This is a genomic window from Nocardia sp. FBN12 (assembly GCF_050320175.1).
Lineage (GTDB): Bacteria > Actinomycetota > Actinomycetes > Mycobacteriales > Mycobacteriaceae > Nocardia.
Genome location: NZ_CP190048.1, coordinates 4,611,613 through 4,668,389, shown reverse-complemented (window position 1 = coordinate 4,668,389; position 56,777 = coordinate 4,611,613). Strand labels below are relative to the sequence as shown.

Below are 56,777 nucleotides of genomic sequence, written 5' to 3'. Positions count from 1 at the left end.
CCACGACAGCCCGCGCTGGGATCCCGATCGTGGGGTGCATCAGCACAGGTACGGAAAGCCGACCGATCCCGGTGCGCCCCAGCAGGGTTACGGGCAGCCGGGTGCGGCGGGTCATGGTATGTCCCACCACGGATACGGCCCACCGGCCCCCGCGCAGCCCCGCCCGGAAACCCCCGCGAACCCGTATCCACAGGTGCCGAATCCGCCACCGGCACCCCCGTACCCGGCGGCGTACACCCCACCGTCGGCCCCGATTGCGCCCACCGTCGCCCAAACCCCCGACTGGCAGACTCGCACCCGCACCGCCCACCACTGGCTCCCCACCGGCATCCCCTACGCGAGCGCACCCACCAGCGTCCTCGGTTCCCCCGCCGACCTCGACCGCGACAGCTCCGCCACCATCCCGCTCCGCGTCCGCGACGCCGTCCGCGAAACGATCGCCATCGAGGGCCCGATCGAGCGAAATCAGCTGGTAGCGCGGGTGGCCCAGCGATTCGGTGTGCGCAAACCGTCGGAGAAGCAGCAGATCTGTGTCCTCGGCGAGGTGCCGGAATCGCTGATGCGCGCAACCTCATTGGGCGTTTTCGTCTGGCCGTCGGACCTGGACCCGGCAACCTGGCGCGGCTTCCGGTTCACCCCACCGACCGTGTCGCGCGCCATCGACACGATCTCCGCCGAGGAAATCGTCAACGCGATCACCCAGGCGGCGCACCGTAATCGCGCCACTTTCGACGAGATCGTCTGGGCGACGCTCACGCAATTCGGCCACGAACGCACCGGTGCCGCGGAGGACCGCATCGAAGCCTGCCTGACCGCGGCGGTGCGGCGTGGACGCCTCGCCCGCGACTCCGGCGGCCGCTACCGCGCACTGACCTAAGCGGGCAGCGCGGGCAGGGTGCGCTCGTGGGTGACCTCGGGGGAGACGGTGATGATGTCGCAGGCGGCGACGATGCGATGGGGCAGGTCGGTGCCGAGGTGGGTGAGGCTCGGGGTGACGATCGCGGCGGCCTCGGTGGTGGTGACCACGTCGAGCAGGCGGCCGATCGGATCGGCGGTGCGGTCGCTGAAGACGACGGTCTTGGTGAAGCGGTAACCCAGACGCTCGGCTAGGGAACGGATCTGCGTTTCGTCCCAGGACTGAGCGACACCTGAGATGTCGCGGCGCAGGTACCCGATCGCCGGTGGCTTCATGGGCATGACGGTACCGGCGGACCGTGTCGAGGTTGTGAACGCGAGCGAACGCGAGTCGAATTCGAAATCTGAATGAGATCTATTTCTGATTTGGATCCGGCGGCACCGAGGGCGTGATCTACTGCTCGCCACTCGGGCGAATCAGCGCGAGGGCGTTCGGCGTACTTGGAGACAGATGATGGTGGACAGAAGAGTGCAGCGGGTGGCCGCGTTTGCCGCCGCGGCAGGGCTGGCGATGGCGGCCTTTCCCGGATCGGCCGCGGCCGCCCCGGGAACGATCACCTGGGACGACGGCAACAGCCGCTTCACCCGGACGGTGTCGAATGCCAACCCGGTCGTCGGCGACACGATCACCGTGACGACGAAGTTCGAGCGCACCGGGATCCCGGTGGAATACCTCTACTCGATCAAGGACCTGCACCCGGCGTGCCTGTCCCCGGTCCCGGGCTCGGCGAAGATGTCGGGTGACGTCGTGCAGATCGACACGTCGTCCTCGGACTGGATCCGGGCCGAGTTCGGCGTCACCAAATACCCGGTGTACCCGAACATCTCGCCGAAATCGCAGACCTTCGAGATCCAGTACAAGGTCGGCGTGAACTGCGCCCGCGATACCCCGCTGCCCACATCGATGCACTACGGCGGGTCGCTCGGCGACGGCATCTATCAGGCCAAGGGGCCTGCCATCACGGTATCGAGCGACGCCGTGTCGAGCACCACCCTCACCGACGTATCGGGTGCGCAGGTCGGCAAGGCCATCACGCTGGAGGCGAGCGTGAGCCCGGCCGCGGCGGGCGGCACGGTGCAGTTCAAGGCGGGCGACAACGTCCTCGGTGACATCCCCGTCGGCGCGAACGGTAAGGCGAGCATCGTCTGGACGCCGGGCGCCGCTGGTTCCTACAACATCGGCGCGGCCTTCTCCGGGCGCAGCGGGGTGGCGAGTTCGTCGACCACCAAAACGGTGAGCGTGGCCGAGGTGCCGACCGACGGTGGCGATGGCGGCGGCGGCCTCGATACCGGGTCGTTCAGCTTCTAGCGAGCCTGTCCGGCACGGAATCGGTTGCTACCAAGCATCATTGGAGATGAGGGCGGTCAGCAGCGTCCGAATCGCGGCGACCCGCCGTTCCGTGCCGGGCAGCTGATCGAGCGCACATTCCGGATCGGCGGGCGGACCGAGGTGGGTGCAGCCGCGCGGACAGTCCTCGATGGCACCGGCGAGGTCGGTGAACGAGGCGATCACATCGTCGGGGGTGATATGGGCCAGGCCGAACGAACGCACACCGGGAGTGTCGATCACCCAGCCGCCCTCGGGCAGCGGCAAGGCCACCGACTGGGTGGAGGTGTGCTTGCCCTTGCCGACACCGGACACCTCGCCGACGGCCCGATAGGCATCGGGCACAAGACGATTCACCATTGTCGACTTGCCGACGCCGGAGTGCCCGATCAGCGCGGTGAGCCGGTCGTCGAGGATCTCGAGCACCGGCTCCATCGGGTCGTCGATGCCGGCGTAGAGGATCTTGAGATCGAGACCTTCGAAAGCGGAGGCGAATTCGGATTCAGAGACGAGATCGCGCTTGGTGAGCACCAGAATCGGTTCCAGCCCACCGGCATACGCGGCTACCATCGCCCGCTCGACGAAACCCGTGCGCGGCGGTGGATCAGCGAGTGCGACAACGATGAACAGCTGCTGGGCATTGGCCACGACGATGCGTTCGAACGGGTCGGTGTCGTCGGCGGTGCGGCGCAACACGGTGCTGCGCGCGCTCACCCGCACGATCCTGGCCAGGCTGTCGGGTTTGCCGGTGAGGTCGCCGACCACGTCGACCTGATCGCCCACGACGATCGGCGTGCGACCCAGCTCGCGGGCGCGCATGGCGACGATGCGCCGGTCGGCGTCACCGTCGAGCACACACCCCCAGCGGCCGCGGTCGACGGCAACCACCATGGCGGCCTCGGCATCGGCGTGCTGCGGACGGGTTTTGGTGCGTGGCCGCGACGACGCCTTGCCCGGGCGCACCCGGACATCGGATTCGTCGTAGCTGGCCGATGATCGCCCCTGGCGGCTCAGCGCGCCACTCCCTCGCCGGATAACGCGGGCGCCAGCATCTGTTCCCACAGCGCGACGAAGGTCGGCAGGGTCTTGGCGGTGGTGCCGATGTCCTCGATCTCGATGCCGGGCACGCGCAGGCCGAGAATCGCACCGGCGGTGGCCATTCGGTGATCGGCGTAGGAATGCCACTGACCGCCGTGCAACGGGGCGGGCACGATCTCCAGACCGTCCTCGGTTTCGGTGACATCGCCGCCGAGACGGTTGATCTCGGCGCAAAGTGCTGCGAGACGGTCGGTTTCGTGACCGCGCAGGTGGGCGATGCCGCGCAGCCGCGAGGGCGAATCCGCGAGGGCGGCGAGTGCGGCGACGGTGGGGGTGAGTTCGCCGACGGCGTGCAGGTCGATGTCGATGCCCGCCAAGCGATCCGGGCCGGTCACGGTGAGGATGCCGTCGGTGATGCGGGCTTCGGCGCCCATCCGGACGAGGATCTCGCGGATCACGTCACCGGGCTGGGTGGTGCCGCGCGGCCACATCGGGATGCTCACCTCGCCACCGGTGACCGCGGCCGCCGCCAGGAACGGGGTGGCGTTGGACAGGTCGGGCTCGATGTCCCAGTCGACCGCGCGGATCGGGCCGGGCGCCACCGTCCAGGTCTGCGCGTTGCCGGAATCGGCGGGGGTCTGCACGGCCACGTCGGCACGGCGCAGCATCTCGACCGTCATCTCGATGTGCGGCATCGACGGCAGCGCCTTGCCGTCGTGGTGGACGGTGATGCCCTCGTCGAAGCGGGCGGCCGAGAGCAGCAGCCCGGACACGAACTGCGAGGAACCGGAGGCGTCGATGGTGACGGTGCCGCCGCGCAGGGCGCCGGTGCCGTGCACGACGAACGGCAGCGCGTCACCGTCGACATCGAGGCCGAGCTTGCGCAGGGCGTCGAGGATGGTGGTGAGCGGGCGCAGCTTCGCCTGCTCGTCGCCGAAGAACGCGACATCGCCCGCGGCCAGCGCGGCGGCGGGCGGCAGGAAGCGCATGATGGTGCCCGCGAGGCCGCAGTCGACGGCGGCGCTGTGCAGGGGGGCGGGGGTGACCTCGAGGATCTCGGCGTCGCCGGTGATCTCGGTGCCGAGGGCGCGCAGAGCGTGGATCATCAGGTCGGTGTCGCGGCTGCGCAGCGCACCGGTGAGCGTAGACGGCCCATCGGCCAGTGCGGCCAGGATGAGCGCGCGGTTGGTGATGGACTTCGATCCGGGCAGGGTCACGGTCGCGTGGACGGGGACCTCGATATGGGGCGCAGGCCAGAAACTCACGCCCCCATCTTCGCTTATGTGCGGTTCGAACACACCGGTGGTGCGCGTTTCGGCGTGGGGAGGCGTTGTCGGCAGCGCCTGATGTCGGTCCCCGCGCGTATCTTGACCACTATGTGTGGACGATATGCGACGACCACGAATCCGGGCCGGTTGGCGGCTGAACTGGACGCTGTCGACGAGACGGGGCTCGACGAGCCGGATGCCGCCGTCAGCTACAACGTCGCGCCGACCACCCAGGTACTCACCGTCGTGGAGCGGCACGCGCACGGCGAACCCGACGACGACCCGCGCCTGCGCATCCGGCGGATGCGCTGGGGGCTGATCCCGCACTGGACCAAGGCGGCCGAACCCGGCGTGCCCGCCAAGGGCAAGCCACTGTTCAACGCGCGCGCCGACAAGGCGACCACCGCGCCCTCGTTCCGCGATTCGGCCAAGCACAAGCGCTGCCTGGTGCCGATGGACGGCTGGTACGAGTGGCTGGTCGAGCCCGCGCCGACCGGTAAGGGCAAGGCCGTGAAGCGGCCCTTCTATATGTCGCACAGCGACGGTTCCCTGCTCTACATGGCCGGGCTGTGGTCGGTATGGCGTGATCGCAGCGTGCCCGATGCCGAGCCGCTGATGTCGTGCACGATTCTCACCACCGACGCGAGCGGCGAACTGGCCGACATCCACGACCGGATGCCGTTGCCGATGTCGCGTGAACACTGGGACGCCTGGCTCGACCCCGACCACCCGGCACCCGCCGACCTGCTGCGACCGCCCTCGCGGGCGGAGCTGGCGGCGATCGTGGCGCGCCCGGTCTCCACCCTGGTCAACAACGTGCGCAACAACGGGCCGGAACTCCTGGTGCCCGACGGGACCAGCGACATCGACCGGTGAGCCCGCGCACCTTCGCGATCGATCTGGCGCCCCTGCGGACCAGCCCCGCGTTCCGCACACTGTTCCTCGCCCGCACGATCTCGGTGTTCGGCATCGGGTTCCTGGTGGTGGCCTTGCCGATCCAGGTCTATCAACTGACCGGGTCCACCGCACAGGTCGCCACCGTCGCGACCGTCATCGGGATCTCGGCCTTCGCCGGCACCCTGATCGGCGGCACCGCGGCCGACCACTACGACCGCCGGACGGTCATCGTGGCCTCGCGCGCCGCCGCGACGATCGGCTTCGCCCTGCTCGCGATCAACGCCATGCTGCCCGAACCGCGCGTCTGGCTGATCTTCGTCTGCGCCGTCATCGACGGCCTGACCGGTGGAATCTCCGAGACCGCGCTGGTCGCCGCGATGCCCAACCTGATCCCACCCGACAAACTGGCCGCGGGCGCCGCGCTGATGGCACTGACGGCAGACCTCGGCTCGATGGCCGCACCCGCGCTGGCCGGTCTGCTCATCGCCTGGCTCGGGGTTGCCGCGAACTTCTGGCTGGCCGCCGGGGCGAGCCTGGTGACAACCGTGCTCATTGCCCGGCTCGGCCCGATGATCGCCGAGCGCGGGCACACCGAGTCACCGGTGCGTGCCGTGCTGTCTGGCTTCCGTTTCGTGGTCGGGCACCGGATCGTGGGCGCGACGCTGCTGATCGGGTGTGTGACCATGCTGATGTCCGGATGGACCGTCCTGGTCCCGGAATACGTGAGCAAGGTACTGCACGGCGGGGAAGTGACCGCGGGCCTGCTGTTCGCCGCGCCCGCGGTCGGGGCGGTGCTCGGCTCGCTCACCTCGGGGTGGACCGGGTCGATCCGGCGCGGTGGGCAGGTGATCTTCGTGTCCACGCTGGTGTGCGCGGCCGGCATCCTCGGTGCCGGACTCGTCGGCGTCACCGCGGTGGTCTTCGCGGGTCTGGCCGCGCACGGTGCGGGCCGGGTGGTCAGCGATATCGCGAGATTCGCAGTGGTGCAGTCGAATACGCCCGATGAGTTCCGTGGCCGGGTATCGGGCCTGTGGACCGCGCAGCTCACCATCGCGCTGTCGTTGGGTGCGGCGGTGGCCGGTCTGGTGTCGAGCGCCGTGCCCACCCGCGCGGTGTTCCTGGTCTACGGCGCGGGCGGCTGCGCGCTGGCCGTCCTCGGCTGGTGCCTGCTCGCCACCCTGCGCAGGCTGGACAGCAACGTCATCCCGTCGTCGTGACCGCTATCCCGCCGCGGCGACCGTCGCGAGCTGCGGCGTGATTCTTTCCAGTGCGAAGCGCAGTGATTTCGGGGTGCCCGCCGACAGCGCCTGCACGGTCGGATCGCTCTCCGGCAGCCGCACCGCGCGACCGTCACGGACCACGGCCAGCGAGTTGATCAGGGTGTCGTTCTCCAGGTCGGCGAACGGCAACCCGATGGTCGTGAAGAGAGCTGTCCGCGCGTCGAGATCACCCACACGCTCCACCGGGACCTGCGCGAAGAAGCCGGAACTCTGCAGCCGGGTGACCGGGGGATTCGGGACGAACCCGAGCTCGGCGAAGAAGTCGAAGCGCGCATCGCCTGCCAGGTAGGCGCCATAGGCGGTGCCGAACTTCGCGCCGTAGACGAAGGTCTTGTTCGCGAATTCCGGGTGCTCGCGCTTGACGGTCTGCTGCGCGGTCGTGGTCTCGGCGATGATCTTGCCCGCCTCGTCGCGCTTGCCGAGGGCCGCGCCGATGATCTGCGCCTGGGTCTGCCAGTTCACCGCGTAGTCGCCGGTGCCCTCCGGTGCGGTGACGACCGGCGCGATCTTGCGCAGATTGTCGATAACGGCGCTGTCGGCCTTGGCGCGCACATCGAGAATCAGGTCGGGGTCGAGTTCCTCGATCTCCTGCATGTTGAACTCGCCCGCGCTCTGCGCGGAGATCAACTCGGGGCTCGCGCCCCCGAACGCCGCCACATCCCACTCGCCGACGCCCTTGGTGGCCGCGCCGAATCCCATCCAGTCGTAGATGGCCACCGGCGGCACACCCAGCTCCGCCGCGACGGCACCGTCGGACCAGCCCAGCGCCACCACCCGCGGCTGATCGGGCAGCGAATAGCCGGGCGAGCCCGCGGGATCGTTGAACACCTCGTGGGTGGCATTGTCGGACTTCACGCAGGCCGTCGATGCCAGGATCGCGCTCGCCACTACCGCGACGGCCACGCTGAGACGCCGTGTCGACATGGTTCTCCTTCTCGGTTGGGTGGTCACACGCTGTCGAGGCGCACCGCGCCCGCGGCCAGCGGAACCACCAGCGGTGTTCCGGTCTGTGGATCATCGATGACCTGCGCGTACACGCCGAAGACCTGCTCGACCAGTTCCGCGGTGATGATCTCGGCAGGTGGACCGACGGCGACGATCTCGCCGCCGCGCATCGCGATGATGTGCGAGGCGTAGCGGGCGGCCTGATTGAGATCGTGCAGCACCGCGACGAGGGTGGTGCCGCGCCGATTGAGGTCGACACACAGCTCGAGCACTTCGATCTGATGACCGAGGTCGAGATAGGTGGTCGGCTCGTCGAGCAGCAGGATCGGCGTCTCCTGGGCGAGTGCCATCGCGATCCACACCCGCTGCCGCTGACCGCCCGACAGCGCCTCGACCGGGCGCGTCGACAGCTCGGTCAGCCGGGTGACCTGCAAGGCGACATCGACCGCGTGCTGGTCCTCCTCGGTCCACTGCCGAAACATCTTCTGATAGGGGAAACGGCCACGCGAGACCAGATCGATGATCGTGATCCCCTCCGGCGCGATCGACTGCTGCGGCAGCAGCCCCACCTCGCGGGCGAACTCCTTACCGCCGTACCCGGCCACCTCGCGCCCGTCGAGCAGCACCGCGCCGCTGCGCGGTCGCAGCAGTCGCGACAACGCCCGCAGCAGCGTCGACTTTCCGCACGCGTTGGGCCCGACGATGACGGTGAACGAACCGTCCGGCACGACGACGTCGAGGTCGGCGATAACAGTGCGCTCGCCGTACCCGACGCGCAGTCCGGCGCCGGTGAGCCTGGCCTCGATATCGCGTGTCACGGCCTTGCCTTTCGGGACTGGGCGAGCAGCAGGAACAGCAGATAGACACCGCCGAGCGAGGTGGTGACCACCCCGACCGGGAGCATGGTCTGCGGCGCGAGAATCGTGCGCGCCACCGCCTCGCTGGAGACCAGCAGGGTGGCGCCGACCGCCGCCGAGGTGACAAGCGGGATCCCCGCGCTCGGCGTGATCCGCGCCGCGACCTGCGGCGCGACCAGCGCGACGAAGGCGATCGGCCCGACGATCGCGGTGGTCGCCGCGGCGAACCCGACGCCGATCACCAACAGGATCAGCTGGGTGCGCGCGGTGTCGACGCCCTTGCTGCGGGCAGAGTCGGTACCGAGCTCGAACATCCGCATCCGCGGCGCCACCACGATCAACGCGGGAACGAGCACGGCCAGCGTCGCGAACACCGGAACGGTGTCGGCCATCGTGAGATCGCGCAGATTGCCCATGCCCCACGCGGCCGCCACGCCCGCGTTCTGCACATCGGAGGTGGCGATCAGATAGCCGTTGAACGACAACAACATCGCCGAGACGCCGATACCGACGATGATGAACCGGAAATCCGCGGTCCCGCCGCGCATCCCGAGGAAATACACGACGAGCGCGGTGAGCAGACAGCCGAGCAGCGCGCCGATCGTGGCGCCGCCCGAGCCGAGCCCGAGCACCAGCATCGCCACCAGCGCTCCGGTATTGGCGCCGGTGGTGAACCCGATGATGTCCGGGCTGCCCAGCGGATTACGGGTGATGGTCTGAAAGATCGCCCCCGACAACGCGAGTGAGGCCCCGCCGAGAATCGCGGTGACGACCACCGGCAACCAGGTCGCGACATGATTGGCGGGCGTACCGCCGACCTGGCCGGTGAGTACCTCCACGACCCGCACGAACCCGAGCCCCGGTGCCCTGGTCGTGCTCGCGCCGAGCGACCAGATCCCGACCGCCGCGGTCACCATCAGCAGCGCGACGGTGATCGTCACCGAGACGATGTCGACGCGCAGACTCAGCCCGATCGCGGGCACTCGCAGGAATCGCACCCGGCGGGGCCAGCGGGCGGGATCGGCGGTCACCATCGCGCCCCCTGCTCCCGGCTCGCCAGCCAGATCAGCACCGGCGCACCGAGAAACGCGGTCACCATCCCGACGGGCAATTCGCTGCTGGTGGCGACCCTGGCGATGAGATCGGACCCGACCAGCACGATCGGTCCGACCACCAGACACAGCGGAATCATCCAGCGATGATCCGGTCCGACGACCATACGCACCGCGTGCGGCACCATCAAACCGACGAACGTGATCGGCCCGACCGCCGCGGTCGCCGCGCCACACAACACCGTCACCACCACGAATCCGACCGCGCGCACCGCGGTGACCGGCACGCCGAGCGCGTTGGCCCGGTCGTCGCCGAGGGCGAGCGCGTTGAGATAACCCGAGAGCGCGAGCGCGCAGGCCGAACCGAGCAGCACCAGCACCCAGGTAGCCGACAGTTGCGGCCATCCGCGCCCGTCGAGCGTGCCGATCAGCAGTCCGCGGATGGCATCGAAGGTGCGGGGATGGATCATGGTGAGGCCGAAAGCGAGTCCGCTGAGCATCGACGCGATCGCGACGCCGGTGAGGACGAGCTTGGCCGGGCTCGCCCCGCCGATGCCACGCGACCCGACGAAATAGACCAGCACCGACGCGACGAACGCGCCGCCGAGCGCCCACCAGACGTAGTCGGTGCCCGCGGCGCCGACCAGGACCGAACCGAGCACCATCGCGAAGTACGCGCCGGAGTTCACACCGAGGATGCCCGGATCGGCCAACGGGTTACGGGTGAGTCCCTGCATCACCGCGCCCGCGACCCCGAGGGCCGCGCCGACCAGGGCGGCCAGCAGAGTGCGGGGGATGCGCTGCTCGCGGATCACGCCGAGAGTGGTCGGCCCGCCTTCGTTGAACAGGGCGCGCCATGCGTCGTCGATCGTGAAGTCGCCGCTGCCGACGAACAGCCCACCGGCCAACAGCGCGACCAGGACCGCGACCAGTGCCGGCAGCACGACGGTGCGCGACAGTGGTGTCCGCTGTGCGGTCACGCCTGCTCGGGACACAGCGGTTATTCCTCGCTTCGCGACGTTTCCGTTTGGTGGCCGGGAACGTTGCTGCCACCGCTCGGAGTTAGTTTAGCCTCAGATTAGCTGCCGGTGGCGAAGCCGCGCTGGTCGCGAACGACGGCGCGGCCGGGCACCATCGCCCGGCCGCGCGCGAGTGATCAGAGTGAGCAGGGAACCGAATCGGTGGCGATGTTCAACCCGCACTTGATGATTCCGGTGACCAGATCGATCACCTCGGTAGCGACTCCACCGCCGAGCTTCTCCGACTTCTCGGCCCGCTCGTCGGTCTCCGGTGCGGACTTCGGCGAATTCTTCGGTGCGGTGCCCTGGCCGTTGAGCGGGTAGTCGCCGGGTTCGGCCTGTGACGGCGGAACCACCTGCGGCACCGCGGTGGCCGGGGCTAAAGCGGCGGCGCCGAAAGTGATTACCAGGGCACCGGACAGGGCGGCGATCGTCGAACGTGCGGACATTTCTCGCATCACATCCTCGGGTCGAATCGGTCGTACCGGGCGCAGAGTGCGTCGAGATGAATTCGGAACGAGCCGCTGACCGGATTGCCTCAGCTGGTGATCGGTGCGGTGACCCCCGCGCAGGCGCGCACCAGATCGGCGGGCGCCAGCTCGATTTCGAGACCGCGTTTACCCGCGCTGCACAGCACCCGATCCCAATCGAGCGCCGACGCGTCGACAACAGTGGGCAACTTCTTGCGCTGACCCAGCGGCGAAACCCCGCCGAGCACATAGCCGGTGGTGCGCTCGGCCTTGGTCTTGTCGGCCATGCTCGCCTTCGACGCGCCGAGCGCCGCGGCCGCCGCCTTCAACGACAGCCGCGCGGGCACCGGCAATACGGCCACCGCCAGCGCACCGGATGAGAGTTCGATCACCAGCGTCTTGAAGATCTGCGCGGCCCGCACGCCCAGCTCGGCGCCGAGCGCGTCGACAGCCTCGTCGCCATAGGACTCCGCCCGCGGATCGTGGGAGTAGGAATGCACTCGATGCGCGATACCGCTGAGGGCCTTGATCGCGGGAGTCGACATAAGCGGTCACCTTAATCGCGACCACGCCCCACCTGGCAACCACATTTTCTGCCGGGTGGGAACACGAATGCGGGGGTGCATGTTGCACCCAAGTGACAAGCCAACGCGGCCCGTGACGACGTGAAGGAGAGATAGTGACACTGCTGCTCGAGGAGCGTCCTGTCCTGCCACTGGGTGCGCGATTGCCGATCGATTCCGTCGTGCCGGTAGATTCGGTTACTACGGCGATCGAAGGGATTGGTGTGACGAGCGACGACGACGTGGTGTCCGACAGTGCGTCCGGCACGGAAGTCGACGAAGCCGAGCTGGCGGCCCGGTTCGAGCGCGATGCGCTCCCGATGATCGACCAGCTCTACGGCGCCGCCCTGCGCATGACCAGGAACCCGGCCGACGCCGAGGACCTGGTGCAGGAGACGTTCGTGAAGGCGTTCCAGGGGTTCAAGTCCTTCCGGGAAGGCACCAATCTGCGTGCCTGGCTGTACCGGATCCTGACCAACACCTACATCAACTCCTACCGCAAGAAGCAACGTCAGCCGGCGCAGTACCCGACCGACGAGATCACCGACTGGCAGCTGGCGGCCACCGCCGAGCACTCCTCGGTCGGCCTGCGTTCGGCCGAGGTGGAGGCGCTGGACGCGCTGCCCGACGACCAGATCAAGTCCGCGCTGCAGCAGCTGCCGGAGGAATTCCGGATGGCGGTGTACTACGCCGACGTCGAGGGCTTCCCGTACAAGGAAATCGCCGACATCATGGGCACCCCCATCGGTACCGTGATGTCTCGGCTGCACCGCGGACGCAAGCAGCTCAAGGGCCTGCTCGCCGACGTGGCGCGCGAACGTGGATTCGACCGTGGGGAACGCCAGGAGGTAGTCAAGTGAGTGACGATCCCGATCTCGACATGGACTGCACCGCGGTCCTCGCGGATGTGTGGCTCATGCTCGACAACGAGTGCGACAACGCCACCCGCGAGCGGCTGCAACAGCACATGGATCACTGCAGCCCCTGCATCGAGGCTTACGGCATCGAGGAGAAGATCAAAGGTCTGCTCAGCCGCAAATGCGGCGGTGAGCACGCGCCCGAAGGGCTGCGCGACCGGCTGAAACTGGAGATCCATCGGTCGATCACGGTGACCAGGATCGAGACCACCGAAGGCTGATCAGCCCCCCGGATACGGAAACAGCACGCTCTCAGTAGCTATCGAGAGCGTGCTGTTGTCGTCTGTGCGCAGCGGCACGACTCAAGCGTTAGGACGCTTGCCGTGGTTCGCGGCGTTGCCCTTGCGGCTGCGCTTCTTACGTCCACGCTTACCCATGGGAGCTCCCTTCTATGTCTGGTCGAGAGCCATTGTTTCACGTGTGGTTGGCTGTAGCTCCGGCGGATACTAGCGAAGGGGTGCCATGCCTGAAGAAGTGCGCGCGGAGATGGTCTCGACCGTGCTCGCTGTCGAGGTCACCGTGGGCGAACACGTCCAGGTAGACCAGACACTGGTGCTGCTCGAATCGATGAAGATGGAGATCCCGGTGCTCACCGAGGTCGAGGGCGACGTCACCTCTGTCGACGTCGCGCCGGGCCAGGTCCTGCAGGCGGGCGACCTCATCGCCACCATCGCGTAACCCGAGCAACGAAGCGGTAGATCCAGCGTGGCAACACTGAGCGAGCTCCTGGCCGAACACACCGACCTCCCCGGCATCGCCGTGGACCATCTGCAACGGGTGGTGGGCGATTGGCAGTTGCTCGCCGATCTCTCGTTCTCGGATCTGCTGCTGTGGGTGGGCGCGGGCCCGGTCGTCGACGGATCCGATGTGGTGTGCGTGGCCCAGATCAGGCCGACGACCGCACCCACCGTGCATCTCGAGGACAAGGTGGGCACCACCGCCTCGCGCACCGATTTCCCGCAGGTCTTCGATGCCCTGCTCAGCGGTGACACCGCGCGCACCGATGCCGAGGTGGAGGTGAGCGGGGTCTATCACCCGAGTCCGGTGCACGCCGTGCGCGAAGCGATTCCGGTGCGCTGCGGCGATGACGTGATCGCCGTGCTGAGCCGCGATTCCGACCTCGCGCGCTCGCGGGTGCGCAGCACGCTCGAGACGGCCTATGTGTCGTGCGCCGACGATCTGTGCCAGATGATCGCCGACGGCAGCTTCCCGACCCCCGAAGATCGGGCGGCCACGCACTCCAGCCCACGCGCGGGCGACGGTTTCATTCGTCTCGACACCGAGGGCATCGTCGTCTACGCGAGCCCGAACGCGCTCTCGGCCTATCACCGGATGGGGATGCAGGCCGATCTCGTCGGCCAGGATCTCGCGGTGACCACCCGTTCGCTGATCACCGATCCGTTCGACGCGCAGGAAGTGGTGGCCGATATCCAGGCCGCGCTGGCCGGGCGCACCGGGCGCCGGATGGAAGTAGAGGCACGCGGAGCGACAGTGCTGTTGCGCACGCTCGTGCTGCGTCCGGGCGGCGAACTGGCCGGGCCCGCGGTGCTGGTGCGCGATGTCACCGAGGTGAAGCGGCGCGATCGCGCGTTGCTGAGCAAGGACGCCACGATCCGTGAGATCCACCACCGGGTGAAGAACAATCTGCAGACCGTGGCGGCCCTGCTGCGGTTGCAGGCTCGCCGCACCGAGAATCCGGAAGCCCAAGTGGCACTGACGGAATCGGTGCGCCGGGTCACCTCGATCGCCTCGGTGCACGAGATGTTGTCGATGTCGGTGGACGAGGAAGTCGACCTCGACGAGGTCATCGACCGGCTGCTGCCGATCATGGCGGATGTGGCCACCGTGCACACCGCGCGGATCAAGGTGCGCCGCGCCGGGTCGCTCGGTGTGTTCTCCGCGGAACGGGCGACGCCGCTGGTGATGGTCTTGACCGAACTGGTGCAGAACGCGATCGAGCACGCCTTCGACGCGGGCGAGAACGGTACCGTGACGATTCGCTCGGAACGTTCGGCACGCTGGCTCGACGTGATCATCTCCGACGACGGCCGTGGCCTGCCGTCAGGGTTCAGTCTGGAAGGTTCCGACCGGTTGGGATTGCAGATCGTGCGCACCCTGGTGACGTCGGAACTCGGCGGTTCGATCGGTTTGCATCCTGGTGCCGATGTGGGCACGGACGCGGTGCTACGGGTTCCGCTCGGACGTCGTTCCGGGCGCTGAATCAGCTGAAAAGCCCAGGTGGGCAACAATAAACCCGGCACCGCGAAGGTGCCGGGTTCTCACACATGCGTTACCGGGCCGGGGCTGATGGCCCGGCAACGCCAGTCCGTCGACTTAGACGGTGGTACGCGTACGGGTGCGCGCGTTGCGCCGCTTGAGCGCGCGACGCTCGTCTTCGCTCATTCCACCCCACACGCCGGCATCCTGTCCGGACTTCAGGGCCCATGACAGGCAATCGGCCGTGACGGGGCAGCGGGCGCAGACCAGCTTGGCATCGGCAATCTGCGCGAGCGCAGGACCACTGTTACCCACCGGGAAGAACAGTTCGGGGTCCTCATCGCGACAGATGGCCTTGTGGCGCCAGTCCATTCCTCTGCTCCTTTGCGAGGGCGCCACAAAGGGCGCCGGTAGTTAGTGGATCGTTCACTTGTGCGACTCGAATGTTTCCGCACGGTTGCTTGTGAATGCTTTCACGATCACCGTAGATGTCAATAGGTCTCCGGCGCACCGTGGGGGAGATCACGCTCTGGGCCCCCACAAGGGGAACCTGCCCGGTCCTTTGTACTCGCGTCGCCAGGTTTTCGCAGCGCAACCAGGAGATTTTTCTCCGAGTTCGGTGCTCAGGACGGCTTGGGGGCCACCACGTCGAGCACGCTGGGTACGGATGTGAAATGCACCATCTTGCGTTTTCCGATGAAGTCGCCATCGATTTGCAGGCCGATCTCCTCGGCCGTCTCGATTCGCGCCGAAGGAACGTCGTCGGCGCGGAAAAGCATGGGCGACTTCGGGTTTCCATTCTCGGCCAGCAACTGCCGGGCAAGCAACAGGGTGCGCGTCACACTCATCGACCGCACCGCGAACACCCCGAGGCCCGATTCGAAGGTGGTGGTGGGATTCGTGCGAATCGGGCGGTCCTCCAGATAGGTCCACGGACTCGAATTCGTGACGAAGGCGTAATAGACCGACTCGACCGGATCTCGTCCTGGGACCTCGACAGCGACGGTCGGATCCTGGCGCTTGGCCCGGAAGAACTGCCGCACCGTGGTGCGCAGATAGCGCGCGGGCGTTGCCTTGCGACCCTTCGCGCGGGCGGCGTCGATCGCCTCGCACACATCGGCGTCGAGACCGACGCCGGCGCTGAAGGTGAACCACCGGTCGTCGGCGAGGCCGAGCCCGATCCGGCGGTCGGCGTCGCGGGCCAGCAGATCGATGAGCTGGTTGGTTGCTGTCACCGGATCGGGGGAGATGCCGAGCGCGCGGGCGAACACGTTCGCCGAGCCGCCGGGGATGATCCCGAGGCGCGGGCGCCAGACCTGGTCGTCGCCGACCTGTGGCACCGGCAGGAAGCCGTTGATGGTCTCGTTGACCGTCCCATCGCCACCGTGCACGACGATCAGGTCCATTTCCTGGGTCGATGCCCACTGGGCCAGTTCGGCCGCGTGGCCGCGATGCTGGGTGTGCGCAACGGTCAGCTGCGTTCGGCTCTCCAAGGCGTGCGCGAGCAGATCCCGGGTGGCCGGGGTCGTCGAGGTGGCATTGGGATTGACAATGAGCAGCGTCCGCACAATGCCTCAGGGTAATGCGCGTGGGCGAACAACCGGCGCGCGCCGCCGACCACGACACGTCGTCGTAGGCTGGGGCACGTGGCAGAGCAGGACGTGACAGACGACGACCGGTCCTTCGAGAACGCGAAGGTGCCGACCGGTATCCCGATGACGGTGCGGGCCGCCGGTTGGCTGGTTTCGCTCGAGGGGCTGGCCGGGGTGGTGACCGCGATCGTGCTGATCGTGCGGGCGCTGACCGGGCACGATCAGTCCGAGGCCAGCGGGGTGGGCACCGCGATCTGGTTCGGGGTGCTGTTCGGCGGGGTGCTCGCCGCTGGCATCGGGTTGCTGCGCGGCAAACGCTGGGGCCGGGCCATCGCGGTGATCGCGAACCTGCTGTTGCTGCCGGTCGCTTGGTCGTTGCTCACGGACTCGCATCAGCCGCTGTGGGGGAGTTTGCTCGGGCTCGTCGCGGTCGCCGGACTGGCCGCGTTGTTCGCCCCGGCCACCAGCCGCTTCATGGCTCAGGACTACGAAATCCCCGCCGACGATGCGTAGTCAGGCCGTTGCCGCGCGCAGGGCCGCGCGGCACAGGTGGTCGGCCCTGCGGGTGGTCTCCGGCTGCCGGAAACCCTGAGTGAGGGCAAGGACCTGGGCGCAGGCGGTGTCGAGGTCGATGAGGTGGCCGACCGAGACGAACAGCGGCTTCACCTCGTCGCGCGTGCGTAGCGCTCGGCCGACGACCTCGCCGTCGATGGTGACGTCGCTGGTATCACCGCGACGCGGGCCGGGTTCGGAGTATTCGCCCCACACCGATTTGGCGACACCGATGGTCGGGATTCCGATGAGCAACCCGACGTGACACGCCAATCCGAAACGCCGGGGATGCGCCAATCCCTGTGCATCGCACACGAGCAGATCCGGTGTGACAGTGAGCTTTTCCAATGCGCTGACAGTTGCGGGCAACTCCCGGAACGCGAGCAGTCCCGGCACATAAGGGAATTCCGAAATTCCGTGTGCGACAGCAGATTCCACTGTTCGCATGGTGGCGATGTCGACAATTACCGCGGCGGTCGCGACAGTGCCGTCTTCGGCGTACGCCGAATCGATTCCAGCTGCTGTCGAAAATTGCGGCGGCACAGGGTTTTTCGTGGACACCAACGGGCGGAGTTCGTCCTGGAGCGCAATCGCCTCATCGGGAGTCCGCGGCCAATCGTGGGGTAACGCGATACGCATTCGACTCAGCTCGCGGTCGCGGCCAGCGCTGTCAGTTCGGCGCCGGCGAGGCGATAACCGATCCACTCGTCTTGCGATGCGGCACCGAGGGATCGGTAGAACTCGATCGACGGTGTGTTCCAGGTGAGCACCGACCACGACACCCGGCTGTAGCCGTGTTCGACCGCCTCGGCGGCCAGTGCCGCGACGAGCTTGCGTCCCAGTCCGGTGCCGCGGGTCTCGGGCTGTACGTACAGGTCCTCGAGGTAGATGCCGTGCACGCCGTCCCAGGTCGAGTAGTTCAAGAACCAGATCGCGCAACCGACCACCTGACCGTCGTTCTCGGCGACATGGGCGAAGAGCGCGGGTGTCGGCCCGAACAGCGAGGCCTGCAACTGCTCCGGGGTGAGCGTGCACTCGTCGGGTGCCTTCTCGTACGCGGCCAGATCGTGGACGAGCCCGACCATCGCGCTCACATCGGCGGGGGTGGCACGGCGGACGAGTGCGCTCATCGCTGGACTCCTTCGATCGGTTCGGTGCGGGTGGTGAGGTTGTGACCCCAGATGGAGTGGGCGTCGTGGTCGAAGCCGAGCACGCTCACCGCGCCGGTGGACATCGCGAAGCGGCGACCCTCGCGCACCTCGAACTCCGCCCAGCGCGCGATCAACACTCGCGAGAAGTGCCCGTGACCGACGAGGATCACGTCGCGCTGTGGCAGCTCCGGCTCGACCCTGGCGAGGATCCGGTCGGCCCTGGCACCCACCTGCTCGGCCGTCTCGCCGCCGGGGACGGGCGCGGTCCACACGGTCCAGCCGGGCACGGTTTCGCGGATCTGGGTGGTCGTGATGCCCTCGTACTCGCCGTAGTTCCACTCGACCAGGTCGTCGTCGACCTGGATCGGGGACAGCCCCGCCAACTCGGCGGTGTGCCTGGCGCGCAGGCGTGGACTGGTGAACACCAGCGGATCGCGCAGGTCGAGAGATTTCAGCACCAGCCCGGCCGCGAGGGCCTGGGCTTCGCCCTGCTCGGTCAGCGGCAGGTCGGTGAAGCTGGTGTGCTTGCGCTGACTCGACCACTCGGTTTCGCCGTGGCGGAGCAGGACCAGGCGGGCATCGGGGGTGGACATGGCTCCATCATGGCAGTGCGGGATCAGCCGAGTGCGTAGAGCTGTCCGCCGCGGCGTTCGAAGACCGTGTTACCCAGGACGGCGGTGGAGATGGTGTCGCCGCGGTAGTCCGTGCGTTCGACCGGGATCCGGGCGACGGTGGCGCCGTTGCCGCTGTCCACCGCGAGTAGCCCACCTGCGACCGGGACGAGCAGCCTGCCTGCCATCAGCGCGGGCGTGCCGAGTGCGTCGCGAACCGTCCAGACCGGCTGCAATGTGCTGGAGCTCAAGGCAATCAGGCTGTCGCCGGTGAAGACGTAGATGGCCGAGCCGAGGCGGGTCACCGTGGTGCGTTCGGTCCACGGGGCGGCGAGCTGGTGGGTCGCGATCTCGTTGCCGGTGCCGTCGTGCACGGCGATCCGCGCGGGCAGTCCGAGGCCGGTGGCGGTGGGTTCGGTCGGGGGATAGTAGACGGCGATCTTGTTGTCCGACACCGCGATTACGCGCATGTCAGGGGAGTCGGCGCCCGGTGCGGTGAGTACCCGTGAGCCGTGTTCCTCGGGGGCGGTCGATTCCTTCGGCGCCGGATTGAGCACGGTCAGCCGGTCGGTCATGTCGCCGGGGCAGCGTTCGAGTACCGCGAGCCGCGAGGAACTCGACGCGGCCGACCGCAGCTCACATCCGGTGCGCGGCTGGGTATTCGGGTTCACCGGGGCATCGACGTAGCCGTACTCGAGGGTGCGCACCAGGTCCGAGCGCCACATCTCCAGCCGGTCTTCGCCGAGCGCGAGCAGATAGGTGCCGTCACCGCTGACCCGGATTTCGTCGTCCATGTAGCTGCTGCGCGCGACCCGGCGCGCACCGGTATCGGACTCGAGCATCACCGACTGACTGCACCCGCGCTGATCGCGATAGGTGGCGATCACGGTGCCGAACTGCGACTCGACCCCGCACAACGGCATGTCCCGGCGATACCACCACAGCTGATTACCGGTGAGCGGATCGCGCCCACTCACGGTGCCGTGGTCCCCGGTCACCACCACATTGCCGGAGGTGAGCGCCCGCCTGCTCGACTCGTCGGCGGCATGCCACTGCTCGCGCAGGGTGGTGGGCAATTGTGTCGCCGCGGTGATCGTCGGGGCGGGGGAGGCCGCGGTGACCGAATCCGTGCCGGTGACGTCGGCGCGCGCCCAGACGACGAACGCCGCCACTACGAGAGTGACGGCGATCGCGATTGCTACGAAGATGTCGGCGCGCGTCCGCCGTTCGGGTGCGAGCACGACCGCGAGTGTATGGGACTTGGGGTGCGCGGTGTGGTCGGGAGTGCGGTTAGGGGTACGCCATGGGGTGGTGGGAGGGCGGCGCGGGCTGCCCTCCCACGGTGTCCAGGTCAGGCGTCCACGGTGGCCGCTGCGTCGGCGGCGGTGGCTTCCGCGGGCTTGCGGCGGCGCCTGCGGCGGGCGGGCTTGGCCGTGTCGTCGCCATCGTTGTCGGCCGGAGCCGGATCGGACGCTTCGCTCGACTCCGTGGTTCCCGCATCGGTCCCCGCTTCGCCTGCCTCGGCGGGCTTGCGGCGGCGGCGCCTGCGGCGGGCCGGCTTGTCGCCTTCGGCCGCGTCGCCGGCGTTGTCCGCTGACTCGGTGGCCGGCTCGGCGCCCTCGGTGATGGGGGTGCCACCGCGGGTGCGGCGACGGCTGCGCGAGGACTTGGGGCGTTCGGTGCGCTCCTCGACTACGGCGTCGTCGTCACGGGTGGGGGCCGCGGGCTTGCGGATCACGCCGGTGATGCCCTCGGGGATGCCGAGGTCGCTGTAGAGGTGGGGGGAGCGGGAGTAGGTCTCGGCGGGATCGGCCATGTTCAGGCCGAGTGCCTTGTTGATCGACTCCCAGCGGTGCAGCTCGTCCCAGTCGATGAGGGTGATCGCGACACCGGTGCGGCCGGCGCGGCCGGTGCGGCCGATCCGGTGCACGTAGGTCTTCTCGTCCTCGGGGCACTGGTAGTTGATGACGTGAGTGACGTCGTCGATGTCGATACCGCGCGCGGCGACATCGGTGGCGACGAGCACGTCGATGGTGCCCTTGCGGAACTTGGTCAGCGCCTTCTCCCGGGCGATCTGGCCCAGGTCGCCATGCACGGCGCCGACATTGAAGCCACGCTCGGCGAGATCGTCGGCCACCTTCTGCGCGGTGCGCTTGGTGCGGGTGAAGATCATCGTCGCGCCGCGGGTCTCCGCCTGCAGCACCCGCGCGACCAGCTCGGCCTTGTCCATCGCGTGGGCGCGGTAGACGAACTGCGCCGTGCGATCGTGCACCGCGGAATCGTTGGCCAGCTCGGCGCGGATGTGCGTCGGCTTGGTCAGGAAGGTGCGGGCCAGGGTGATGATCGGGCCCGGCATGGTGGCCGAGAAGAGCATCGTCTGACGCTTGTCGGGCACCATCGACAGGATGCGCTCGATATCGGGCAGGAAGCCCAGGTCGAGCATCTCGTCGGCCTCGTCGAGGACGAGCACGCCGATCTTGCCGAGGATCAGGTGGTTCTGGTTCGCCAGATCCAGCAGGCGGCCGGGGGTGCCGACGACCACGTCGACCCCGTCACGCAGGGCGGCGATCTGGGTGTCGTAGGGGCGGCCACCGTAGATGGCGGCGACCTTCAGCGAACCCTGGTGGTTGGTCAGGTACTTGCTCGCGTTCTCCAGGTCCTTGGTGACCTGGATGCACAGTTCGCGCGTCGGCACGATGATCAGCGCGCGCGGGGTGCCGTCGAGCGGGGTGGTGCCGGTGTCGGCGGTGGCGATGCGGTGCAGCAGCGGCACGCCGAAACCGAAGGTCTTGCCCATGCCGGTGCGGGCCTGGCCGATGAGGTCATCGCCGGCCAGTGCCAGCGGCAGGGTGAGTTCCTGAATCGCGAAGGTGCGTTCGATCCCGATCTCGCCGAGCGCGCGCACGATTTCTTCGCGCACGCCCAATTCGGCGAAACTCGGCGGGATGTGGGTGTTGTCCAGTTCGGCCGTCAGGAGTGTGTCGGCCAAACCGGGTTCCTGTTCGACAGTGATCTTGCTCAGTGTTCGTGCCTTCCTCGTCATTGCATCTCGCACGCACGAGGTGGGGCGGGCCGGTCGGCCCGCGACGACCACATATCCGCCTGTGATATTCACCGGGCCGGCGCCGGATAACCATCGCCGACCAGGCATTATGCTGGCCGTCGAGACGGTGTCATCGGCGCGGCGCTGCGGTGATGCGGATTCGTTGCGCGCACATTTTCTCGACATTGCTGTCTGTGGACATCGCCGCTGTCCGCCCGCGCTGTGTGCCGGTGGAGTGCCGCGCCGCGGAGTATCTCCGGGCGTCGAAACTAGCGTTGTCCACGGTGATTGTAGCGTGATATTCTGCGCAATCCGAATTTCGACGTAGGTGAATGCCGTGCGAATACCGGCTCGCCACGGGATTACCTCGGCACGAGTGGTGTGTCGCAGCGCAATTCACGAGCGCCAGATTTCGCGCGTGTCCACCGGTGTAATCGAGCTCACTGGTACCGGCGGTACCGCGTGTGAGACATTTCTTGTCGTGAGCATCACCGACACCGTCACCACTGCCGCGCGCAACGCGTGGGCGCTGAGCTTCGGCGCGGGCATCGAGCCCGTCGACCCGGCACCCTCGACCGTGCTGTGGGACGAGCCGCACCGTCTGCTGCGTCGCTACGACACCGAATTCCAATCTGCCGCAAGCGATTCCGCGGTGCTGTTGGTGCCGCCACTGGCCGCGCCTGCCACCTGCTTCGACCTGCGCCGTGATCAGAGCCTGGCCCGCTATCTGGTGGAGACCGGTCGCGCTCCCTACCTCGTCGACTACGGCGACATCTCCTTCGCTGACCGCCGGATGGGCTTCGAGGACTGGGTCACCGACATCCTGCCCGAGGCGATCCTGCGGGTGAGCGCCGATCGCGGCGGTGCGCCCGTCGACCTGATCGGCTGGTCCGTCGGCGGCATGTTCTCGCTGCTCACCGCCGCCGCGAATCCGGAGCTGCCGATTCGCTCGGTCACCGGGGTCGGTCCGCCGCTGGACTACGACAAGATGCTCGGTATTCCGCAGCTGCGCGCCGTGGCGAGTCTCACCGGCGGTTGGGGCGCCACCACCCTCGTCCGGGCTGCGGGTGGCATTCCCGCACCGCTCACCAAACTCGGCTACCGGCTCGCCGCCTACGACCGTGAACTGGCGCGTCCGGGGTTCATCGCGCGGAATATCGCCAATACCGAGACTCTCGCCAAGATGGAATCGATCGACCGTTTCCAGGCGGCGATGCCCGGCTACCCCGGCCGCTTCTACAACCAGCTGTGGGGCCGGATAATGCTGGCCAACGACATCGGCAAGGGCAAGCTCGAACTGGCCGACCGCACCGTGCACCTCGCCGACGTGCGCGTGCCGGTGCTGCTGATCGGCGGCAAGTCCGACGTGATCACCCCCAAGGCCGCCGTCGAGGCCGGTTTGCGCACGCTCTCGGGTTCGCCGTCGGTCACCTACGAGGTCGTGCCCGGCAGCCACCTCGGCATTCTCACCGGACCCGAAGCCCGCGAAACCACCTGGGCCCACCTGGACAAATTCCTGGCCGAACGCGACTGATCATCGATCGGGACTATTCTTGGCAGTCATGGGAGCCCAGACCTCTGCCGCGCCGGAATTCTTCTCGACCTCACCGCTCGCCGCGGACCACGCGGGGGTGACGGAGCTGTTCGCGGTCCTCGCCTACGGCGAGCTGTCCGCGTTCTATCGGCTCGCCGAAGAGGCGAAGCAGGCGCCGTCGCTGCGCGGCCGGATCGGGGTCGCCAAGATGGCCGCCGCCGAACTCGCGCACTTCGAAACCCTCGAAGCGGCGCTCACCGCACGCGGTGCCGACGCCGAGGCCGCGATGGCGCAGTACCAGGGCGCGCTGGACTCCTACCACGCCTCCACCGACCCCTCGACCTGGCTCGAGTCGATGGTGAAGTTCTACGTCGCCGACGGCCTTGCCGCCGACTTCTACACCGAAATCGCGGGCGCGCTGCCTGCCGAGGTTTCCGATGTGGTGCGCGACGTGCTCGCCGAAACCGGCCACTCGCAGTTCGTCGTCGACGAGGTCCGCAGCGCGGTGGCGGCCAGCCGCTCCCAACGCGACCGCCTTACCCTGTGGGGCCGCAGGCTGCTCGGCGAGGCGATCACGCAGGCACAGTTCGTGATGGCCCAGCGCGACGAACTGGCCGAACTGGTCCTCGCCGCCACCGGCGACCTCAACGGTATCGCCACCCTGTTCGACCGCATGCAGGAACGCCACTCCGCCCGCATGGCCGAACTCGGCCTGTAGTCACAGCCCGACCGCACGCCCCGGCACCAAGCGCAATTCCGGTGTGCGGGCGGCGGTTTCGCGGGGTAGCCAGATGACTACCTCCTGGTCCTTGTCCGCGGAGAGGGTTTGCACCGTGTAGGTGAGGGTGCCTCGGGTCGGGTGTTCGAAGCCGAGGAGGGTGGGGATGTCTTCGGCCAGGCGGTGGGGTTGCCAGCGGCGGGCGAATTCGGGTTCTTCGCACAGGGTGGTGATGACGCCGGCGATGCGTTCGTCGTCGGGGCGGCGCAGGCGGGTTCTGGCGAGCCGGTCGGCCAGGTGATCGGCGAATTGGGGCCAGTCGGTGACCGTGGTCCGGGCCAGGGGGTGGCGGAAGGTCCAGACGGCGAGGTTGACCATGTCGGGGTTGTCGAGCAGGCCGAGTGGGGTGGCGAGCTCTGCCCACGCACTGTTCCAGGCGAGCACGTTGGCGCGGGGACCGAGGGCGAAGGCCGGGGTGGGGGCGAGTGCGTCGAGCACGCTGCGAAGCGCCGCGGGTACCTGATCGAGGACCGGGTCGAAAGCGGTACTCGGGCAGCGTGATTCGCTGCCGGTGGTCAGGGCAAGCCAGCCGAAATGCGCGCGCTCGGTGTCGTTGAACCGCAACGCGGTGGCGAGCGCGTCGACCACTGCCATGGACGGGTTGGTGTCGCGGCCCTGCTCGATGCGGGCCAGATAGTCGGCGCTGACACCGGCCAGCACCGCGACTTCTTCCCGGCGCAGCCCGGGGGTGCGGCGCCTGCCGCCGCCGGGCAGGCCCACGTCCTCCGGGCGCAACTCGGCACGACGGGCGATGAGAAGTTCCGCGAACGCCGAACGGGCACCCGGATGGTCCGTCGTACCTGTGCCTACCATGTCTCGATCCTCCCTGGTCGTGGGAATTTCAGCCACGCCCTGCGGGGACCAGGATAACCGCGGTCTGGTTAACGGACCGTAGTCCGGTCAGGGTGGAGTCATGACCTCCTCGACACAGACCCAGCCACTGAAGACCGGATCCTGGGCCCTCGACGCCGCCCACTCCTCGGTCGCGTTCACCGTTCGACACCTGGGCATCGCCAAGGTCCGCGGCGGCTTCACCCGCTTCGAGACCGAATTCGTCGTCGACGAGACCGGCGCGGTCACCCTCGGCGCCACCATCGAGCTCGACTCCTTCGACACCGGCAACGCCGACCGCGACGCCCACATCCGCCAGGCCGACTTCCTCGACGTCGCCAACCGCCCGACCCTGAGTTTCCGTGCGACGCAACCGGTTCAGGTCGGCGAGACCTTCACCGTCACCGGTGAGGCGACCCTCGGCGCCATCACCCAGCCACTGACCCTCGACGTGGAATGGGGCGGCATCGCCGATTTCCCCGACGGCACCCGCCATGCCGGCTTCTCCGCCACCGGCGCCATCAAGCGCACCGATTTCGGTGTCGGCGTAGCCATGCCGGGCATGCTGTCGGACACCGTGAAGATCGAACTCGAGATCGAACTGGTCGAGCCGGCCTGAGCCGTTCGCTCAGAGCGCAGGCGGGGAGTGACCCCGGTGTCGGCGGCCTGCACTAGCCTGGGACCTGACAACACAGGACTCTTACGTTCGGAGGTTGGCCGTGGAGGTCAAGATCGGTATTTCGGATAGCCCGCGAGAGCTCGTCATCAACAGTGCGCAGAGCCCTGATGAGATCGAGGCGCTGGTGTCCGATGCGCTGAGCGGCTCCGCCGGCGTCGTGTCGCTCACCGACGAGAAGGGCCGCAAGTTCCTGATCCAGGCCGCGAAGGTCGCCTACGTGGAAATCGGTTCCCCGGCCACCGGTCGCGTGGGTTTCGCCACCATCTGAGCCGCGAACGCGGAAAATGCCCCGTCATCGTCGAGATGACGGGGCATTTTTCGTAGCTCAGAAATCCTGCGCGTACCCACGCTGCGCGGCGGTCAGCGGGACGTGCTTGAGGCCACCCCATGCCAGTGACACCGTGGTGTCGACGGCCTCGTCCTTGGGGACCGGGCGATCGGCTTCGAGCCAGTAGCGGGCCGAGAACTGGCTCGCACCGACGAGGCCGACGGCAAGTATCCGCGCGCGATACGGATCGAGGCCGGAGTCGTGGGCGACCAGATCGAACACCGCGTCGACACAGGCCTCGGTGGCCTGCTCGACCCGGCGCTGCACCTGCGGTTCGCTGGTGAGGTCGGATTCGAAGACCAGACGGAAGCCCTGCATCTCGTTGTCGACGAAATCGAAGTACGCCGCGACCGCGGCCCGCACGCGCTGCTTGTTGTCGGTGGTGGAGCGCAGCGCCTGGCGCACGCTCGACACCAGGATGTCGACATAGTTCTGCAGTACCGCCAGGTACAGCTCCAGCTTGCTGGCGAAGTGCTGGTACAGCACCGGCTTGCTGACCCCGGCTACCTGGGAGATCTCGTCCATGCCCGCCGCGTGGTAACCGCGCTGGACGAATACTTCGCTGGCGGCGAGCAGCAGCTGCTGGCGGCGCTCGTCGCGGGGTAGTCGGGTGCCGCGCTTGGCCGGGACCGTCTCCGGCACCGATCGGCGCGAGGGCATGCGGTCCACGAGGTCAGTCATCTCGGCTCTCTTGGTCGACTTCCCCGGCCGCCAGGGTGTGCGGTCCGGGTATCCCACGAACGATACTCGCACGGTGTTCACCCTGCGTCTCGCCCTGGAAATGTAGTACCAGTCCGTGGAGTTCGCCGGGCCGTAACCGTGCGAACTCCTGCGGCCGCCCGCATGGCCGATTTGCGCACTGTGAGAATCTGATGAGGTGAACGACCGACCGGACGACCAACCCGGCGGCGGGCCCGATGTCGCTCGCTCCACGCAACCCACCGAGTCCGGTTCTGTGACGTCGGCGCCAGAAGGGCGCGAACTGCAGGTCTACGACCCGCTCGGGCTCTATCAGCCCGCCGACCGATCCCGTCAGCCGCTGCGCGCCCGCTGGGACCCCACCGACCACGACAACGGCCGCCCCCGCAGCCCGGCGCGGGACGCGAAGAAGCAGAGCGCGCTCGGCCGCTTCGTCTCCGCCTACGGGTGGCGTGCGTACGCGTTGCCGGTGCTGCTCGCCATCACCGTGCTGGTCGTCGCCGACGCCCTGCGTACCGGCCCGATCGCGGCGCCCACCGATCCCGGTTTCGGCGCGCTGAGTCCCAAAGTGGCGCAGTCCGGCATCATCGGCGCACCGCCCGGCGACGGGAAGTTCCCCGCCGATCTACCCCTCGGAGCGCTGCCGGAGGGCGGCGAGTACGTCGAGCGCGCGGCAGGCACCTGGCATGTGGTGCCCGGCACCAGCGCCCAGGTCGGCGCGGGCACCGAGCGCGTGTTCCGCTACACCGTCGAGGTCGAGGACGGCATCGATACCGCGCCGTTCGGTGGCGACGCCGCGGTGGCGAAGATGGTGGAGACCACCCTGGCCAACCCGAAGAGCTGGACCAACGATCCCAAGTTCGGCTTCCAGCGCATCGACGCGGGCCCGGCCGATTTCCGGCTCTCGCTCACCTCGCGCGAAAGCACCCGCGCCGCTTGCGGATTCGAGATCCCGATCGACTCGTCGTGCTACAACGCCGACCTCGACCGCGTGGTGCTGTCGGAGGTCCGCTGGGTGCGCGGCGCCCTGGCCTTCGACGGCGACATCGGCTCCTACCGGCAGTACCAGATCAACCACGAGGTCGGCCACGCCATCGGGTACCACGGCCATCAGCCGTGCGAGACCGACGGCGGCCTCGCCCCGATCATGATGCAGCAGACCTTCGGCACCAGGAACAACGACATCGCCCAACTCGACCCGCACGGTGTCGTCCCCGCCGACGGCAAGACCTGCCGCTTCAACCCATGGCCGTACCCGCGCGGCTAGTCGGCTCGCCCATGCGGGAACATGGACGGGAAGAACAGCGCGGCGGGTCTTGTTGTAGTCAGCAGAACGGCCAATGGTTCGCAGCCGCCAAAAACACAGGAGTTCTTACGTGTCTTCCAACGGGACCTTGCCGCCGCTAGTCGAGCCGGCGGCGGAACTGTCCAAGGACGAGATCGCTCGCTACAGCAGGCATCTGATCATCCCCGATCTCGGCGTCGACGGTCAGAAGCGGCTGAAGAACGCCAAGGTCCTCGTGATCGGCGCGGGCGGCCTCGGCTCGCCCGCCCTGCTCTACCTGGCCGCCGCCGGTGTCGGCACCCTCGGCATCGTCGAGTTCGACGAGGTCGACGCCTCCAACCTGCAGCGCCAGATCATCCACGGCGAATCCGATATCGGCCGCCCCAAGGCCGACAGCGCCCGCGATTCCATCCTGGAGATCAATTCCGGGATCGACGTGCGGCTGCACAAGATCCGCCTGGAACCCGAGAACGCGGTCGAACTGTTCGCCGAATACGACCTGATCGTCGACGGCACCGACAACTTCGCCACCCGCTACCTCGTCAACGACGCCGCTGTCCTCGCGGGCAAGCCCTACGTGTGGGGCTCGATCTACCGCTTCGAGGGCCAGGTCTCGGTGTTCTGGGAAGACGCCCCCGACGGCCGCGGCATCAACTACCGCGACCTGTACCCGGAAGCCCCGCCGCCGGGCATGGTCCCGTCCTGCGCCGAGGGTGGCGTGCTCGGCGTGCTGTGCGCGTCGATCGGTTCGGTGATGGTGACCGAGGCGATCAAGCTGATCACCGGCATCGGTGAGACGCTGCTCGGCCGCCTGATGGTCTACGACGCACTCGACATGAACTACCGCACCATCAAGCTGCGCCGCGATCCGCAACGCGAGCCGATCACCGAACTGATCGACTACGACGCGTTCTGCGGTGTGGTGTCGGAGGAGGGCACCGCGGCCGCGGCCGGGTCGACCATCACCGCCGCCGAACTCAAGGACCTGCTCGACGCCGACAAGGTCGAGTTGATCGACGTGCGCGAGCCGGTGGAGTGGGACATCGTCCGCATCGCGGGCGCGACCCTGGTTCCCAAGGACCGCATCCTGTCCGGCGAGGCGCTGGCCGAACTGCCGCAGGACAAGCCGGTCGTCCTGTACTGCAAGACCGGTATCCGTTCGGCGGAGACGCTGGCTGCGTTGAAGCGCGCCGGTTTCGCCGACGCGACGCATCTGCAGGGCGGTGTGGTGGCCTGGGCCAAGCAGGTCGATCCGTCACTTCCGGTCTACTGACCCGATAGCCACCGGTTTGCGACCTCGCCGCTGATTGCGGTGAGGTCGCAAAGTGGAGTATCACAGCGTGCCTTGGGGCACCTCCGGTGATCGCGGGGTTACGGTACGGCCGTGACCTCAGTCGAACCTCCCGAGCATGTGCGAGCCACATTCGGGCTTCGCGAAGTGACGCCGGTTTCCCTAGGGGACTGGGACGGTGGCTGGCGCATGGGTGACGTGGTACTCAGCCCCGTCGCCGATCACGCGCGGGCCGCGTGGTCGGCGAAAGTTCGGGAACATCTCGCCGTCGACGGTCTGCGCGTGGCCCGTCCCGTCCGCGCCACCGACGGTCGCTATGTCGTCTCCGGTTGGCGCGCCGACACCTACGTCGACGGCGCCCCCGAACCCCGCCACGACGAGGTCGTCTCGGTCTCGCTGCGCCTGCACAAGGCGACAGCGGAATTGGAACGCCCCCGCTTCCTGGTCCAGCCGCCCGTCGCCCCCTGGGTCGACGTGGACGTCTTCGTCGCCGCCGACCGCGCCGCCTGGGAATCGGTCCCGCTGCGCACCCTGCGCGCGGGCGGCGTCCCCATCGCCGCCACCCCCGACGGCCAGCGTTCCCTCGAACTGATCGGCCAGCTCTCCACCTTGCGCAAGCCGGTCCGCGGCCCCGACCAGCTCGTCCACGGCGACCTCTTCGGCACGGTCCTGTTCACCGGCGCGCACACCCCCGGCCTCACCGACATCACCCCCTACTGGCGCCCCGCTACGTGGGCCGCGGGGGTCGTGGTCGTCGACGCATTGGCCTGGGGCGGTGGCGACGACGGTCTCCTCGACCGCTGGGCCACCCTGCCCGAATGGCCCCAAATGTTGTTGCGCGCGTTGATGTTCCGATTGGCAGTCCACGCCCTGCATCCCCGCTCGACCCCCGAAGCCTTCCCTGGCCTCGCCCGCACCGCCGACATGGTCCGTTTGGCGCTCTGACGAGGAAACCACCCCGGCCCAGCCTCACCGGTCGCTGTCGAACACATCCTGAGTACACGTCCTCTGATTTCGATGTCAGAGATCAGCTGCGGGCGTTCATGGACTTGAACAGTTCCCGCTGCGTCGTCGCGGTCGAATCCGGCGGCGACGAGGACAAGGTCGTCGGCTACGCGATGACCATCATGGGCGAATACGCGAGGGCATGGCTGATCAGCCTGGCTGTCTTGCCCGATCGGCGCGGGTGCGGTTACGGCCACGGCCTGCTGCGGCGCAGCGTCGAGGTCTGCCAGGAAAAGGGTGACGTGGATGAGGTCTGGTTGACGGTCGACCCACAGAACGTCGCGGCCTACAGGCTGTTCAAGGACTTCGGTTTCGTGCTGCGCGAGCACGACGAACGGTACTTCGGCCATGACGAACCGCGCGACGTGCTGGTCTACAAGACCGCTAGATAGTTCACGGCGAACTCAGCACATGCGATGCACCTGTGTTGTGCCCCTGAAGCATTCCCGGGGTTGGCGAGAACGGCGGATACGGTGCGATCTGCACTGTGATGTCTGATCTATCCGGATGGTCGTCTAGATCGAGATGTGGTGCTGGGCAATCGGATTCGGTGGCGACTTGCATCTCATCGGGGTAAATTCAGGGCATTGCCCGCGGGGCCTCCCATGGGCTCACAGGCTTCGATGACTGAATGAGGTCGGCCGCAGATGAGGATTCAGCCCAGGAAACAGATTCTGGAAATCTGGCGTGCGCTGGTCGGGTCGTGCTACGACGACGGTGCCTGGCAGTGGGGCGGTATTCGTGGTGCAAATTCGATCAGCGACTCCGAACAGTTGCTCTGCTTGCTGTATCCGGCCACCGAGATCGTTGGATTCACGCTCGACCGCCCCGACGACATGTCCGACGATGTCAAGGGAGTGTTATCACCGCTGGGCGGACCGAAGGCGATCGGGCTGAAAGTCCTCGAGGTGATGGAGGATTACCTGGATCGCAACACAGACGTGGCGACCGGTGAACCGCTCTTCGACGCAGGCAGCTATCTGCAGTCCACCGAACCAGATCGACCGCCGACTGACGATCAGCAGAAGATCGAAGTGGTGGACGGATACTCCATGTCGGTGACGCTCTGTATCGCGGGGCTCGGCTTTCTTCGGGTCTTCGAGAATTGGATCCGCGCGGAACGGCGTGGCGAGATCGGCCGCGTCACAGCGGCTACCGAGAAATTGAGCGCCCGTTTGACGGCGGCGATGACCGGACTGGTGCGCAGCTTCGTTGTCAATGCCGTGGCACCGACCTCGGATGAGGGCAAGGCCATGCTGAGGATGTTCAATCAGCAGGACCTGCCGGAGCGGGCCGTGGTCGAGGAGTTCGCGACGAGTCTGGAGCGGGTTCGGACCAGGCTGCGCACAGATGTCAAGCTCGGCAAGGCACCTGGTGCCGCGCTAGACGACGAAGGAATGTTGTTCGAGTGCGGCTGGAGCTGGGGAATCGTCTCCGGTGCGGACAATGTCGAATTCATCGCCGCGGCGAACGCCACGGGTGATGGTGTCGCCGAAGCCCGGCCGTATCTGTACTTCACCGTGATTGCGTTGGACGGCATCAACGACGTCCTCTCGCAGCGCACTCGTGAACTCGACCTCTTCAACGACGACCAGTATCGACTGGCCGAAGCGTTGCGAATCCGCTGGGATCTGACCCAGCGCTATTGGGCAACGGTCGCCCGGTTCGGTTCCGGCCGTTGGCCATTGGAAGACATTCCTTGGCGGACATCCGACGGTGAGGAGTCGGACTACTTCAGTCTCATCGTGTCGGCGGTGCTGATCCAGGAACTCGTCTCCCGCACGGCATCCGACGACGACCTCACCCGTGCTGTCGACATCTTCGACGAGCTGGCCAGGCGCGGACGGATTCTTCGGCGCGCGACCAGTGCTGATCCCGCTGTCGAACTGCACGACCCCGGCGTTCGAATGGTGCTGCGCGGCAGTGAAGAGGTCGACAACGGTCCGAGATTGGCGTGGGCGGTCTCGGATTTCGCCGCGGTGTTGCTGAAGCGAAGTCTGCAGGCGGCCCGACTGTCCGGCAACATCACCGCACGTGATCAGCTGATGGAGTTGGCCAAGGCGATCATGGACCACCTCGACCGGAGAATGATTCAGGAAGGTCCGGCGACCGGGCTGTGGGACGATCCAGGTGCCGTATTCGGCACGGACGCAACAGAACCGGTGACCGCGCCCTCCTGGTACATGACCGAGCGCATCGTGGAATGTCTGGTTGCGGCCGACCGGACCTATAGGGAAGCGCCGCTGCGCTCACCCGCGATGGTCACGCGCGCCGTCGAGTTGCTCAACGAGGCTGAGCATCTGCTCAACCAGGGGATGCTCAACGTCAGCATCGAGGACAAATCACCCAACAGGATCGAACTAGATGACGTCGAGGACAAGTTGGAGCGCGCCAGGAAGCTGGTCAATGTGCAGCCCGGTACTGCGTTCACGCTGGCATCCGCGGCGCTGGTAGCGCTGAACCGGTTGGCGTTCGCCACCCAAGACGCGACCAGGAGCAGCTGAGACGATGATTGTGTTCGCGACTTCGGACAAGGGCGGAACAGGTAGGTCTGTCACCAGCTGCAATATCGCCCATCGCCTGTGTGCGAGCGGGCTGAGCACTGTCTATGTCGATTTCGACTTCGGGTCGCCGACTGCGGGCGCGGTATTCGAGATCGGCACGCTCGAGCGGGGAACAACGCCTGGTTCCGGGACGCATTCCTTTCTGACCGGGCGCAACAGCCTTGTGCACAGCGTCGACGTGCACAAGCAGACTGATCGCCAGGACCTCCGCAAGCATCGAACCAGGTTGGCGAAGCTGACGTTGCTGCCCGGTGACGAGGGTGGCGGCGAGCTGACCAAGTTGGCGGACTATCCCGGGATCGTCACCCGGTGCGTCGAGTTGTTGCTCGGGCTCGCCGCCGCCAACAAGGTGGTAATCGTGGATCTGAGCGCAGGCAGGTCGGTGGCGCTCGAGCTCGCACTGCGTGCCGCCGCTACACCGCAGATGCGGGCGACAACGGTGCGGTGGTTGGTCTTTCATCGGTGGACACGCCAGCACATACTCGCGGCGGGCGGCTTGATGCTCGGACCGAACGGGTTGCTGCGCGGCGGGACGGCCGCCGGTCACGACGCGGAGGAATTGCGCCGCAACATGCGCTTTGTTCGCACGGCGGTACCGCAATTGAACACTCCGACCTCGGCCGCTACGGCACCGCAGGCGGCGTGGCAGAACAAGCAGGAATCCGCGTTGCGGGCACTGGCGTCGGCGGAGCGGATCGGGGAGACAGTGCTGATCGGTGCCACCCCGGTCGAACCGGTGCTGCAGTGGCGCGAGCAACTGATTCTCGACGTCGACGTCAGCGCCGGGATCGCCAATGCGGCCACGGTGGCCGCGTTCCAGGAACTGGCGCGCAAACTGGTGAGTCGCGACGAATGGCAGGAGGTCTGATGCAGACGAGCGCGGAATTCGCAGGCTATGTCGAGGCCGGGGAGACGGCTACGGTACCCGCAACCGACATGTCTCACCTGTCGATCGAAGTCGGGCACTTCTATATGGAGGATCTACTCAACGGAGTCGAGCGGATCGAAGCGCAATTCGAACGGGTCAGGGCGATGCTCGATGAGCGCGTGGCCAGCGAATCCGCGGCGTGGTCACACACGGGTGGAGATGGTCCGTTTCGGGTGAGCACATGTTTCCTGCTCGACGACTACTTTCGCGCCGATACCGATCCGCGGGAGATCATCCCCAAGCTGCGGAGCGCGGCCGCCGCATGTGGCGTGCCGATCGACTATCTCGCGCGCGAGGCCGGCTGCCACGAGGCACCACGGGTGGGTGAAGTGATCCCGCTGGCGAAGGCTGTTGCCGACATGCTGGTGGAGGAGCCGATCGAGCACACCACCGGTCAGCGTCCCCCCGCACAAGATCTCGGATGGCTGGCCAACGGTCGCCGTTCCAGTGAGAGCGAATCGGGCCCTGCGATGGACATCCGCCCGTACACGCCGCCGCGGGAATACGGGCGTCAACGAAGTCTGTCCATTTTCATCGATATCGAGATGTGGCGTGCGGATTCGAATTCGGCGGACGGGCGGCTCTGGTCCTGTCCGTTCCTCGCCTCTGTGTGGCATTTGCTTCGCCTCGGAATGATTCGGTATCAGGACGAGGTAGCGGTGACCCCGGTGGCGGTAGATCCTGACGTCGAGGGATTCGAGTGGCCGAGCGACTGGCGGGATCTGCCCGCGGTGATGCAACTGAACCCGAACGCGAAGCCATTCACCGCGTATCGCTCCCTGTCGCTGATGCCGGAGCGATACATCGGCATCGAACACGCGGTTCGGGTGATTCTCGATCATCTCGATCTCGATGAGCGAGTGGTGAATTCGGTTGTCGATCGGGCGAGTCGCGAAGGACTCGTCCTGCCCGGACGGGTGAGCGCACGGATCGGGCACGGACTGCTCGACGGGTCCTGATCGGTAACTGGCACGAGACATTTAGGTGTCAGCGGCGTATAATGTGCTCCGGTTGCCTACACTTTTGTCATGCCTACAGACGGGCGCCCCTTGGTGGCGTTGGGTGAAGTGCGCACCTGCCTGCTGCCGGATTCCGCGGCGCTCAGCCGCGGTGCGGCGGTGGACCTTCTCGACGTGGTGCTCGGTCGGCCGGGCCTCTCTCGGGAACGCCCTTTGGATTGGGCCGAATCGCCGCGTCTGGCGGTCGGCATCGACTGTCAGTTGGTGCCACATGTCCGATCCCGCGGTGTCGGTACCATCGCCACGAACGCGCTGATTATCGGTGGTCGGGTGTTGCAGAGCTCGGCGCACGCCATTGTCGCCGCGCCGGCGGCGTCGTCGGGGCAGCGACGGACGTGGTCGCACTATCTGGGGCGAGTGGGCACCGTCGAACTGTTGACCGGGGCGTCGGACACGATCTCCGATCGTCTGGTGGTCGGCTTTCTCAGCACTGTCCGGGCCGCAGGCCCGGTCCTGGATCTCACTGCTGTCAGCACCCGACTGCTGACGAAGGTGCACAGTGATGTTCGGCTAGACCAGCAGCCTCCACTACTGGTCGAACCCACACAGCTGCGGTGGGCCGCCCGCGTCGTGCCCGGTGCGCAGGCTTCGGTGCTTTTCGGTTTGCACCAAGATCGAATCCGCACCGCGCTGGTGACGATCGGCTCCGTCGACGACCTGCCCGAGGTTCGTCGATACTGCCAGGATCTGGCCGTGCACGATTGGCTGCTCACCGCTGTCATCGATGTCATCGAGGATGCCGAGTTCGCCCAAACATCAGGCAGCACACCGGAATCGGTGCTGGCACCGGCATTGCAGCACCTCGCCCATCTGTGGATGCCCAGTGCGCACACACCAGCGCCGCTGCGCTGCCTGTGGGAGCAACTGGAGAAGGATCCGGGTTTCTCCCGTCAGTGGCATGCCAGGATCGGGCAATTGCGCGACCGCGTCGCCGTAGCGACTTTGGCCGCGCTGCACCGAACTCCGGCGCAAATGCGTCAGTGGTAGCTGCTAGAGCCGGAACCATCGTCGCACGAGCAGAGCGAAGAAGACCGAGGTCGTCACGCTACCGAGGTAGGACTCGACGATCAGCAGCACCCGGGCCGTCGGTTCGAGGCCCATGGCGTCGAGGTCGCCGAGTCCGAGTGGGTTGAGGAATTCGATCAGGGACAGATGTGTCGCTGTGGTGGCCGCGACGTCGGTCACCAGCATCAGTGCGCCGGCGAACAGGGCCAGTTCGCAGGCGATCCATCCCAGCAGTCTGAACGGTCGATATCCGTAGCCGCACAAGATATTTGCTATGAAGCCCGGCGCGCGGCGGATTCCCCGGCGTTGCGCTCGGGTGCGGGCCCGGGCCAATGCGAGCCCACATCGGTCCTGATCGTCGAGGTCGGCGTTGATCGCATGAAGATCCCGTGCCTGCCGAAAGGCGACGCAGGCGTGCGCGGGTAACCCGACGTCGAGTAGCCGCGCTCCGAGATCCTCGTAGATCAACGCCAGCATGCGGTTCTGTCTTCTGCTCAGGCGAAGAGGTCCTCTTGCTTCGATTTCCGCGGCCAACATCGCCATCGCCAGCACCCGCAGCGGGTGGTCCGCTGCGGGCGGGTGCTCGGGAATATCGTCGATCAGGGCGTATACATGAGCGAAAACCAGACTGTCGCCCGCGCGCCGTGTCGAGGGGGGATCGTATTCGGCGAGGACCCGTTCGACCCGGCGATCGAGCTGATCCAGATTGTCCTGCTCGCTGCTGCTCCCGGGTGCTGCCAGGACCTCCAGGTAGGCATCGGCATGGCGTTCGATGAGGGTGATCTTCGATGCGACGAACGGTGACAGCTGGTCGGTATGGTCATCTTCCCCGAACACGAGCTATCCCTGCGGCCCGTCGCCCTTGGACCAACGACGGTCCTGTGGCCCGGCATCCCACCAATACCCCCCGGGGTCATCCAGGCGATGAGCGAGGAGGTCGCGGGGTTCTTCGGGCCCGAAGTAGTGCTCGTCGTGGTCGACCCAGACGAATCCAGACTTTTTGTACAGGTTGACCGCAGGGGTGTTCGAGGGACGCACCGTAATGAACAACGTGTCGATCCGGGCACCACGGCAGCGATCAACCGCGCGCACCAGCAACTCTTTGCCCAGTCCGAGGCCCCGATGGCTACCCGCTACCGCGAGGCCGATTACCCAGGCGGACCCCTCTTGACCGACCGCGATCAGTGCGTATCCGCAGACCTTGCGCTCGATTTCGGCTACCATCCAGTGCGAGCCGTGGACCTCGAATAGTTGCCGCAACACGAAATACGGGTACGGCTGCGAGGAGAACTCCTGTGATTCCAGCGCTGCGATCGCCGTAAGATCGTCAACGTCGACAGGGCGGAAATAGGGCTCGGTGGCACCGCTCTCGCTCGAACTGTCCAACTCGCGACCCCCGTAGCTTCGATGCGCCCTCCTCCCAGAGTAAAGCAACCAGGTTGTGGCGGAAGGAATACGGCGGTCCGGGCTCTCGCCGTTGCCCGGCAGATTCTTTGAATTAGCATGTTGCACAATAGGACTCGGGATGTCATCGATCTCGTGCGGCGATGGTCTCACGGGGGCGGCATGCGGTGGGCGAGGCCGGCGGACCTGCTTGCCCTGCAAGCTATTTCGTGCTGCGCGAGCACGGCAAACGGAGTTTCGGCGATTGCATCGAAGCTCCGCTTGTCCGGCAGTAATTCACCTGTCACCGGGCGAGTCTTCGCCGCTCGCGGCGTAATACGTCGCCACCTCGATCCGGCGCCGCATCTGTTCGACGCGGGCGGTCCAGTGTTTGGAGAAGTTGGCCGCCGCCTGCAGGTCCCGCCACGGTGCCCGCATCGCGGCCGAGACCTGCGCGCCCGGCATCCACAGGTGCGCAAGATGTTCGAACACCGGGGCGAGCACGGCGACCTGCCGGCCGTCGCTGAATCGTTCGGCCGCAGATACTTTCGCGTCGATGACCGTAAGTAGCCAGTCGTGGACGGCGACATCCTGACAGAACCGCAGAGCATCGGGGAGATCCGTCGCCTGCCGCACCGTCACTCGTAAGGTCCTGGACAGCTTGTCCTCGATACGCATCGACACCGTTGGCCCGGCGGTGCCACCGATGATGGCGGTCCAGCGCAGCCGCGTGGCCGGTGCTCGCAGCGGGGGTCGTTGATCCAGTACCGGCGAGGAACGCAACTCGTCGAGGTGTCGGGCACAGATCGAGGCGAGATCCAGCGTGTTCGGGCCGGGCGGCGCGAAATAGGCTGCGGCCAATGCCTTGTCGGCGAACTCGTGGTCGGGCAGGTCACCGATCACCTCTGTCACCCCGACCTGACCGAGGTAATGCGACCACGGCATGCGCTTTTTCTGCCGAGCCCGCACGACGGTGGTGTGTGCGGACAGCTGCGACAACCGGCCACCGACGACAACCGCGGTCGACTCCACTGTCCCAACCGCGCGTGCGGTCGTCACCGTACCCCAGCCGAGATGGCAGTCGACGCCGGTCGCGCGACGCGGCGAAAAGGGAAGCGGCCCAGGACGTTCTCGGCGTAGGACAGTCGCGCCGGCAACCGTGGACAGCAGTTCCTCGGTGGCCTGGCCATCCAGGGTCACCGAATGCGGCAGCAGGCAGGTGTGGATCTCGCCGAGTACTACGAGCGGTATCCGCGGTCGTGGCGCGGGACGGCGTAGCGGCGATGTCATTCGCGTTGGCTCGTCATTGGCAGGCTCCGTCGATCAGCAGATGTCCCACACGCTCAACAACTTCGGGCGACACCAGCACTCGCTCGGCAGCGCCCTGGGCTGACACCTGGGCGGTGACAGCGTCATCCGGTGCGAGGTGATCGAGGATGACCCGCACCGCCGACTCGATCAGCAGATAGCGCTTGGGCAGCATCGACAGCGTCCGGTAGGCCGTGAATGGCGCCGCGTCAGGGTTGAGCTGAACCACCGGCGGCAGGTCTGCCCAGTGGTCCGGCCAACCCCGGCCCGCGGGCCACGGCTGCGGATCCACTACGGGCGCACCGTGATAGCGCAGCATGCCCAGCCTCAGGAGCTGCCACACCGCGGTCAGGAATGGGCACGACCAGCGTCGCGCGCCGTCCCGATCGTGCCAGAGCTCCACATCCTGGAAGATCGAATGCTCGCCGCGGCCGTACTCGTGCGGCGGCCGATACGGCTGCGGATGCATGGCCGGGCGCAATGAACTGTTCTGCTCCCGACGCCCATTACACAGCCACCCGGATTCGGCGGTCGGTGGCCGGCGGCCGTTGGTGACTTCCTCATCCTCGGGCTCGGCGATAAGCCGAGCCGCCACCATCTCCGCGATCGGGATGGCTGCGCCGACGGCCTCCCCGCCCGCGAACACCGGCGCTTGGTTGCAGGCCGATTCCCTGGCCAGGTAGTCGATCGTCAAGCCGGCGTCGGCGGCCGCGCCGAGCAGTCGGTCGAGCACGGTGGTCGGTTCGAAGCGGGGTTGGAAGTAGTCGTCGGTGAGGTAGCAGGTGCTCACCCGGGTGTCGGGCCCGAATTCGATCCGCGCCGATTCGATGAACGCGGCGACCAGCGGAACGACACGACGCAATCGGGCGCGGACCAGGTCGGTGTCGTAAAGGATTTCTTCGTGTCGGAAGTGGCCGATCTCGATCGACAGGTGCGCCATGGGTAGCGGTGCGGTGACCGATTCCTCCGACGCCTCGCGATAGGTTGGTGAATTCATCTACTCGATATCCCAAGTCGCCGAATCGGTAAGTCGCCGAGCCAGATCCGTGTATGCCTCGACAGTCGCCAGATCGGCGAGCCGGGCGTTCACGTCGGCGTCGAGGATGAGCTGTTCGCGCCACTGCAGCATCGGCTCGATCGGTGTCTGCCCCAGCACCATGGCCGCGCCGATGCCTTCGGCCGTGGCCAGTTCGCGCAGCGCCTTGGACTGCTCGTTCAGCCAGGCCGCCTGAGCCGGGTCCATTGTGCGGGTCCGATCGGACCCGGCGACTGCCGTGCGCACGCAACGCGTGGATGCCAGCAGTTCCTCGCGGTCGTGACCGAAGAGTGCACCGGTCTGGATCAGCCCGTGCGGTCCGTGCACCAGGCCACCGGCGGCCAGCACGTGCTCGCGGGTCCATCGGTGGAAGACCAGCCAGTGCTGCGCGCGGCGCGCCGGCATGGTCGAGGCAGTGGCCCACAAGGCGATCTCCAGGGCGGCTGAGCGTCCGGCGCTGAGGTCGACTATTACCACCGCGAATTCGCTCAGCAGATTGGCGAGCAACGCGACGGCGCGCGCGACAATCGCTTCGTCACAGCCGAATTCGGCGCCGCCCACGTCACCGGGCAGCAGTACCAGGCGGCCTGCTCCCGGCGTGGCGCGACGCAGTTGGGCGCGGTCGGTTTCGCGGCTGATGATCAGTCGCTGCGGCTCGCCGGTCTCCCCGAGCAGATACGAGTGCAACCCTTGCCCCTCGGTGACGCCGCGTTCGGCCCCGCCGATCTCGAATAAGGCGCCCGCTGTCGGAGACCCGAAATCGAAGTCGACATAGGCAACATCGAGGCCGCGCAGACATAGCCGGTAGGCAACGTTGCAGCTGGTGACCGAGCGTCCCGTGCCACCTTTGTCAGAGGTCGCGAAGACCAGCGTCGCGTCGGTGCTCATCGGCCGGCGTCCTCGCGCGCGTGGGCGAGCGCGTCGAGGCGCAGCAATGCGTCGGCGGCCAGCGCGTCGGCGGTGTGCGGCCGCCTGGTCCTGATCTCGGTGGCCCGGTCCAGCGACTGTCTGATCGCCTCCAGTTCCTTGAAGCGTGGTGAATACATGGCATCGCTGACTTGGAGAAACTCCTGGCCGAGTAGATGTTCGGCCTCGCTGATCGAATTGCGCCCGTCGCGTCCGCCCCAGACCCACCGGCCATCCCGGAACGAGGTGCGCAGGTGCGCGCGCCAGAGATCCAGAAGTTGTTGCCGCGGCCGCATTCTCATCGATTCCCCTCCGGACTGCTCCTGCAAGTGTGGCCGCTGGACTGCACCCTTGTCATCGGTTGCGCCGTAGAAGGTTTCGATGCCTCCTGCTGGACGACGGCCGAAAGCCACGTCCGGTAGGGGACCGAACGTGGCTTTCGGGAGGGTGGGCGTGGTTACACGTTGGCGTAGGCCAGCGACGGCACCTTGTCGGTGGCGACGGAGGTGCGCAGGTAGCACCACCAGGTGACACCAGCCATCACCAGGAACGCGGCGGCGTAACCCCAGAAGGCGGGCGCCATACTGCCGAAGTTGATGTTGGACAGGCGAAGTGCCTGCTGCAGGACGAATCCACCGAACGCGCCGACGGCGCCGATCACGCCGATCGCGGCACCGGCCTGACGGCGTGCGGAAGCCTGCGCCTCGGTGATCTCCATGCCGTGTTCGGCGGCGTACTTCTTGGCGGTGGCGCCGAAGATCGAGGGGATCATCCGGTAGGTGGAGCCGTTACCGACGCCGGTGAGCACGAACAGCAGCAGGAACGCGGCGAGGTAGAGCGGGAAGCTCTTCATCGACAGCGCGGTCATGATCAACGCGACCGCGACAGCCATGCCGCTGAAGACGAACACCGTGATGCGCGCGCCACCGACCTTGTCGGAAATCCACCCGCCCACCGGTCGGCTGAACGATCCGACGAACGCACCGAGGAAGGCCAGGTTGCCGACCATGCTGATCCAGCCGATCGAGGCCAGGTGCGGGAAGTTGGCCTTGATCAGGGTCGGGAAGGCGAACGAGAAGCCGATGAACGAACCGAACGTGCCGATGTAGAGAAACGACATGATCCAGGTGTGCGGGTTGGTGAGCGCGAGCTTGTAGGACTTGCCGTCGGCCTTGGCGGAGACGATCGAGTCCATGTAGCGCAGCGCGCCGAACGCGGCCACCAGGACGAACGGTACCCAGACCAGGATGGCGAGGGTGATGCCGAACCGGTAGCCCGCGGCGTCCTTGGCGAGCAGGTGCGTGCCGAAGGTGATCAGCAGCGGGGCGACCAGCTGTGTTTGCGCCACACCGAGATTGCCGCCTGCGGCGTTGATACCGAGCGCGGCGCCCTTCTTGCCTTCGGGGAAGAAGAACGAGATATTGGCCATCGAGGACGAGAAGTTGCCACCACCGACACCGGCGAGCGCGGCCAGCAGCAGGAAGACCCACATCGGGGTACCGGGCTGGTTGATGAAGAACGCCAGACCGAGGGTCGGGATCAGCAGCATCCCCGCACTGAAGACGGTGAAGGCTCGACCGCCGAACTTGGGGACCGCGAAGGTGTACGGGATGCGCAGGGTCGCGCCGACGAGGGTGGGGACCGAGGTCAGCAGCAGCGCGTTGGCGACGGCGGTGGGGTTACCTTTGCCGAGGCCTTCCAGGAAGGTGAAGCCCGCCGCGCCCATGGCGGTGACGATGGAGCCGAACAGCACCCAGACGCTGAAGCCCAGGTTCTCGGCGAGCACGGAGAACCACAGGTTCTTCTTGGCGGTCTTCTCGCCGCCCGATTCCCAGAATTTCTGATTGTCGGGTTCCCACTGGGTGAGCCAGCGACCCTTCTTCTCATATTCGAACGACGGAGATTCCGTCGCCTGGCCGGTGGCGGCGATTGCGGTCATCGGCTTCCTCTCGATCGAGCGCGTGTGCGGTGTCGAGATAAAGGTAGGAGCCGGTTGTTGCGTGACAATGGCCTCAGGTGACGTTCCAGGCAACTACGGCTCACCGCGCGAATTCGCTGGTGGTGACAGCCCGGTTACCTGGAATTAGGAACTGCGAGAATTCGCAGCTCAGCGGTCCGGGTATTCCGCGATGAGTGACCCGAGGAAGCAGTTGGCGGCCTGCACGGCTCGCTCGGCGTCGCCGTCGATGACGGCCTGCACGAGTTCGGCGTGCTCGGTGTCGTAGGCGTCGTCGGATTTCGCGGTCCGCGCGTGGATCACCTGTTCGATGATCGGCAGCAGCGAATCGTAGAACTCCAGATATACCGCGTTGTGGCTGGCGACGACGATCGCGCGGTGCAATTCGACGTCGGCGGCGATGGCCACCGGGTCGGCTTCGGACCAGTTCCGGTTGCTGCGTTCGGCGAGCAGGCGCTGCAGTGTGGCGATATCGGCGTCGTCGCGGCGGCGCGCGGCCAGGCCCGCCGCGGTGGTGTCGAGGGCCTGGCGCAGTTCGAGGATGTCGCGTTCCTGCGCGTCGGCGAAATACTTGCCCAGGGTGCCGCCGACCTCCGAGGTAGCGATCACATAGGTGCCCGAGCCCTGACGGCGTTCGAGCATGCCTGCGTGCACGAGCGCCTGGACAGCTTCGCGCACGGTGTTTCGGCCGGTGCCGGTGAGCTCGGTGAGCTCCGGTTCGGTGGGGATTCGCTGGCCCACAGGCCAACGGCCGGAACGAATCTCGGCCCGAAGCTGTTCGGTCACCTGGGCGATGAGGCTGGTACGCCGGACGGGTTGCACGTCAGCAAGGGTACTGGGCTGTTCCGCCGCTCCGGGACTTCAGGCCGGACTGGTGCGCGGATTGGCCTGGGCGGGCGACCGGCGGGATGTCGGCTGTGCGGTAGCCCGTTCCCGGTGAGTTACCCATGTTCGCGCGGGAGATCGCTCACAGTCGCTTGGCAGCAGTCATCGGGTCATCCTATGATTCCCGAGTGCCGCCGCTCATTCCGCCTCTCCGCGAATCTTGGCCAGACTCAGGCGTCGCGTCGACCCTCGTGGGCGACCGGCGCGACGATGCTGGTCCAGTCAGCCCGTCCCCGGTGAGTTACCCAGGTGCTCCCGAGATCAGCGCGGCCGAGGTCGACGCTCCGGAGATCACTCGGCGGTCTTTGATCGAAGGCCGCCTTCTCGTGTTGACGGCCATCATCATGTCGGCGCTGACCTTGCGCGCCGCTGTCACCGCATTCAGTCCGCTTGCCGAGAAGATCGGCGCCGAGGTCGGGTACGGGACGGGGATCGTCGGGGTGTTCGGCATGTTGCCGACCGCGATGTTCGGTCTCGCCGGACTCATCGCGCCGCTGTTCGTGCGCCGGTTCGGGCTCGAGCGGACCGTGTTCGTGGCGATGTTGCTGGCCGGCGCCGGGTCGCTGGTGCGCGTGTTCGCCACCGGGACCGGTGCGTTGCTGGCGTTCTCCGGGGTCGCGCTGCTCGGCATGGGCATCGGCAATGTGGTGATTCCCCCGCTGGTGAAGCGGTATTTCGGTGATCATCTGGCCGCGATCAGCTCGCTCTATATCGTGATGGTGCAGCTCAGTACCGTTATTCCGGCGTTCATCGCGGTGCCGGTGGCCGAGGCGCACGGCTGGCGGATCTCGATGGGCGTGTGGGCCTTGGTCGGTTTCGCCGCCGCGATCCCGTGGTTCGTGGTGCTGCGCGATCGGCGTGGCCGCGACACGGTCGACACCACCGGACTGCCCGCCGAGGCGCCGGAGACCGGCAAAGTCTGGCGTTCACCGGTGGCCTGGGGGATGGCGGGCATGTTCGGCATGACCTCGCTGACCACCTACGCGATGTTCGCCTGGCTGCCCAAGATCCTGTCCGACGCGGGCGCGAGCGCCGGTTTCGGCGGCAGCATGGTCGGCCTGTTCGCGCTGATCGGCCTGATCCCGGCGCTGGGCGCGCCCACCGTCGTCTCGCGGATGCGCAACCCGTTCCCCGTCGTCGTCGGCTGCATGGTGCTGTTCGCGACCGCTTTCATCGGCTTGCTGGTGGCGCCGATGCAGGCCCCGCTGCTGTGGGTCGTGCTGCTTGGTCTCGGCCCGTCGACCTTCCCGATGGCGCTGACGCTGATCAACCTGCGCACCCGCACCCCCCAGGGTTCGGCGGCACTGTCCGGCTTCACGCAGGGCGTCGGCTACGCGATCGCCTGCACGGGCCCGCTGCTGTTCGGCATGCTGCACACGTGGACCGGCGGCTGGCTCGTCCCGTTCGCCATGCTCTTCGTCGCCCTCGGTGTCCTGCTCGCGGGTGCCTGGCAAGCGTGCAAGCCGCGCATGCTCGAGGATTCTTGGTAACTGACGACTGATTTCGCCAGTACATCGGTAACTCACCGGGAACGGGCTGACGCGACGAAATTCTCACCGTCGGACGCCTGCCGAAGTGCGGCGCGCGTGACTCTGGCCTAAAGTCGCTGAGAGGAGGCGCAGCTCACACCCTCACGGGTGAATATCCCGATTTCTTGCTGCTTCCTTACGCGCGGAAATCGTTGCGACACATGCTGGAAACAAAAGGGCTGATCTCACCTCGCTGACCGGAGGGAGGTGAGAAACCGTTGATTCAAGCGACATTTCCCGCAGCATTTCGGCAATACCCATTTCCTACCGTTGGGCCATCGCACTTTTGGGAGGCCCAATCTTGAGCACGCTGAAGCGGAACCACGACATCGACAACTGGGATGCCGAGGACGTCGCGGCCTGGGAAGCCGGTGGCAAGGACGTCGCCAAGCGCAATCTGATCTGGTCGGTGATCGCCGAGCACATCGGATTCTCGGTGTGGTCGATCTGGTCGGTGATGGTGCTGTTCATGCCCACCGACAAGTACGGCATCGACGCGGCGGGCAAGTTCTTCCTCGTCGCCATGCCCACCCTGGTCGGCGCGTTCCTTCGCATTCCCTACACCGTCGCCACCGCCCGCTTCGGCGGTCGCAACTGGACGATCTTCTCCGCGTTCCTGCTGCTCGTCCCGCTGATGCTGACGCTGTACTTCGTCAACCAGCCCGGCACTTCCTACACCACGTTCCTGATCGTGGCCGCGTTCGCCGGCTTCGGTGGCGGCAACTTCGCGTCCTCGATGACCAACATCAACGCCTTCTACCCGCAGCGCCTCAAGGGCTGGGCGCTTGGCATGAACGCCGGTGGCGGCAACATCGGTGTCCCGGTGATCCAGCTGCTGGGCCTGCTGGTGCTGGTCACCCTCGGCGGCGACTACGCCTCGGTGATCTGCGCGGTCTACCTGGTCCTGGTCGGTGTCACCGCCGTCGGCGCCGCGTTCTACATGGACAACCTGACCAACCAGCAGGCCGACCTGTCCTACATGGTCAAGGCCCTGCGGGTGCCGCAGTCCTGGGCGATCGCCTTCCTCTACATCGGCACCTTCGGTTCATTCATCGGTTACAGCTTCGCCTTCGCCCAGATCTTGCAGATCAGCTTCAAGGCCGGTGGCGACACCGCCGCGCAGGCCGCCATCCACGCCGCGTCGATCGCCTTCATCGGCCCACTGCTCGGTTCGCTGGCCCGCCCCTACGGCGGCAAGATGGCCGACCGGATCGGTGGCAGCAGGGTCACCATCGCCACCTTCGGCGCCATGATGCTCGCGGCCCTGCTCGTCGTCACCGCCTCGACGATGGCCGACGGAAACTCCGGCGTTGCGACCGGCGCCACCATGACCATGCTGGTCGCGGGCTTCATCGCCCTGTTCGTCCTGTCCGGTTTCGGCAACGGTGCCGTCACCAAGATCATCCCGTCGGTGTTCGAGGCCAAGTCCAAGAGCCTGCCGGTCTCGCGGGTCGAGCAGGCGGCCTGGTCGCAGAACACCTCCGGTGCGCTGATCGGCTTCGTCGGCGCCATCGGCGCCCTCGGCGGCGTCGGCATCAACATGGTGTTGCGCAGTTCCTACGCCAGCACCGCTTCGGCCACCTCCGCGTTCTGGGTGTTCCTCGCCTTCTACGTGGTCTGCGCCGCCGTTACCTGGACGGTCTTCCTGCGCCGTCCCCGTCTCACCTCCGACTCCGCTGTGGTGGTCGAGGCCGAGCACATGGTCCTCGAGGCCGAAACCAACGCTTCGTCGGCCAATTCGTCGGCTCGCTGACAACCGACCACTACAAGGAGGTCACTCTCATGAACAGCACTCGTAAAACAGCGGTCGTGGTCGGCCACGGCATGGTCGGACACCGTTTCGTCGAAGCCCTTCGCTCGCGCGACGAGGCAGGCCAGTGGCAGGTCATCATCCTGTCGGAGGAGAAGCTGCCCGCCTACGACCGCGTCGGCCTGTCCTACTACGTCGGCAACTGGAACGCCGACGACCTGGCCCTGCCCGGCAACATGTACGACGGCGACGACCTGGTCGACCTGCGGCTGGGCCAGCGTGGCGAGTCCATCGACCTCGAAGCCAAGACAGTCACCAGCACCAACGGTGACGTCATCGCCTACGACGCGCTGGTCATGGCCACCGGTTCCTACCCGTTCGTGCCGCCGGTGCCCGGCCACGACCTGCCCGAGTGCTTCGTCTACCGCACCATCGAGGATCTCGACGGCATCCGCGCCGCCGCCGAAGCGGCCGGTCCCGGCGCGCACGGTGTGGTCGTCGGCGGCGGTCTGCTCGGGCTCGAAGCGGCCAACGCGCTGCGCTTGCTCGGCATGACCCCGCACGTCATCGAGTACAACGGCCGCCTGATGCCCGCCCAGGTCGACGCCGGTGGTGGCGCGATCCTGGAGAAGCTCGTCACCGATATCGGTCTGAATGTGCACACCGGGGTCGGCACCGCCAAGATTGTCTCGATCGAGGAGGAGGGCGCCGACAAGGTCACCGTGCACCTGTCCGACGAGGCCGAGATCAAGGCCTCGCTGGTGGTGTTCTCCGCCGGTGTCCGCCCGCAGGACGCCCTCGCCAAGGCCTCGGGCCTCGAGATCGGCGCCCGCGGCGGCATCCTCACCGACCTCACCCTGCAGACCTCCGACCCGAGCGTCTACGCGATCGGTGAGTGCGCCGCGATCGAGGGCGTCTGCTACGGCCTGGTCGCACCCGGTTACACCACCGCCGAGATCGTCGCCGACCGCCTGCTCGGCGGTGCGGGCGAGTTCCCCGGTGCCGATATGTCCACCAAGCTGAAGCTGATGGGCGTCGACGTGGCGTCCTTCGGTGACGCGCACGGCACCACCGAAGGCGCCCTCGAGGTCGTGCTCCACGACGCGGCCAAGGGCACCTACGCCAAGCTGGTCGTCTCCGACGACGCCCAGACCCTGCTCGGCGGCATCCTGGTCGGCGACGCCAGCCAGTACGCGGCCCTTCGCCCGCTGGTCGGGCGCCCGCTGCCCGCCGACGCCGCCGCGCTGATCTCCCCGGCAGGCGCCGAACTGGGTGCCGACGCGCTGCCCGACGACGCCCAGATCTGCTCCTGCAACAACGTCAGCAAGGGCGACATCTGCGGCGCGATCGCCGAGGGCGCCTGCGATATCCCGGCCGTCAAGAGCTGCACCAACGCGGGTACCTCCTGCGGTGGCTGTGTGCCGATGATCAAGAAGCTGCTCGAGCAGTCCGGCGTGGCGGTGTCGAAGTCGCTGTGTGAGCACTTCTCGCAGTCGCGCGCCGAGCTGTACGACGTGGTCGCCGTCACCGGCATCCGCACCTTCTCCGAACTGATCGCCAAGCACGGCAAGGGCTCGGGCTGCGATATCTGCAAGCCGACCGTCGCCTCGATCCTGGCGTCGACCTCGAGCGAGCACATCCTCGAGGGCGAGCAGGCAGCGCTGCAGGACACCAACGACCACTTCCTGGCCAACCTGCAGAAGAACGGCACCTACTCGGTCGTCCCGCGGATGCCCGGTGGTGAGGTGACCGCCGACCAGCTGATCGTGATCGGCGAGGTCGCCAAGGAGTTCGGCCTCTACGTCAAGGTCACCGGTGGTCAGCGCATCGACCTGTTCGGCGCCCGCGTGGAGCAGCTGCCGCTGATCTGGAAGCGCCTGGTCGACGTCGGCATGGAGTCCGGCCACGCCTACGGCAAGTCGCTGCGCACCGTGAAGAGCTGCGTCGGTTCCACCTGGTGCCGCTACGGCCAGCAGGACTCGGTCGGCATGGCCGTGTTGCTGGAAAAGCGCTACCGTGGTCTTCGTTCGCCGCACAAGATCAAGCTGGCCGTGTCGGGTTGCGCGCGCGAGTGCGCCGAGGCCCGCGGCAAGGACGTCGGCGTGATCGCCACCGAGCACGGCTGGAACCTCTACGTCGGCGGCAACGGCGGCCTGACCCCCAAGCACGCGGTGCTGCTGGCCGGTGAGCTCGACGACGAGACCCTGATCAGCTACATCGACCGCTACCTGATGTTCTACATCCGCACCGCCGACCGTCTGCAGCGCACCGCGCCGTGGCAGGAGGCCCTCGAGGGTGGCTTCGACTACCTCAAGGCGGTTGTCTGTGACGACAGCCTCGGCATCGCCGGTGACCTCGAGGCCGCCATGGCCAAGCACGTCGAGGGCTACAAGGACGAGTGGGCGGCGGTCCTCGAGGACGAGAACAAGCTCTCGCGCTTCGTCTCCTTCGTCAATGCCCCTGACGAAGCCGATCCGACGATTTCGTTCGACGACAGCGGCGAACGCAAGGTACCAGTGCTCCTCGGCCTTCCGGGCATGCCCGTCAGTGTTGGTTCGGACACAGCACCAGTCGGGAAATAAGCACTTAACGCTGCGGAAACAGGGCGCCTGTACCAATAGGTAAGGCGTTCGGAGGAGGAACCGATGACCGTTATCGACACACCCACCATCACCACTGAGACTGCGACCTGGACCCAGGCCTGCCGACTCGATTTCCTGATCCCGGGGCGCGGCGTAGCTGTCCTGCTGAAGGGCGGCCGTCAGGCGGCTCTGTTCCTACTCACCGACGGCACGCTGGCCGCCGTCGGCAATATCGATCCGTTCGGGCGGGCCGCGGTGATGTCGCGCGGCATCATCGGTGACCGTGGCGGCATTCCCGTCGTCGCTTCGCCGCTGCTCAAGCAGGCTTTCTCGCTGATCGACGGTCGTTGTCTCGACGACGAGTCCAAGTCCCTGCCGGTCTACGCGGTCCAACTCGACGGCGGCGTCGTCGCGGTCTCGAACGAACCGGTGCCGACCCCATGACCTCTCCCACCGACAGTGGCCCCTGCCTTGCCGGCTTCACCATCGGCGTCACCGCGGCTCGCCGCGCTGAGGAATTCAGTACGTTGCTCACCCGCAAGGGCGCGACCGTCGCGTCCGCCCCTGCGATCCGCATCATCCCGCTGGCCGATGACACCGAGCTCGAGCGGGTCACCGAACTGCTGATCGCCGATCCGCCACAGATCACCGTCGCCACCACCGGCATCGGTTTCCGCGGCTGGATGGAAGCGGCCGAAGGCTGGGGTCTGGCCGAGGTCCTGCGCGACACCCTCGCCTCGACCCGGATGCTGGCCCGTGGCCCCAAGGCCAAGGGCGCGATCCGCGCCGCCGAACTGCGCGAGGAATGGTCGCCTGCCTCGGAGTCCTCGGCCGAAGTGCTCGATCACCTGCTCGCCGAGGGCGTCGAAGGCGTCCGCATCGCGGTGCAGCTGCACGGCGCGACCACCGAATGGGAGCCGGTTCCCGACTTCTGCGAGGTGCTGCGCTGCGCGGGCGCCGACGTGGTTCCGGTGCCGGTGTACCGGTGGGAACCGCCGGCCGACCGTGGGCCGATGGACACGATGATCGAGTCGATCATCTCCGGCAGTCTGGACTGCGTCACCTTCACCAGCGCGCCCGCCGTGGCGTCACTGTTGATGCGCGCCAAGGAAACCGGGCTGCTGGAGTCGGTGCTGCACGCGTTCCGCGGCCGGGTGCTCGCTGCCTGTGTCGGGCCGATCACCGCGGCACCGCTGGAAGAGCTCGGCGTGCCGACGACGATGCCGGGCCGTGCCCGCCTGGGTGCGCTGGCTCGCCATGTGGCAGAAGAACTTCCGCGTCGCGCCAGCCGGATCTACGCGGCCGGGCATCTGGTCAGCGTGCGTGGTGGCTGTGTGGTCGTCGACGGTGAGGTGCGTCAGCTGGCGCCCGCGCCGATGGCGTTGATGCGGTCGCTGGCTCGCCAGCCGGGACGGGTCGTCTCGCGGGAGGATCTGCTCGCGGCACTGCCCGGTGGTGGTGACGACACCCATGCGGTGGAGACCGCGATCGCGCGACTGCGGGCCGGGCTCGGGACTCCCAAGGCTATTCAGACTGTGGTGAAGCGTGGGTACCGGTTGGCCCTGGATGCGGCTGACTGCTCCGATACGCCCGCGGTGCGTCCGGCTGTGCAGCCGCCGCACCCCGCGGGGATCGGGACGCCCGCGCGGTCGCCTCGGCCTGCCCAAGCGATCGGGGTGTGGTGAGCGCCGGGGTGCCGGGTGATCCGGCGCTGGTGCTCGTCGCGCACGGGACCCGCAGTGCGCGTGGGGTGGAGATGATCGCGGCGCTCGCCGATGCGGTGGCTGCCGAACTCGGGGTTTCGGTGTCCACGGCGCCGAACGCTTCGCTGCGGACTGCGTTTGTCGATGTGCTCGGGCCTTCGCCTTCTGAGGTGCTGCGGGATCTCGATGGGCCCGCTGTTGTTGTTCCGGCGTTTCTCGCTTCGGGTTATCACGTGTATCAGGATGTTCCGCGTGAGATTGCCGAGAGTGGGCACTGCGCTGTTGCCGTGACCGAGGCGATGGGGCCGGATCCGGCGTTGACGCGGGTGATGGCGATGCGGTTGCGGGCTGCCGGGTGGATGCCTGGGGACGCGGTTGTCTTCGCTGCTGCCGGGTCTTCGGATTCGCGTGCGCGGCAGGATGTTCGGCGGGCTGCGGGGATGCTGGCCGAGCAGCTGGGGGCGCCGGTCCGGATCGCGTATGTGGCTACGGGGACGCCTCGGGTGCCTGAAGTTGTTGCGTCGCTGCGTGAGTCGGGCGCGGAACGGGTGTACATCGCGTCTTATCTGTTGGCGCACGGTCTCTTTCACCAGCGGTTGCATGACGCTGGAGCCGATGGTGTGGCCGAGCCGATCGGTGTCCATCCGGGGGTTGTCCGGTTGATCGTCGATCGGTATCGCAGTGCGGCTCGGGAGCTGGTCGGCGTTCGCTGACGCCGATCGTCCACAGTCGGCCGGTGTCGGCGGCTGCCGCTAGAGTTGGCCCGACTTCACAACAAGGGGGGCACAGCTCGATGTCAGATTCGGCCGCAGGCCAGGGCTATCCATCCCAGGATGACGGGCTGACGGCGTATCCGGACGCGCCGGGCCAGCCCATCCCGCAGCCGCCGTTCGGTCCGGTGCCGGGTGCGGCGGGATCGCCGCCGTCCTATGGACCGGGCGCTCCGTATCCCGTGCCGGGTGGTGTGTATCCGCCGGTGGATGTCGCGCCGCGGGTTGTTCCGCAGAGTGTGCAGATCGCGTTCTATGTGATGCTGGCGGGGGCGGTGGTCACGGTGCTCAGCATGGCGTACTCGCTCACGCTGCTCGACAAGACGCGCAGTGACGCGCTCGACGCTTCGGGTGGGGTGTTGCGGGGGGAAAGCCTCGATCTTCTCGTGTACGCGAGCGTGGGTGGGGCCATGGTGAGTGCGGTGGTGACGGCCGGGTTGTGGGTGTGGATGGCGTTCGTCTGCCGGGCGGGGAAGAACTGGGGGCGGATCACGGGGACGGTGTTCTTCGGGATCAACGCGCTGTTCTATGTCATCGGCACGGTGATGGCGTTCGTCACCTCGACGGTGGGGATCGCGTTGGTGTTCAGCACCGTCACCGTGGCCATCGGACTCGCCGCGGTGATCCTGCTGTGGAACAGCATGTCCTCGCCCTTCTTCGCACCTCCGGCGCCGCGGGGCTACCAGCCCTACCCGGGTTATCCGCCAATCGCGCCGTACTGAAGTTCGCGCGGTAGACGCTCGGGGGCCGAGAGCGAGAGGCCGTCGTCGGCGGGGAGTGGGGTGTCGACGAATTGAGCCTGGCCGCCTGCCCCGAACTCGTGGTGCTCACCGATGAGCAGATCACCGAACTCGCCGAGCAGGACCCGTTCTGGGCGAATTGTTCGAGACGAAACACATGTCCCACCGCGAGTTCGTCGTCGACGATTCGGCACTGCGGACCACCTTCGGGCTCACCGCGTCGAAGCTGGACGAGGTGCTCGCCGTTGACGCGGCCGCGCGGGTATCCGTGCCCGACGCCGGGTAGATGCCGTAGGTTTGCCGGAGAACCAGTCAACGGTTGCTCCGAATCCCGGGAGGCCCGGTGCGGCAAGGTGAGGGTGGTATCGGCGCGGTAGCTGCCGTGATGGCGGCCGATGTTGCGCCGATTCCCTTGTCCGCCGGGCAATTACGCTGGTGGGTAGCTCACCAGCTCGCGCCCGAGGTGCCTGCCACCATCGCGCTGTATCTGGATCTGCGTGGGCCACTGGATATCGTGCGTCTGCGCACCGCAATGTGTTCGGCGGCAGCGCGACTGCAGTCACCACAGGTGCGCATCCGCCTCGTCGACGGCACGCCACACCAATACCTCGACCCGACCGTCTTCGGCGAACTCACCGAAATCGACCTGACCAGCGCGAGTGATGCGGTGGACGAAGCGCTGTCGCGAATGGAGACAGATCGCCGGGCTCGGCTTGACCTGTGCGCGGACGCGATCACTGTCGCGGTGTTGTATCGGGTAAGCCACGAGCGGTGTCTTCTCTACCTGCGCAGTCATCACCTGGTGCTCGATGGCGTCGGCGCGGTGGCGCTGCTGCGGCTCGCGGCCGGAAACTACTCGCAGGGCGCTGATGTCGATCCGGGCGACGTGTTGTCGATCGGGCAGCTGGTCGATGTGGATCGGGCCTATCGCAATTCCCCCCGCGCAGTGGCGGATCGGGAATTCTGGGCGAAAGAGGTGGCGGGACTGCCTGATCCGGTGGGCCTCGCCGGTATCGCCGCCCCCGCGTCGGCAAGCCCGCATCGGGTATCGGCCTGCCTCGACGAGCGCGCCGCGGACCTGCTGGCCTCCGCGCGACAGCGCTATTCGGCCAGCTTCCCGGAACTGACCGCCGCTGCCTTCGCCGCTTTCCTGGCGAGAATGTCGAGCTCGGACGAGGTCGTCCTCTCCTTGCCGGTGGCCGCCCGGCCCACCGCGGCCCTGCGTCGCTCGGCGGGATCGGTGTCCAATGTCGTGCCCTTGCGTCTGCGCGGCCTCGACACGACAACGGTCGAAGGCCTGATCGACCAGGTGCGAATGCGGGTGATCGGTGCCCTGCGCCACCAGTCCTACCGCTACGAGGACATCCAACGCGACCGGGGTGAAACCCACGTGGCGCGAGGCGGATTCGGCCCGGTGATCAATCTCCTCGGTTTCACCGCGCCGTTGACCCTCGGCCCGGTCACCGGCCACGCCCACCTCCTGAGCCTCGGCCCCGTCGAAGACCTTCTAGTGAACGGCTACCAACTCGGCCCCGACAACACCACCGCCACCATCGACTTCCAAGCCAACCCCGCCCGCTACGCCCCCGCCACCCTCGCCTGGTACCACCGCCTGTTCCTGAACTGGTTCGCCACCTTCCTCGCCGCCGACCCCACCCACCCCATTCGCGCTCTGACCCCGGAATCTGTGCGACCTGCGGAGGCCGCTGAGGTCGCCATCGCTGATACCGCCTGGACAACAACAACTTCGACGTTGGGTGAGCTGTTCAGCCGGTTCGACGAGGCGGACAGCGTCGCGGTGATCGATGGTGGCAGATCGATGAGTTATCGGGAACTCGCCGAATCGGCGGCGCGGTGGGCGAGGTTGCTCATCGCGGGGGGAGCCGCGCCCGGAAGCCCGGTGCTGACCGCGCTTCCGAGGTCGCTCGAATCCGTGCTGGCCGTGCGGGCCATCGCGGCGGCCGGTGCGTGCCTGACGCCGATCGACGTGGCCGATCCCATCGAGCGGGTCGCCCGGATCATCGAGGGATCCGGCGCGAGGCTCGGGTTGACGACGCGGGCCGCGAAGCCGGTCGGCGCATTCACCGGGGTCATGTGGCTGATGCTGGACGACGCGGAAACCCTGGCGCGCGTCGCCGATCAGTCGTCGGCCCCGATCACCGACGCCGAACGCGGCGGCCGGCTGATCGCGACCCACCCCGCGTACTTGATCCACACTTCGGGCACCACCGGTGTACCCAAAGGTGTCGCGGTCACGCACCGCGGCCTCGCCCCGCTGACCGGTCACCTACTCGACCGGTACCGCACCGCACCGGATTCGACAGTGCTGCACGCACATTCACCAGCGTTCGACGCGCATCTGCTCGAGCTCCTCGCCGCGTTCGCGGCGGGTGCGCGCCTGGTGGTCGCGCCGCCGGCGGTCGTCGCGGGCGCGGATCTGTCCGCGCTGATCACCGAGCATCGAGTCACCCACCTCCTCACCACGCCCGCGGTGTTGGCGACCCTGCGCCCCGACGAGGTGCCGAGTCTGGCGGTGGTGGTCGTCGGTGGCGAGGCCTGCCCACCGGAACTGGTCGCCACCTGGGCACCCCGCGTCCGTCTGCACAACGGCTACGGCCCGACCGAAGCCACGGTGATGGCCACCCAGTCGGCGCCGCTGGTGGCGGGGGAGCCTGTGACCATCGGCGCCGCGCTACCGGAAGTTGCCGCGCTGCTGTTGGATTCACGCCTGCGACCTGCCCCGCCCGGTGCCCGCGCCGAGCTGTTCCTCGGCGGCCCCGGGGTGGCGCAGGGCTACATCAATGATCCCGCGAGCACCGCGGCACGGTTCGTGGCCGACCCGCGAGGTGATGGCGAACGTGTCTACCGCACCGGCGATCTCGTCGGTCCCCGCGCCGACAACGGCTACGAGTTCCTCGGCCGCATCGACACCCAACTCACCGTCCGCGGCCGCCGCATCGAACCGGCCGAGGTGGAAAAGGCCTTACTCGCCGACCCCGCCATCGCGCACGCGGCCGTCGATATCGCCGACGCGGGCACCCCCGCGGCCCGCCTCATCGGCTACGTCGTCCCCACTCGCGACAGAGACCGCCCCGCACCGGACCGCGTTCCCACGCCGACCGCCGCACCCACCACCCCGTTCGACAGCGCCGCCACCCTCGCCCGCCTGCGCGCGATCCTCCCCGCGGCCTTGGTCCCGGCCGTCTTGATCACCCTCGAGCACCTCCCGCTGACGGTCAACGGAAAACTGGATCGTGCCGCACTTCCCGCTCCACCCGTCGCCGCCTATCGCGCCCCGGTGACCACCCTCGAGCATCAGATCGCCACCACCTTCGCCGCCGCCTGTCACCTCGACACGGTCGGCGCGGATGACGACTTCTTCGCCATCGGCGGCAATTCCCTCACTGGCGTGAGTGTTTCGGCGGAACTGGCCCACTCGACGAACACCCCGATCACGGTCCGCTGGCTCTACACCGCGCCGACAGTCGCCGCGCTCGCCCACCGGATCGAGACGTACCGCACCGATGCCGACCCGGGCGCCGCCGCCCTCGCCACCGTGCTGCCGCTGCGCACCGGTGGGACCCGGCCGCCCCTGTTCTGCGTCCATTCCGCAGTCCCGCTCGCCTGGTGCTACACCGGTCTTGCCCGTCATATCACCGATCGCCCCGTCTACGGACTGCAAGCACCGACCCTGTCGGCGGCCCCGGCCGCGCAACCCCGCGATGCCGGGGACACGTTCGCCGGGTCCGGTAAAGCACTGTCCGACAACACATCCACCGATCCAGCGCCCGCACTGACCGTCGACTACCTCGCCGACACCTATGCCACCGAGATCACCCGCCTGCAACCCGACGGCCCCATCCACCTCCTCGGCTGGTCCCTCGGCGGCCAACTCGCCCACGCCACCGCCGTCCGCCTGCGAGCGCACGGCCGCGATGTCGCTACCCTCGCCATGCTCGACAGCGTCGTCATCCCCGACCACGCCGACCCACCGCCGCGTCCCCGCATGCGCGACCTCCTCACCCACCTTCTCGGCGACGAACCCGACGGCGCCGACAGCCTCCCCGACCTCTCGGCCCACCAGGCCGCCGCCGAATTGGCCGCCGCCGGCGCGTCTCTCGGCACCGGACTCACCGCCGAGCAACTGACGAATCTGCACCAGGCCTACGCCGACGGAGTCCGCCTTTCGCACGGCTACCGCCCCGACCTCTTCGACGGCGACCTCCTCTACTTCTGCGCCACCCGGGGGATGACCGCCTTCCTCGACGCCCAGATGTGGCGCCCCGTCGTGACCGGACGCCTCATCGAACACCCCGTTCACACCACCCACGCCCAACTCACCAACGCCGACGTCGTCGCCCACATCGGACCGATCCTCGACCGTCACCTGCGCAAGGCCGAAACCGTCACGGCCACAACATGATTACCCTGCGCTCGTCGAGCGGCCGACGCACCGACGCGACCTGGTGGTGCGTCTACGACGACCCCGCCCGCTGGGCCGCCGAACACCCCCGAACCGCGCCACTGCTCGACTGGTTCGCCGACACCCTGATGCGCCACGACCCCGC

Annotated in this window: 58 protein-coding genes (2 of these 58 only partly in view); 31 read left to right on the top strand and 27 right to left on the bottom strand. The window is 67.3% G+C overall.

Features of this window, described 5'->3' with window-relative positions; genetic code table 11:
* Positions 1-877, top strand: partial view of a hypothetical protein gene (locus ACQHI0_RS22130; RefSeq protein WP_427903749.1) — the 3' portion only. The gene continues 215 nt to the left of window position 1, outside the view; only the last 877 of its 1,092 coding nucleotides appear in the window; the start codon falls outside the window, past its left edge; the stop codon is at positions 875-877.
* On the opposite strand, the gene ACQHI0_RS22125 is transcribed toward ACQHI0_RS22130, so the two are convergent.
* Positions 874-1,191 (bottom strand): hypothetical protein, encoded by a 318-nt coding sequence (locus tag ACQHI0_RS22125; protein WP_427903748.1) that lies wholly within the window; start codon positions 1,189-1,191, stop codon positions 874-876. The genes ACQHI0_RS22130 and ACQHI0_RS22125 overlap by 4 nt on opposite strands.
* 178 nt (positions 1,192-1,369) lie before the next feature.
* On the opposite strand from ACQHI0_RS22125, the gene ACQHI0_RS22120 reads away from it, so the two are divergent.
* A complete protein-coding gene (locus tag ACQHI0_RS22120) occupies positions 1,370-2,224 on the top strand; it encodes an Ig-like domain-containing protein (RefSeq protein WP_427903747.1) in 855 nt (284 codons plus the stop codon).
* Positions 2,225-2,251: 27 nt separating this feature from the next.
* Here the strand turns inward: ACQHI0_RS22120 and rsgA are convergent, their stop codons facing one another.
* A complete protein-coding gene (gene rsgA, locus ACQHI0_RS22115) occupies positions 2,252-3,277 on the bottom strand; it encodes a ribosome small subunit-dependent GTPase A (protein WP_427909255.1) in 1,026 nt (341 codons plus the stop codon).
* The gene (aroA, locus tag ACQHI0_RS22110; RefSeq protein ID WP_427903746.1) at positions 3,253-4,545 is read right to left on the bottom strand and encodes a 3-phosphoshikimate 1-carboxyvinyltransferase; all 1,293 of its coding nucleotides are present in this window, start codon (positions 4,543-4,545) and stop codon (positions 3,253-3,255) included. Before aroA ends, rsgA begins: the two co-directional genes overlap by 25 nt.
* A gap of 111 nt (positions 4,546-4,656) precedes the next feature.
* Here aroA and ACQHI0_RS22105 point away from each other — a divergent pair, with 111 nt between their 5' ends.
* Entirely contained in the window at positions 4,657-5,424 is a 768-nt protein-coding gene (locus tag ACQHI0_RS22105; protein WP_427903745.1) for an SOS response-associated peptidase, read from the top strand.
* Positions 5,421-6,662, top strand: coding sequence for an enterobactin transporter EntS (gene entS, locus ACQHI0_RS22100; protein WP_427903744.1), 1,242 nt, complete (start codon positions 5,421-5,423; stop codon positions 6,660-6,662). The genes ACQHI0_RS22105 and entS overlap by 4 nt, the downstream gene beginning before the upstream one ends.
* A 3-nt stretch (positions 6,663-6,665) precedes the next feature.
* On the opposite strand, the gene ACQHI0_RS22095 is transcribed toward entS, so the two are convergent.
* The 6 genes from ACQHI0_RS22095 to ybaK all read right to left on the bottom strand — a co-directional run bounded on the left by ACQHI0_RS22095 (position 6,666) and on the right by ybaK (position 11,613).
* Positions 6,666-7,649: an ABC transporter substrate-binding protein gene (locus ACQHI0_RS22095; RefSeq protein WP_427903743.1), complete on the bottom strand. Its 984-nt coding sequence runs from the start codon at positions 7,647-7,649 to the stop codon at positions 6,666-6,668.
* A 23-nt stretch (positions 7,650-7,672) separates the two neighbouring features.
* The gene (locus ACQHI0_RS22090; RefSeq protein WP_427903742.1) at positions 7,673-8,488 is read right to left on the bottom strand and encodes an ABC transporter ATP-binding protein; all 816 of its coding nucleotides are present in this window, start codon (positions 8,486-8,488) and stop codon (positions 7,673-7,675) included.
* A complete protein-coding gene (locus ACQHI0_RS22085; protein ID WP_427903741.1) occupies positions 8,485-9,561 on the bottom strand; it encodes a FecCD family ABC transporter permease in 1,077 nt (358 codons plus the stop codon). Before ACQHI0_RS22085 ends, ACQHI0_RS22090 begins: the two co-directional genes overlap by 4 nt.
* Positions 9,555-10,574 carry a FecCD family ABC transporter permease gene (locus ACQHI0_RS22080; RefSeq protein ID WP_427903740.1) on the bottom strand — a complete coding sequence of 340 codons (1,020 nt, stop codon included), beginning with the start codon at positions 10,572-10,574 and terminating at the stop codon, positions 9,555-9,557. Before ACQHI0_RS22080 ends, ACQHI0_RS22085 begins: the two co-directional genes overlap by 7 nt.
* A gap of 161 nt (positions 10,575-10,735) precedes the next feature.
* Positions 10,736-11,047 (bottom strand): hypothetical protein, encoded by a 312-nt coding sequence (locus ACQHI0_RS22075; RefSeq protein WP_427903739.1) that lies wholly within the window; start codon positions 11,045-11,047, stop codon positions 10,736-10,738.
* Between the two features lie 89 nt (positions 11,048-11,136).
* Positions 11,137-11,613 (bottom strand): Cys-tRNA(Pro) deacylase, encoded by a 477-nt coding sequence (gene ybaK / locus ACQHI0_RS22070; protein WP_427903738.1) that lies wholly within the window; start codon positions 11,611-11,613, stop codon positions 11,137-11,139.
* A 170-nt stretch (positions 11,614-11,783) separates the two neighbouring features.
* On the opposite strand from ybaK, the gene ACQHI0_RS22065 reads away from it, so the two are divergent.
* Positions 11,784-12,491, top strand: a complete 708-nt coding sequence (locus ACQHI0_RS22065) for a sigma-70 family RNA polymerase sigma factor (RefSeq protein ID WP_427909254.1) — start codon at positions 11,784-11,786, stop codon at positions 12,489-12,491.
* 20 nt (positions 12,492-12,511) lie between these two features.
* Complete coding sequence (rsrA, locus tag ACQHI0_RS22060; protein WP_427909253.1) at positions 12,512-12,769, top strand: mycothiol system anti-sigma-R factor; 258 nt, start codon at positions 12,512-12,514, stop codon at positions 12,767-12,769.
* Positions 12,770-12,850: 81 nt separating this feature from the next.
* Here the strand turns inward: rsrA and ACQHI0_RS22055 are convergent, their stop codons facing one another.
* Positions 12,851-12,925, bottom strand: a complete 75-nt coding sequence (locus ACQHI0_RS22055) for a 50S ribosomal protein bL37 (RefSeq protein WP_022597109.1) — start codon at positions 12,923-12,925, stop codon at positions 12,851-12,853.
* A gap of 85 nt (positions 12,926-13,010) precedes the next feature.
* On the opposite strand from ACQHI0_RS22055, the gene ACQHI0_RS22050 reads away from it, so the two are divergent.
* Together ACQHI0_RS22050 and ACQHI0_RS22045 are read left to right on the top strand one after the other, a co-directional pair.
* Positions 13,011-13,226, top strand: coding sequence for a biotin/lipoyl-binding carrier protein (locus ACQHI0_RS22050; protein WP_387222929.1), 216 nt, complete (start codon positions 13,011-13,013; stop codon positions 13,224-13,226).
* Positions 13,227-13,253: 27 nt separating this feature from the next.
* Positions 13,254-14,768, top strand: coding sequence for a sensor histidine kinase (locus ACQHI0_RS22045; RefSeq protein WP_427903737.1), 1,515 nt, complete (start codon positions 13,254-13,256; stop codon positions 14,766-14,768).
* Between the two features lie 114 nt (positions 14,769-14,882).
* On the opposite strand, the gene ACQHI0_RS22040 is transcribed toward ACQHI0_RS22045, so the two are convergent.
* Together ACQHI0_RS22040 and ACQHI0_RS22035 are read right to left on the bottom strand one after the other, a co-directional pair.
* Positions 14,883-15,137: a WhiB family transcriptional regulator gene (locus tag ACQHI0_RS22040; protein ID WP_266292507.1), complete on the bottom strand. Its 255-nt coding sequence runs from the start codon at positions 15,135-15,137 to the stop codon at positions 14,883-14,885.
* A gap of 251 nt (positions 15,138-15,388) precedes the next feature.
* Positions 15,389-16,333, bottom strand: a complete 945-nt coding sequence (locus ACQHI0_RS22035; RefSeq protein ID WP_427903736.1) for a diacylglycerol/lipid kinase family protein — start codon at positions 16,331-16,333, stop codon at positions 15,389-15,391.
* Between the two features lie 147 nt (positions 16,334-16,480).
* On the opposite strand from ACQHI0_RS22035, the gene ACQHI0_RS22030 reads away from it, so the two are divergent.
* Entirely contained in the window at positions 16,481-16,870 is a 390-nt protein-coding gene (locus ACQHI0_RS22030; protein WP_427909252.1) for a hypothetical protein, read from the top strand.
* Here the strand turns inward: ACQHI0_RS22030 and ACQHI0_RS22025 are convergent, their stop codons facing one another.
* The 5 genes from ACQHI0_RS22025 to ACQHI0_RS22005 form a co-directional block, all read right to left on the bottom strand.
* Positions 16,871-17,548, bottom strand: a complete 678-nt coding sequence (locus tag ACQHI0_RS22025) for an endonuclease V (protein WP_427903735.1) — start codon at positions 17,546-17,548, stop codon at positions 16,871-16,873.
* Positions 17,549-17,553: 5 nt separating this feature from the next.
* On the bottom strand, positions 17,554-18,039 hold the full coding sequence (locus ACQHI0_RS22020; RefSeq protein ID WP_427903734.1) for an N-acetyltransferase family protein: 486 nt from the start codon (positions 18,037-18,039) through the stop codon (positions 17,554-17,556).
* A complete protein-coding gene (locus ACQHI0_RS22015; protein WP_427903733.1) occupies positions 18,036-18,653 on the bottom strand; it encodes an acid phosphatase in 618 nt (205 codons plus the stop codon). Before ACQHI0_RS22015 ends, ACQHI0_RS22020 begins: the two co-directional genes overlap by 4 nt.
* Positions 18,654-18,676: 23 nt before the next feature.
* Positions 18,677-19,912, bottom strand: a complete 1,236-nt coding sequence (locus tag ACQHI0_RS22010; protein WP_427903732.1) for a hypothetical protein — start codon at positions 19,910-19,912, stop codon at positions 18,677-18,679.
* A gap of 110 nt (positions 19,913-20,022) precedes the next feature.
* Positions 20,023-21,714 (bottom strand): DEAD/DEAH box helicase, encoded by a 1,692-nt coding sequence (locus tag ACQHI0_RS22005; RefSeq protein ID WP_427903731.1) that lies wholly within the window; start codon positions 21,712-21,714, stop codon positions 20,023-20,025.
* Between the two features lie 481 nt (positions 21,715-22,195).
* Here ACQHI0_RS22005 and ACQHI0_RS22000 point away from each other — a divergent pair, with 481 nt between their 5' ends.
* Positions 22,196-23,248 carry an alpha/beta fold hydrolase gene (locus tag ACQHI0_RS22000; protein ID WP_427903730.1) on the top strand — a complete coding sequence of 351 codons (1,053 nt, stop codon included), beginning with the start codon at positions 22,196-22,198 and terminating at the stop codon, positions 23,246-23,248.
* Between the two features lie 28 nt (positions 23,249-23,276).
* A complete protein-coding gene (locus ACQHI0_RS21995; protein ID WP_427903729.1) occupies positions 23,277-23,966 on the top strand; it encodes a ferritin-like fold-containing protein in 690 nt (229 codons plus the stop codon).
* Here the strand turns inward: ACQHI0_RS21995 and ACQHI0_RS21990 are convergent, their stop codons facing one another.
* Entirely contained in the window at positions 23,967-24,839 is an 873-nt protein-coding gene (locus tag ACQHI0_RS21990) for a helix-turn-helix transcriptional regulator (RefSeq protein WP_427903728.1), read from the bottom strand.
* Between the two features lie 100 nt (positions 24,840-24,939).
* On the opposite strand from ACQHI0_RS21990, the gene ACQHI0_RS21985 reads away from it, so the two are divergent.
* Together ACQHI0_RS21985 and ACQHI0_RS21980 are read left to right on the top strand one after the other, a co-directional pair.
* Entirely contained in the window at positions 24,940-25,476 is a 537-nt protein-coding gene (locus ACQHI0_RS21985; protein ID WP_427903727.1) for a YceI family protein, read from the top strand.
* A gap of 100 nt (positions 25,477-25,576) precedes the next feature.
* The gene (locus tag ACQHI0_RS21980; protein WP_427903726.1) at positions 25,577-25,804 is read left to right on the top strand and encodes a DUF3107 domain-containing protein; all 228 of its coding nucleotides are present in this window, start codon (positions 25,577-25,579) and stop codon (positions 25,802-25,804) included.
* Between the two features lie 57 nt (positions 25,805-25,861).
* Here the strand turns inward: ACQHI0_RS21980 and ACQHI0_RS21975 are convergent, their stop codons facing one another.
* Complete coding sequence (locus ACQHI0_RS21975; protein ID WP_427903725.1) at positions 25,862-26,545, bottom strand: TetR/AcrR family transcriptional regulator; 684 nt, start codon at positions 26,543-26,545, stop codon at positions 25,862-25,864.
* Between the two features lie 196 nt (positions 26,546-26,741).
* Here ACQHI0_RS21975 and ACQHI0_RS21970 point away from each other — a divergent pair, with 196 nt between their 5' ends.
* The 8 genes from ACQHI0_RS21970 (at position 26,742) to ACQHI0_RS21935 (ending at position 35,642) form a co-directional block, all read left to right on the top strand.
* The gene (locus ACQHI0_RS21970; RefSeq protein ID WP_427903724.1) at positions 26,742-27,830 is read left to right on the top strand and encodes a DUF3152 domain-containing protein; all 1,089 of its coding nucleotides are present in this window, start codon (positions 26,742-26,744) and stop codon (positions 27,828-27,830) included.
* A gap of 109 nt (positions 27,831-27,939) precedes the next feature.
* The gene (moeZ, locus tag ACQHI0_RS21965) at positions 27,940-29,121 is read left to right on the top strand and encodes an adenylyltransferase/sulfurtransferase MoeZ (protein ID WP_427903723.1); all 1,182 of its coding nucleotides are present in this window, start codon (positions 27,940-27,942) and stop codon (positions 29,119-29,121) included.
* A gap of 111 nt (positions 29,122-29,232) precedes the next feature.
* Positions 29,233-30,084: a TIGR02569 family protein gene (locus tag ACQHI0_RS21960; protein ID WP_427903722.1), complete on the top strand. Its 852-nt coding sequence runs from the start codon at positions 29,233-29,235 to the stop codon at positions 30,082-30,084.
* A complete protein-coding gene (locus ACQHI0_RS21955; RefSeq protein ID WP_427909251.1) occupies positions 29,994-30,536 on the top strand; it encodes a GNAT family N-acetyltransferase in 543 nt (180 codons plus the stop codon). Before ACQHI0_RS21960 ends, ACQHI0_RS21955 begins: the two co-directional genes overlap by 91 nt.
* Before the next feature lie 255 nt (positions 30,537-30,791).
* Positions 30,792-32,648, top strand: coding sequence for an SCO2524 family protein (locus ACQHI0_RS21950; RefSeq protein ID WP_427903721.1), 1,857 nt, complete (start codon positions 30,792-30,794; stop codon positions 32,646-32,648).
* A 4-nt stretch (positions 32,649-32,652) separates the two neighbouring features.
* Positions 32,653-33,576, top strand: a complete 924-nt coding sequence (locus tag ACQHI0_RS21945) for an SCO2523 family variant P-loop protein (RefSeq protein ID WP_427903720.1) — start codon at positions 32,653-32,655, stop codon at positions 33,574-33,576.
* A complete protein-coding gene (locus ACQHI0_RS21940; RefSeq protein ID WP_427903719.1) occupies positions 33,576-34,595 on the top strand; it encodes an SCO2522 family protein in 1,020 nt (339 codons plus the stop codon). Before ACQHI0_RS21945 ends, ACQHI0_RS21940 begins: the two co-directional genes overlap by 1 nt.
* A 69-nt stretch (positions 34,596-34,664) precedes the next feature.
* Entirely contained in the window at positions 34,665-35,642 is a 978-nt protein-coding gene (locus ACQHI0_RS21935) for an SCO2521 family protein (RefSeq protein ID WP_427903718.1), read from the top strand.
* A gap of 3 nt (positions 35,643-35,645) precedes the next feature.
* Here ACQHI0_RS21935 and ACQHI0_RS21930 read toward each other — a convergent pair whose 3' ends face one another.
* The 8 genes from ACQHI0_RS21930 to ACQHI0_RS21895 form a co-directional block, all read right to left on the bottom strand.
* Entirely contained in the window at positions 35,646-36,497 is an 852-nt protein-coding gene (locus ACQHI0_RS21930) for a hypothetical protein (RefSeq protein ID WP_427903717.1), read from the bottom strand.
* Positions 36,498-36,500: 3 nt separating this feature from the next.
* A complete protein-coding gene (locus ACQHI0_RS21925) occupies positions 36,501-37,046 on the bottom strand; it encodes a GNAT family N-acetyltransferase (protein WP_427903716.1) in 546 nt (181 codons plus the stop codon).
* Between the two features lie 294 nt (positions 37,047-37,340).
* Entirely contained in the window at positions 37,341-38,333 is a 993-nt protein-coding gene (locus ACQHI0_RS21920; protein ID WP_427903715.1) for an SCO2521 family protein, read from the bottom strand.
* Positions 38,334-38,346: 13 nt separating this feature from the next.
* Positions 38,347-39,348 (bottom strand): SCO2522 family protein, encoded by a 1,002-nt coding sequence (locus ACQHI0_RS21915; protein WP_427903714.1) that lies wholly within the window; start codon positions 39,346-39,348, stop codon positions 38,347-38,349.
* Positions 39,349-40,275, bottom strand: coding sequence for an SCO2523 family variant P-loop protein (locus ACQHI0_RS21910; RefSeq protein ID WP_427903713.1), 927 nt, complete (start codon positions 40,273-40,275; stop codon positions 39,349-39,351). It abuts the gene before it with no gap.
* Complete coding sequence (locus ACQHI0_RS21905) at positions 40,272-40,595, bottom strand: hypothetical protein (protein ID WP_427903712.1); 324 nt, start codon at positions 40,593-40,595, stop codon at positions 40,272-40,274. The genes ACQHI0_RS21910 and ACQHI0_RS21905 overlap by 4 nt, the downstream gene beginning before the upstream one ends.
* A gap of 155 nt (positions 40,596-40,750) precedes the next feature.
* Positions 40,751-42,232 carry an MFS transporter gene (locus ACQHI0_RS21900; RefSeq protein ID WP_427903711.1) on the bottom strand — a complete coding sequence of 494 codons (1,482 nt, stop codon included), beginning with the start codon at positions 42,230-42,232 and terminating at the stop codon, positions 40,751-40,753.
* A gap of 168 nt (positions 42,233-42,400) precedes the next feature.
* A complete protein-coding gene (locus tag ACQHI0_RS21895; protein ID WP_427903710.1) occupies positions 42,401-43,072 on the bottom strand; it encodes a FadR/GntR family transcriptional regulator in 672 nt (223 codons plus the stop codon).
* A 407-nt stretch (positions 43,073-43,479) separates the two neighbouring features.
* Here ACQHI0_RS21895 and ACQHI0_RS21890 point away from each other — a divergent pair, with 407 nt between their 5' ends.
* From ACQHI0_RS21890 to ACQHI0_RS21845, 10 genes are all read left to right on the top strand, one after another.
* Entirely contained in the window at positions 43,480-44,625 is a 1,146-nt protein-coding gene (locus ACQHI0_RS21890; RefSeq protein ID WP_427909250.1) for an MFS transporter, read from the top strand.
* Positions 44,626-44,962: 337 nt separating this feature from the next.
* Positions 44,963-46,417 (top strand): nitrate/nitrite transporter, encoded by a 1,455-nt coding sequence (locus ACQHI0_RS21885; RefSeq protein WP_427909249.1) that lies wholly within the window; start codon positions 44,963-44,965, stop codon positions 46,415-46,417.
* A gap of 29 nt (positions 46,418-46,446) precedes the next feature.
* Positions 46,447-48,996 (top strand): nitrite reductase large subunit NirB, encoded by a 2,550-nt coding sequence (gene nirB, locus ACQHI0_RS21880; RefSeq protein WP_427903709.1) that lies wholly within the window; start codon positions 46,447-46,449, stop codon positions 48,994-48,996.
* 63 nt (positions 48,997-49,059) lie between these two features.
* Entirely contained in the window at positions 49,060-49,440 is a 381-nt protein-coding gene (gene nirD / locus ACQHI0_RS21875; protein WP_427903708.1) for a nitrite reductase small subunit NirD, read from the top strand.
* The gene (locus tag ACQHI0_RS21870; protein ID WP_427903707.1) at positions 49,437-50,681 is read left to right on the top strand and encodes a uroporphyrinogen-III synthase; all 1,245 of its coding nucleotides are present in this window, start codon (positions 49,437-49,439) and stop codon (positions 50,679-50,681) included. Before nirD ends, ACQHI0_RS21870 begins: the two co-directional genes overlap by 4 nt.
* Entirely contained in the window at positions 50,678-51,412 is a 735-nt protein-coding gene (locus ACQHI0_RS21865) for a sirohydrochlorin chelatase (protein ID WP_427903706.1), read from the top strand. The genes ACQHI0_RS21870 and ACQHI0_RS21865 overlap by 4 nt, the downstream gene beginning before the upstream one ends.
* An 80-nt stretch (positions 51,413-51,492) precedes the next feature.
* Positions 51,493-52,191, top strand: coding sequence for a hypothetical protein (locus ACQHI0_RS21860; RefSeq protein ID WP_427903705.1), 699 nt, complete (start codon positions 51,493-51,495; stop codon positions 52,189-52,191).
* Between the two features lie 175 nt (positions 52,192-52,366).
* On the top strand, positions 52,367-52,495 hold the full coding sequence (locus ACQHI0_RS21855) for a hypothetical protein (protein ID WP_427903704.1): 129 nt from the start codon (positions 52,367-52,369) through the stop codon (positions 52,493-52,495).
* Between the two features lie 57 nt (positions 52,496-52,552).
* Positions 52,553-56,632, top strand: a complete 4,080-nt coding sequence (locus ACQHI0_RS21850) for an amino acid adenylation domain-containing protein (RefSeq protein WP_427903703.1) — start codon at positions 52,553-52,555, stop codon at positions 56,630-56,632.
* Positions 56,629-56,777 carry the beginning of a DUF6875 domain-containing protein gene (locus ACQHI0_RS21845; RefSeq protein ID WP_427903702.1) on the top strand. It continues 529 nt past the right edge of the window, so the window shows 149 of its 678 coding nt (coding positions 1-149); it begins with the start codon at positions 56,629-56,631; the stop codon falls past the right edge of the window. The genes ACQHI0_RS21850 and ACQHI0_RS21845 overlap by 4 nt, the downstream gene beginning before the upstream one ends.

Excerpts from the sequence above, each read along its gene's own strand:
- rsrA (WP_427909253.1), top strand. The coding sequence starts at position 12,512 with ATGGACTGCACCGCGGTCCTCGCGGATGTGTGGCTCATGCTCGACAAC.
- ACQHI0_RS21860 (WP_427903705.1), top strand. The coding sequence starts at position 51,493 with ATGTCAGATTCGGCCGCAGGCCAGGGCTATCCATCCCAGGATGACGGG.
- ACQHI0_RS21900 (WP_427903711.1), bottom strand. The coding sequence starts at position 42,232 with ATGACCGCAATCGCCGCCACCGGCCAGGCGACGGAATCTCCGTCGTTC.
- ACQHI0_RS22085 (WP_427903741.1), bottom strand. The coding sequence starts at position 9,561 with ATGGTGACCGCCGATCCCGCCCGCTGGCCCCGCCGGGTGCGATTCCTG.
- ACQHI0_RS22030 (WP_427909252.1), top strand. The coding sequence starts at position 16,481 with ATGACGGTGCGGGCCGCCGGTTGGCTGGTTTCGCTCGAGGGGCTGGCC.
- ACQHI0_RS21915 (WP_427903714.1), bottom strand. The coding sequence starts at position 39,348 with ATGAATTCACCAACCTATCGCGAGGCGTCGGAGGAATCGGTCACCGCA.
- ACQHI0_RS21940 (WP_427903719.1), top strand. The coding sequence starts at position 33,576 with ATGCAGACGAGCGCGGAATTCGCAGGCTATGTCGAGGCCGGGGAGACG.
- ACQHI0_RS21995 (WP_427903729.1), top strand. The coding sequence starts at position 23,277 with ATGGGAGCCCAGACCTCTGCCGCGCCGGAATTCTTCTCGACCTCACCG.
- ACQHI0_RS21910 (WP_427903713.1), bottom strand. The coding sequence starts at position 40,275 with ATGAGCACCGACGCGACGCTGGTCTTCGCGACCTCTGACAAAGGTGGC.
- ACQHI0_RS21945 (WP_427903720.1), top strand. The coding sequence starts at position 32,653 with ATGATTGTGTTCGCGACTTCGGACAAGGGCGGAACAGGTAGGTCTGTC.
- ACQHI0_RS22125 (WP_427903748.1), bottom strand. The coding sequence starts at position 1,191 with ATGAAGCCACCGGCGATCGGGTACCTGCGCCGCGACATCTCAGGTGTC.
- ACQHI0_RS21890 (WP_427909250.1), top strand. The coding sequence starts at position 43,480 with ATGTCGGCGCTGACCTTGCGCGCCGCTGTCACCGCATTCAGTCCGCTT.
- ACQHI0_RS22075 (WP_427903739.1), bottom strand. The coding sequence starts at position 11,047 with ATGTCCGCACGTTCGACGATCGCCGCCCTGTCCGGTGCCCTGGTAATC.
- ACQHI0_RS22105 (WP_427903745.1), top strand. The coding sequence starts at position 4,657 with ATGTGTGGACGATATGCGACGACCACGAATCCGGGCCGGTTGGCGGCT.
- ACQHI0_RS22020 (WP_427903734.1), bottom strand. The coding sequence starts at position 18,039 with ATGAGCGCACTCGTCCGCCGTGCCACCCCCGCCGATGTGAGCGCGATG.
- ACQHI0_RS21905 (WP_427903712.1), bottom strand. The coding sequence starts at position 40,595 with ATGAGAATGCGGCCGCGGCAACAACTTCTGGATCTCTGGCGCGCGCAC.
- ACQHI0_RS22015 (WP_427903733.1), bottom strand. The coding sequence starts at position 18,653 with ATGTCCACCCCCGATGCCCGCCTGGTCCTGCTCCGCCACGGCGAAACC.
- ACQHI0_RS22005 (WP_427903731.1), bottom strand. The coding sequence starts at position 21,714 with ATGACGAGGAAGGCACGAACACTGAGCAAGATCACTGTCGAACAGGAA.
- ACQHI0_RS21985 (WP_427903727.1), top strand. The coding sequence starts at position 24,940 with ATGACCTCCTCGACACAGACCCAGCCACTGAAGACCGGATCCTGGGCC.
- ybaK (WP_427903738.1), bottom strand. The coding sequence starts at position 11,613 with ATGTCGACTCCCGCGATCAAGGCCCTCAGCGGTATCGCGCATCGAGTG.
- nirD (WP_427903708.1), top strand. The coding sequence starts at position 49,060 with ATGACCGTTATCGACACACCCACCATCACCACTGAGACTGCGACCTGG.
- ACQHI0_RS22040 (WP_266292507.1), bottom strand. The coding sequence starts at position 15,137 with ATGGACTGGCGCCACAAGGCCATCTGTCGCGATGAGGACCCCGAACTG.
- ACQHI0_RS21950 (WP_427903721.1), top strand. The coding sequence starts at position 30,792 with ATGAGGATTCAGCCCAGGAAACAGATTCTGGAAATCTGGCGTGCGCTG.
- ACQHI0_RS22095 (WP_427903743.1), bottom strand. The coding sequence starts at position 7,649 with ATGTCGACACGGCGTCTCAGCGTGGCCGTCGCGGTAGTGGCGAGCGCG.
- ACQHI0_RS22120 (WP_427903747.1), top strand. The coding sequence starts at position 1,370 with ATGGTGGACAGAAGAGTGCAGCGGGTGGCCGCGTTTGCCGCCGCGGCA.
- ACQHI0_RS22050 (WP_387222929.1), top strand. The coding sequence starts at position 13,011 with ATGCCTGAAGAAGTGCGCGCGGAGATGGTCTCGACCGTGCTCGCTGTC.
- ACQHI0_RS21990 (WP_427903728.1), bottom strand. The coding sequence starts at position 24,839 with ATGGTAGGCACAGGTACGACGGACCATCCGGGTGCCCGTTCGGCGTTC.
- ACQHI0_RS21975 (WP_427903725.1), bottom strand. The coding sequence starts at position 26,545 with ATGACTGACCTCGTGGACCGCATGCCCTCGCGCCGATCGGTGCCGGAG.
- ACQHI0_RS21935 (WP_427903718.1), top strand. The coding sequence starts at position 34,665 with ATGCCTACAGACGGGCGCCCCTTGGTGGCGTTGGGTGAAGTGCGCACC.
- nirB (WP_427903709.1), top strand. The coding sequence starts at position 46,447 with ATGAACAGCACTCGTAAAACAGCGGTCGTGGTCGGCCACGGCATGGTC.
- ACQHI0_RS21870 (WP_427903707.1), top strand. The coding sequence starts at position 49,437 with ATGACCTCTCCCACCGACAGTGGCCCCTGCCTTGCCGGCTTCACCATC.
- ACQHI0_RS22025 (WP_427903735.1), bottom strand. The coding sequence starts at position 17,548 with ATGCGTATCGCGTTACCCCACGATTGGCCGCGGACTCCCGATGAGGCG.
- ACQHI0_RS21855 (WP_427903704.1), top strand. The coding sequence starts at position 52,367 with ATGTCCCACCGCGAGTTCGTCGTCGACGATTCGGCACTGCGGACCACC.
- ACQHI0_RS21920 (WP_427903715.1), bottom strand. The coding sequence starts at position 38,333 with ATGACATCGCCGCTACGCCGTCCCGCGCCACGACCGCGGATACCGCTC.